The 57,671-nt window shown below is 44.4% G+C and carries 53 protein-coding genes and 3 pseudogenes (1 of these 56 running past the window's edge); 9 read left to right on the forward strand and 47 right to left on the reverse strand.

From position 1 onward, the window contains the following. Positions 1-186: 186 nt before the first annotated feature. The 6 genes and pseudogenes from ACQEXR_RS07120 to ACQEXR_RS07145 all read right to left on the reverse strand — a co-directional run. Positions 187-288 (reverse strand): annotated as a pseudogene (locus ACQEXR_RS07120) (IS5/IS1182 family transposase); the annotation flags it as partial. 104 nt (positions 289-392) lie between these two features. Further along, positions 393-623, reverse strand: coding sequence for an ANR family transcriptional regulator (locus tag ACQEXR_RS07125; protein WP_426952331.1), 231 nt, complete (start codon positions 621-623; stop codon positions 393-395). Positions 624-674: 51 nt separating this feature from the next. Then, entirely contained in the window at positions 675-899 is a 225-nt protein-coding gene (locus ACQEXR_RS07130) for a hypothetical protein (RefSeq protein WP_427020020.1), read from the reverse strand. 412 nt (positions 900-1,311) lie between these two features. After that, positions 1,312-3,012, reverse strand: coding sequence for a hypothetical protein (locus ACQEXR_RS07135; protein WP_426952329.1), 1,701 nt, complete (start codon positions 3,010-3,012; stop codon positions 1,312-1,314). A gap of 583 nt (positions 3,013-3,595) precedes the next feature. Continuing rightward, on the reverse strand, positions 3,596-3,910 hold the full coding sequence (locus ACQEXR_RS07140) for a hypothetical protein (protein WP_426952327.1): 315 nt from the start codon (positions 3,908-3,910) through the stop codon (positions 3,596-3,598). Positions 3,911-4,047: 137 nt separating this feature from the next. Beyond that, positions 4,048-4,638: a response regulator gene (locus ACQEXR_RS07145; RefSeq protein ID WP_426952325.1), complete on the reverse strand. Its 591-nt coding sequence runs from the start codon at positions 4,636-4,638 to the stop codon at positions 4,048-4,050. Between the two features lie 98 nt (positions 4,639-4,736). Between ACQEXR_RS07145 and ACQEXR_RS07150 the strand changes: the two are divergent. Then, a pseudogene (locus ACQEXR_RS07150) lies at positions 4,737-4,862 on the forward strand (IS5/IS1182 family transposase); the annotation flags it as partial. Positions 4,863-5,251: 389 nt separating this feature from the next. Next, positions 5,252-5,551, forward strand: coding sequence for a type VI secretion system PAAR protein (locus ACQEXR_RS07155; RefSeq protein WP_426952323.1), 300 nt, complete (start codon positions 5,252-5,254; stop codon positions 5,549-5,551). Positions 5,552-5,610: 59 nt separating this feature from the next. On the opposite strand, the gene ACQEXR_RS07160 is transcribed toward ACQEXR_RS07155, so the two are convergent. The 17 genes and pseudogenes from ACQEXR_RS07160 to ACQEXR_RS07240 all read right to left on the reverse strand — a co-directional run bounded on the left by ACQEXR_RS07160 (position 5,611) and on the right by ACQEXR_RS07240 (position 27,892). Further along, on the reverse strand, positions 5,611-6,048 hold the full coding sequence (locus ACQEXR_RS07160) for a YcgN family cysteine cluster protein (protein ID WP_269377758.1): 438 nt from the start codon (positions 6,046-6,048) through the stop codon (positions 5,611-5,613). Positions 6,049-6,173: 125 nt separating this feature from the next. After that, the gene (locus tag ACQEXR_RS07165; protein WP_426952321.1) at positions 6,174-7,430 is read right to left on the reverse strand and encodes a type VI secretion system ImpA family N-terminal domain-containing protein; all 1,257 of its coding nucleotides are present in this window, start codon (positions 7,428-7,430) and stop codon (positions 6,174-6,176) included. A 52-nt stretch (positions 7,431-7,482) separates the two neighbouring features. Then, positions 7,483-10,980, reverse strand: a pseudogene (tssM, locus tag ACQEXR_RS07170) (type VI secretion system membrane subunit TssM). 60 nt (positions 10,981-11,040) lie between these two features. Beyond that, positions 11,041-12,456 carry a type VI secretion system protein TssA gene (tssA, locus tag ACQEXR_RS07175; protein WP_427020021.1) on the reverse strand — a complete coding sequence of 472 codons (1,416 nt, stop codon included), beginning with the start codon at positions 12,454-12,456 and terminating at the stop codon, positions 11,041-11,043. 2 nt (positions 12,457-12,458) lie between these two features. Beyond that, positions 12,459-13,103, reverse strand: coding sequence for a type VI secretion system-associated protein VasI (gene vasI, locus ACQEXR_RS07180; protein WP_427020022.1), 645 nt, complete (start codon positions 13,101-13,103; stop codon positions 12,459-12,461). Continuing rightward, entirely contained in the window at positions 13,100-14,695 is a 1,596-nt protein-coding gene (locus ACQEXR_RS07185; RefSeq protein WP_426952315.1) for a sigma-54 interaction domain-containing protein, read from the reverse strand. Before ACQEXR_RS07185 ends, vasI begins: the two co-directional genes overlap by 4 nt. Before the next feature lie 2 nt (positions 14,696-14,697). After that, positions 14,698-17,217, reverse strand: a complete 2,520-nt coding sequence (gene tssH, locus ACQEXR_RS07190; RefSeq protein WP_427020041.1) for a type VI secretion system ATPase TssH — start codon at positions 17,215-17,217, stop codon at positions 14,698-14,700. A gap of 113 nt (positions 17,218-17,330) precedes the next feature. Then, positions 17,331-18,104: a type IVB secretion system protein IcmH/DotU gene (gene icmH, locus ACQEXR_RS07195; RefSeq protein ID WP_427020023.1), complete on the reverse strand. Its 774-nt coding sequence runs from the start codon at positions 18,102-18,104 to the stop codon at positions 17,331-17,333. 3 nt (positions 18,105-18,107) lie between these two features. After that, the gene (gene tssK / locus ACQEXR_RS07200; protein ID WP_138971022.1) at positions 18,108-19,442 is read right to left on the reverse strand and encodes a type VI secretion system baseplate subunit TssK; all 1,335 of its coding nucleotides are present in this window, start codon (positions 19,440-19,442) and stop codon (positions 18,108-18,110) included. Between the two features lie 5 nt (positions 19,443-19,447). Further along, on the reverse strand, positions 19,448-19,927 hold the full coding sequence (tssJ, locus tag ACQEXR_RS07205; protein WP_331416361.1) for a type VI secretion system lipoprotein TssJ: 480 nt from the start codon (positions 19,925-19,927) through the stop codon (positions 19,448-19,450). A gap of 2 nt (positions 19,928-19,929) precedes the next feature. After that, complete coding sequence (gene tagH, locus ACQEXR_RS07210; protein WP_426952335.1) at positions 19,930-21,414, reverse strand: type VI secretion system-associated FHA domain protein TagH; 1,485 nt, start codon at positions 21,412-21,414, stop codon at positions 19,930-19,932. A 2-nt stretch (positions 21,415-21,416) separates the two neighbouring features. Further along, positions 21,417-22,433: a type VI secretion system baseplate subunit TssG gene (tssG, locus tag ACQEXR_RS07215; protein ID WP_427020024.1), complete on the reverse strand. Its 1,017-nt coding sequence runs from the start codon at positions 22,431-22,433 to the stop codon at positions 21,417-21,419. Further along, positions 22,397-24,166, reverse strand: a complete 1,770-nt coding sequence (tssF, locus tag ACQEXR_RS07220) for a type VI secretion system baseplate subunit TssF (RefSeq protein WP_427020025.1) — start codon at positions 24,164-24,166, stop codon at positions 22,397-22,399. The genes tssG and tssF overlap by 37 nt, the downstream gene beginning before the upstream one ends. 5 nt (positions 24,167-24,171) lie before the next feature. Next, positions 24,172-24,609, reverse strand: coding sequence for a type VI secretion system baseplate subunit TssE (gene tssE / locus ACQEXR_RS07225; RefSeq protein ID WP_426952306.1), 438 nt, complete (start codon positions 24,607-24,609; stop codon positions 24,172-24,174). 5 nt (positions 24,610-24,614) lie between these two features. Next, on the reverse strand, positions 24,615-26,090 hold the full coding sequence (tssC, locus tag ACQEXR_RS07230) for a type VI secretion system contractile sheath large subunit (RefSeq protein WP_171052132.1): 1,476 nt from the start codon (positions 26,088-26,090) through the stop codon (positions 24,615-24,617). Between the two features lie 49 nt (positions 26,091-26,139). Further along, complete coding sequence (gene tssB, locus ACQEXR_RS07235) at positions 26,140-26,637, reverse strand: type VI secretion system contractile sheath small subunit (RefSeq protein WP_138971014.1); 498 nt, start codon at positions 26,635-26,637, stop codon at positions 26,140-26,142. Positions 26,638-26,884: 247 nt separating this feature from the next. Continuing rightward, entirely contained in the window at positions 26,885-27,892 is a 1,008-nt protein-coding gene (locus ACQEXR_RS07240) for a sel1 repeat family protein (RefSeq protein ID WP_427020026.1), read from the reverse strand. A gap of 723 nt (positions 27,893-28,615) precedes the next feature. On the opposite strand from ACQEXR_RS07240, the gene ACQEXR_RS07245 reads away from it, so the two are divergent. Together ACQEXR_RS07245 and aqpZ are read left to right on the forward strand one after the other, a co-directional pair. Then, positions 28,616-28,864: a YkgJ family cysteine cluster protein gene (locus ACQEXR_RS07245; protein WP_426952302.1), complete on the forward strand. Its 249-nt coding sequence runs from the start codon at positions 28,616-28,618 to the stop codon at positions 28,862-28,864. A gap of 210 nt (positions 28,865-29,074) precedes the next feature. Next, complete coding sequence (aqpZ, locus tag ACQEXR_RS07250; protein WP_427020027.1) at positions 29,075-29,767, forward strand: aquaporin Z; 693 nt, start codon at positions 29,075-29,077, stop codon at positions 29,765-29,767. A gap of 56 nt (positions 29,768-29,823) precedes the next feature. Here the strand turns inward: aqpZ and recR are convergent, their stop codons facing one another. From recR to ACQEXR_RS07280, 6 genes are all read right to left on the reverse strand, one after another. Then, entirely contained in the window at positions 29,824-30,423 is a 600-nt protein-coding gene (gene recR, locus ACQEXR_RS07255; RefSeq protein ID WP_138971008.1) for a recombination mediator RecR, read from the reverse strand. A 16-nt stretch (positions 30,424-30,439) separates the two neighbouring features. Then, positions 30,440-30,769 carry a YbaB/EbfC family nucleoid-associated protein gene (locus ACQEXR_RS07260; protein ID WP_138971007.1) on the reverse strand — a complete coding sequence of 110 codons (330 nt, stop codon included), beginning with the start codon at positions 30,767-30,769 and terminating at the stop codon, positions 30,440-30,442. Between the two features lie 74 nt (positions 30,770-30,843). Then, positions 30,844-32,961: a DNA polymerase III subunit gamma/tau gene (gene dnaX, locus ACQEXR_RS07265; protein ID WP_427020028.1), complete on the reverse strand. Its 2,118-nt coding sequence runs from the start codon at positions 32,959-32,961 to the stop codon at positions 30,844-30,846. Positions 32,962-32,990: 29 nt separating this feature from the next. After that, complete coding sequence (gene apt, locus ACQEXR_RS07270; protein ID WP_138971004.1) at positions 32,991-33,536, reverse strand: adenine phosphoribosyltransferase; 546 nt, start codon at positions 33,534-33,536, stop codon at positions 32,991-32,993. Positions 33,537-33,709: 173 nt separating this feature from the next. Then, positions 33,710-34,066 (reverse strand): YbaN family protein, encoded by a 357-nt coding sequence (locus ACQEXR_RS07275; RefSeq protein ID WP_138971003.1) that lies wholly within the window; start codon positions 34,064-34,066, stop codon positions 33,710-33,712. A 346-nt stretch (positions 34,067-34,412) separates the two neighbouring features. Further along, on the reverse strand, positions 34,413-35,513 hold the full coding sequence (locus ACQEXR_RS07280) for a response regulator (RefSeq protein WP_331416370.1): 1,101 nt from the start codon (positions 35,511-35,513) through the stop codon (positions 34,413-34,415). A 245-nt stretch (positions 35,514-35,758) separates the two neighbouring features. Here ACQEXR_RS07280 and ACQEXR_RS07285 point away from each other — a divergent pair, with 245 nt between their 5' ends. Further along, positions 35,759-36,634: a LysR family transcriptional regulator gene (locus tag ACQEXR_RS07285; RefSeq protein WP_427020029.1), complete on the forward strand. Its 876-nt coding sequence runs from the start codon at positions 35,759-35,761 to the stop codon at positions 36,632-36,634. A gap of 42 nt (positions 36,635-36,676) precedes the next feature. Here ACQEXR_RS07285 and ACQEXR_RS07290 read toward each other — a convergent pair whose 3' ends face one another. The 3 genes from ACQEXR_RS07290 to fadI all read right to left on the reverse strand — a co-directional run bounded on the left by ACQEXR_RS07290 (position 36,677) and on the right by fadI (position 40,754). Continuing rightward, positions 36,677-37,225, reverse strand: a complete 549-nt coding sequence (locus ACQEXR_RS07290) for an NAD(P)H nitroreductase (RefSeq protein WP_427020030.1) — start codon at positions 37,223-37,225, stop codon at positions 36,677-36,679. Positions 37,226-37,326: 101 nt separating this feature from the next. Further along, the gene (fadJ, locus tag ACQEXR_RS07295; protein WP_427020031.1) at positions 37,327-39,447 is read right to left on the reverse strand and encodes a fatty acid oxidation complex subunit alpha FadJ; all 2,121 of its coding nucleotides are present in this window, start codon (positions 39,445-39,447) and stop codon (positions 37,327-37,329) included. Continuing rightward, positions 39,447-40,754 carry an acetyl-CoA C-acyltransferase FadI gene (fadI, locus tag ACQEXR_RS07300; protein WP_426952287.1) on the reverse strand — a complete coding sequence of 436 codons (1,308 nt, stop codon included), beginning with the start codon at positions 40,752-40,754 and terminating at the stop codon, positions 39,447-39,449. Before fadI ends, fadJ begins: the two co-directional genes overlap by 1 nt. A 599-nt stretch (positions 40,755-41,353) precedes the next feature. Between fadI and ACQEXR_RS07305 the strand changes: the two genes are divergently transcribed. The 4 genes from ACQEXR_RS07305 (at position 41,354) to ACQEXR_RS07320 (ending at position 45,837) form a co-directional block, all read left to right on the forward strand. Next, positions 41,354-41,929, forward strand: a complete 576-nt coding sequence (locus ACQEXR_RS07305; protein WP_269377902.1) for a sigma-70 family RNA polymerase sigma factor — start codon at positions 41,354-41,356, stop codon at positions 41,927-41,929. Continuing rightward, positions 41,922-42,650, forward strand: a complete 729-nt coding sequence (locus ACQEXR_RS07310; protein ID WP_427020032.1) for a DUF3379 domain-containing protein — start codon at positions 41,922-41,924, stop codon at positions 42,648-42,650. Before ACQEXR_RS07305 ends, ACQEXR_RS07310 begins: the two co-directional genes overlap by 8 nt. A 265-nt stretch (positions 42,651-42,915) precedes the next feature. Continuing rightward, positions 42,916-44,211, forward strand: a complete 1,296-nt coding sequence (locus ACQEXR_RS07315) for an outer membrane protein transport protein (RefSeq protein ID WP_427020033.1) — start codon at positions 42,916-42,918, stop codon at positions 44,209-44,211. Positions 44,212-44,529: 318 nt separating this feature from the next. Then, positions 44,530-45,837 carry an outer membrane protein transport protein gene (locus ACQEXR_RS07320; protein WP_427020034.1) on the forward strand — a complete coding sequence of 436 codons (1,308 nt, stop codon included), beginning with the start codon at positions 44,530-44,532 and terminating at the stop codon, positions 45,835-45,837. 71 nt (positions 45,838-45,908) lie between these two features. Here the strand turns inward: ACQEXR_RS07320 and ACQEXR_RS07325 are convergent, their stop codons facing one another. The 15 genes from ACQEXR_RS07325 to ACQEXR_RS07395 form a co-directional block, all read right to left on the reverse strand. Further along, positions 45,909-46,670, reverse strand: coding sequence for an MlaA family lipoprotein (locus tag ACQEXR_RS07325; RefSeq protein WP_426952283.1), 762 nt, complete (start codon positions 46,668-46,670; stop codon positions 45,909-45,911). Positions 46,671-46,736: 66 nt separating this feature from the next. Continuing rightward, a complete protein-coding gene (gene ccmI, locus ACQEXR_RS07330; protein ID WP_427020035.1) occupies positions 46,737-47,954 on the reverse strand; it encodes a c-type cytochrome biogenesis protein CcmI in 1,218 nt (405 codons plus the stop codon). After that, positions 47,954-48,436 carry a cytochrome c-type biogenesis protein gene (locus ACQEXR_RS07335; protein ID WP_269377806.1) on the reverse strand — a complete coding sequence of 161 codons (483 nt, stop codon included), beginning with the start codon at positions 48,434-48,436 and terminating at the stop codon, positions 47,954-47,956. The genes ccmI and ACQEXR_RS07335 overlap by 1 nt, the downstream gene beginning before the upstream one ends. Continuing rightward, positions 48,433-48,987: a DsbE family thiol:disulfide interchange protein gene (locus ACQEXR_RS07340; RefSeq protein ID WP_331416380.1), complete on the reverse strand. Its 555-nt coding sequence runs from the start codon at positions 48,985-48,987 to the stop codon at positions 48,433-48,435. Before ACQEXR_RS07340 ends, ACQEXR_RS07335 begins: the two co-directional genes overlap by 4 nt. Beyond that, positions 48,987-50,945 carry a heme lyase CcmF/NrfE family subunit gene (locus ACQEXR_RS07345; RefSeq protein ID WP_331416381.1) on the reverse strand — a complete coding sequence of 653 codons (1,959 nt, stop codon included), beginning with the start codon at positions 50,943-50,945 and terminating at the stop codon, positions 48,987-48,989. The genes ACQEXR_RS07340 and ACQEXR_RS07345 overlap by 1 nt, the downstream gene beginning before the upstream one ends. After that, positions 50,942-51,427 carry a cytochrome c maturation protein CcmE gene (gene ccmE, locus ACQEXR_RS07350; RefSeq protein WP_269377811.1) on the reverse strand — a complete coding sequence of 162 codons (486 nt, stop codon included), beginning with the start codon at positions 51,425-51,427 and terminating at the stop codon, positions 50,942-50,944. The genes ACQEXR_RS07345 and ccmE overlap by 4 nt, the downstream gene beginning before the upstream one ends. Further along, positions 51,424-51,630 carry a heme exporter protein CcmD gene (ccmD, locus tag ACQEXR_RS07355; protein WP_331416382.1) on the reverse strand — a complete coding sequence of 69 codons (207 nt, stop codon included), beginning with the start codon at positions 51,628-51,630 and terminating at the stop codon, positions 51,424-51,426. Before ccmD ends, ccmE begins: the two co-directional genes overlap by 4 nt. A 2-nt stretch (positions 51,631-51,632) precedes the next feature. Further along, a complete protein-coding gene (locus ACQEXR_RS07360; RefSeq protein ID WP_331416383.1) occupies positions 51,633-52,385 on the reverse strand; it encodes a heme ABC transporter permease in 753 nt (250 codons plus the stop codon). Positions 52,386-52,487: 102 nt separating this feature from the next. Continuing rightward, entirely contained in the window at positions 52,488-53,156 is a 669-nt protein-coding gene (gene ccmB / locus ACQEXR_RS07365; RefSeq protein ID WP_331416384.1) for a heme exporter protein CcmB, read from the reverse strand. 2 nt (positions 53,157-53,158) lie between these two features. Beyond that, positions 53,159-53,779: a cytochrome c biogenesis heme-transporting ATPase CcmA gene (gene ccmA, locus ACQEXR_RS07370; protein ID WP_331416385.1), complete on the reverse strand. Its 621-nt coding sequence runs from the start codon at positions 53,777-53,779 to the stop codon at positions 53,159-53,161. A gap of 193 nt (positions 53,780-53,972) precedes the next feature. Then, complete coding sequence (locus ACQEXR_RS07375) at positions 53,973-54,467, reverse strand: DUF2802 domain-containing protein (protein ID WP_331416386.1); 495 nt, start codon at positions 54,465-54,467, stop codon at positions 53,973-53,975. Beyond that, a complete protein-coding gene (locus tag ACQEXR_RS07380) occupies positions 54,467-54,961 on the reverse strand; it encodes a chemotaxis protein CheW (protein WP_004413313.1) in 495 nt (164 codons plus the stop codon). Before ACQEXR_RS07380 ends, ACQEXR_RS07375 begins: the two co-directional genes overlap by 1 nt. Before the next feature lie 37 nt (positions 54,962-54,998). After that, on the reverse strand, positions 54,999-56,006 hold the full coding sequence (locus ACQEXR_RS07385; protein ID WP_331416387.1) for a chemotaxis protein CheW: 1,008 nt from the start codon (positions 56,004-56,006) through the stop codon (positions 54,999-55,001). Then, a complete protein-coding gene (locus tag ACQEXR_RS07390; protein WP_138973790.1) occupies positions 55,999-56,775 on the reverse strand; it encodes a ParA family protein in 777 nt (258 codons plus the stop codon). The genes ACQEXR_RS07385 and ACQEXR_RS07390 overlap by 8 nt, the downstream gene beginning before the upstream one ends. Positions 56,776-56,784: 9 nt before the next feature. Continuing rightward, positions 56,785-57,671, reverse strand: partial view of a protein-glutamate methylesterase/protein-glutamine glutaminase gene (locus ACQEXR_RS07395; RefSeq protein ID WP_427020036.1) — the 3' portion only. Its footprint extends 232 nt past the window's final position; 887 of the gene's 1,119 nt are visible here — the last part of the coding sequence; its start codon lies beyond the right edge, outside the window — the gene reads right to left on this strand; the stop codon is at positions 56,785-56,787.

The raw sequence follows: 57,671 nt of genomic DNA on the forward strand, positions 1-57,671 counted from the left end.
TAGCTGGAGAGAATTATCGTACTGCGCCATTAGATCCAGAGACTGGCAAGTGACTCGGTTAACTAAGCGACAATTCATAGAGAGGAGTATCGCATTGGTTCTGGTTTCAGTGAGCGCACTATCTGGGTTGTACTCGATACTGATTTTCAGGCATGCCTTGTCCTGGCAGCTTGTTCAGCATTGTGATGATAGCGAGCGCTTATGGTAGTCATAGCGTTTTTTCCACTTCTTGTTGGAGCCCTAGAGCTTCTGGCAACCTACCGCTAAGTTACGAGAATGCCCTTGTTCTCAGAAGACTGCTTCCAGTTATTTGTTTTGTAACGAGGTTTCGCGGGTAAAGCACTGAAAGAAGCCGTTAACGCTTAATACAAACCGTTCAATCAACCAAGCGGCTAAATGACAATGACATTTGGTCGCTTGGTTGATTTTTGCGAGTAATAATAACGATTGATACAAAACGCTTTACGACAAACTGCCCATTTTTTATTGTCTCCATTTTTGGCTTTCTCTTCGGCGTGTTGCCAATACTCTGCCGCCGCACTCCATTGCTTTTGCCTTTCAAATAGAGCTGCCTGTTGTGAAAGTTCGTTGTAAGACAGTTGTGTCAATGTATCTAGCTGCATTTTTCACCTATAAAAAAGTATGAACTTTCGACATAAAAACAATCATTAAGCTTACTTTAATTGGGCGGTCCAAAAACGCCCTCGCTTTGTTTCAGGTTCTGAGGGAGGAGGGGTCTCAAAACGTCTGATGTTATCAATGATTGTGATTAATGAGTGAATTTCAGGACGCTGGTACGTTTTGCTCTTTCCGCTTTTAACATCCCGGATCGTAAGATGGTATTGTCCATCATAGTAGGAAATCACAAATCCTTTGTATCGAAACTGTTGTTTGCTCATTGTTACCTCCTGAACATATAAAATACACGTTCCTACAACAATGTTAAGCATGATATTTCTTATATTAACGTCAGAATTTATACCTAAATCATTTCTTTACACAACACAATCTGTCACGCAAATCTTCGTCTTAATTAAATCAGGGGCAACCGAGGATGCGGCTGTTTTGGGTAATACTTGCGAACTCTTCAACAAGTTATATTATATCGAGTCGACAGTGAGCAATAACATCAACAACGAAAGATAGAACTGGTAAAGTTAATTAATCGACACACAATGCAGGAGAATTAAACAATGTCAGAATATCTTAATTGTTTAATGCCAAAGCTCGACTCTCTTGTGGCGCAATGCGCTTCCAATTGAATTTTCGCAAATTGCAACAGCTCAAGGTCATCGGGTGATCGCCTCCCAATCAATTTATACAGAGTAAGCTATCCTCCATCCCAAAAGGAGTATATCTATCTTCGCTAGTCATGTTCAATGTCAAGGTATCCTTCATATTAATTTTCCATCTCTTATTGGTTTGAGACATATTACTAGAAATATAATAAGTAGAATTTAATAAGGATGCGTCAAAATCATTTGAATTCCAAAGATCGCTATAGTTGTTTTTTGTAGCCCCTATACTTCCTGGAATGTATTTGCTACAAATACTATTGACGTGAATAAAATTTCGACCTTGAGTTACCTTATTAGATAGTTCATAGTAATTCAAATCAACTCCATCAACAATAATCGGTTTAGGTTGGTGAAATTGAGATATTTCTCTTGTGCTAAACACAAAGTTACTCGAATCATCATAAAATTGGATGACAACAGAGCTAGTCGGAGATTCATTTAAATTAAGTTCATAGTAAAGAGAGCCATTTTCTACGAAAAACCGATCCTTTCTAGAAATTTTTTCTTCTGTAATAACGCGTGAAAAAACCCTAGTGTAATCATAATTTTCCTCAAGAGTAAAAATTTTGTACTTCAAATAATTATTTTGGGACTCGACTAATACTGGGACAATAGATGCTGGATTTAAATAACTTACACCCGTTATATCTTTATCATCAAAATAGGTACTTAAAAACTCTTTACCATAATAATCTGCAAAACCATATGTCATACCTGAATAATGATTGTAACCATATCCATGAGCACTTTCATGGAATAAGGTTTTCTGAGTTTTTAGGTCAAAAGGTCTAAAAGATGCTGCACCAGCTGTAATATAGTCAGTCCAAATTGACGCCCACCCCGAACTATTGGTTTGAATGTCATCTAGATTAGGCGTACCTCCGCCCCCAACTCCCTCATTAGAATAAGGACCTGAAAGCGTTTTCAAGGTTAGTCTATGCCCCTTCCCCCCCATTTTCATATAGTTTATATTAGCAACACTTTCACCATTACTAGCACAAGCGCTCGGATAATCTGTACATCCACGCTCACGATAGTATCGTAATAGTTCAGGTAGGAGAGCCTTGTGGTTAAACGCTTTATGTAAGTTGCTAGAAAGCACCCAATACACACTGCTTTGCTGAGCATCTGGATCTGAATAGCAAGGAGTTGAACATAACTTACCTTCCTCAGAGGACATTTCTCCAGCCAAAGTTATTTGGGGTAAAAACATCCCTAACGTATTATAGAAAGAAGCTCCAGTAATATTTTCACTAAATAATATCTCAGACTTACTGAATGGTTGAAGCGTGACATCCATTGAAACCAAAACAGGATTGTCATGCTCATTTGTCTTGACCAACATTTTGTTAATTCTATCAGGCGTATTATTTATCACTTCAAACTGATTTGAACCTAAATCAATAATATCAATGTCATCAAATCTATAAACTTGTTTTCCATTTGAATTCAACTTAACGAAATTTTCGGTTTGTAAGACTGTAACATCAATTATTTTTAAACTATCACTAGTCTTATAATCAATGCTATTTACACTTAAAAAATCCCCACCATCGCTTGAAGTCCATGGATAATCTGATATCACAACTGGAGGGGTTCCGCCATCTGTTGAAGGGTTATTGTCACCATCGACAGATAGTTGCTCAACATCACTTTCCTCACTGCATGCCGATAACATAATAACTAGAATAAAAAGCATTTTGTTAAAATTCACTTTGATTAATGAAACCTTTATACTGCGCAGAAAAGAGGGTGAATAGTATTGCGGCTTACTTGTGTACTCAAGATTAACCAAAGGAAATAAGAGTTTTCCTACACTTTTATTTTGTAAGGCTTTTATGTGTGAATCCCGACCGAACTGCTCCAGAAGTCTTGGACACTGTGTTAAGTGAGTATATTCTCTAACGAGGTGGATAATAACAACTAAGAAAACACGAATCAAAGCCGGGTATAGTTACTAAAATCATTCACTCAATCGCTACCAAATTGAGTGAATAATTCAGAAGTGTAAAGTCAGACTAATAATGCTCTGTCCGATCAAGGGTAATAGAGTGACAACTTAAGCAAAACCAATAGAAGTTTTGCCCTTTAGAATAATAGCGTGTCAACATTATTGAGCGTCGCATACAGCAGATAGCCTGTCGGGATACATTTTGATAAGGCACTCTTACTGGGTGGAACCGATTCATTACCAACATTTTTATTGTCTCTGTACACATAACGCCCTCACCTGTTTATATGAACTTCTTTTAGTGAAAACTCCCTTTTTTACTTTAGCTTTTGATACCGTTAAAGAATTAAGATGGCTTAGCGTTTTCTTCGTAATTTCGGACTTGAGCTTCCCAAAATTGTTGTAACAATATGAAGAAATATTGACGTTGTTTTTGCTTCAGAATCTTGAGCATCGCTCGCTCGAAAGTGTATTCGTGCCGGTTCACTTGATTACGAATCTTGCGTGTGTCTCTTAGGCTTAATAAATAGACTTCTACCTCAATGATTTTTCTTGCTTCAGACTCGCTAAATCCCTGGTCCTCAAGTAGTTTAATGCTCATATGATGTAACATCATATTTGGAATTTGCAGTGCTTCGAAGGTGTTCTTAGGTAATAGCATCGTCAAGTTCTCTCAATGTAGATAATGAGAATCCGTGCTCAGTTATTCCATGCTTGTAGTAAAGTGAATGAGTTTTTCAAAAGTACCCTCTCCAATTTAGAGAGTTATTTTCATGTTTGGCGGCGTTATTAATAGTGTTATGCGCGTTGAAAATCCATTATCTCGACAATGGAATTAACGTTGAATTTTTCTAGAATTCTAGATTTGTAAGTGCTAACTGTCTTTGAGCTCAAAGATAATAGTTCTGAGATTTTCTTGTTTGAGTAGCCTAGAGATAAATAGCCAAATACTACTGATTCACGCTCTGTTAGATCAGGGAGTTCATGCGCTATAGCCAAACTCTCTTTGAATGCATAAAGCCCTCGATAGGTTACCAAAATGGCTTCATTAATTAGTGAGGTGTCTTCTGTCTTAAGTATGTAACCATTAGCACCTACTTTCTTAGCGGTATGGTTAAAGAGAGGGTAATTATTTGAAGAAACAAATAAAACCCTGCCTTTATAACCACTTTTTCTAATACGCTGAATGAAATCTAAGCCATTGCCATCATTCAAAACGATATCAAGTATGATCATATCAATACTCTGTCCACGAAGAATACGGTGTGCATCCTTTATCGAATCTGATTGAAAAATCTCAGTATTAACAGTAATGCCATTAAGCATTGATGCAAGAGCACGTCTAATAATTGGTTGGTTATCTAATATAAGCGTTTTAATTGAGTTCATTGCAACCTCTTTTGAATCAGTTTATATGATATCCCTTCCTTGTATTACGAATGCTTATATAATAATAAATATTAATATAAAAGTATGGAAAGTCATCAATTCCAAATTGGAAACTCTATAACCAAGCTTTAATTAATCGCGGCTCACTGACATTTTGGATTGATGCGACAAGACTAGAGCTCTACGCCGAGGCCGCAGTTTTGGAGGAACGAGGTCACCCTCGCAATCTAGCGGTCGGATGCCCGAAACGATGGTGAGCGCCTAACAATCAGTCATGTTAGGCGTGTTTTTATCTGAAAACGAAGCCTTTGAATCGAGCAAAAAACTGCCCAGCCGGGCAACTTTTTGCTCGATTCAAGCAAAAAGTTGCCCGCTCAAAGTAGATGAAAAAAATAAGTCATTGAAAATACAGAATTTTTAAAATTGGCACAGTACTTGATTAATAGTGAACAACTCGCCTTTGAGTAGACTGATCAATATTGGTTTGACCTTAGCGCCAAGGGTTTTCTCGGCGATCTGAGTAAGCTCTGTGAGATGACATAAGGTCGCTTCATGTGCTCGTCATTTTTTAAATATCGATGGGCATAATGTCCATTTAATAGTAGGAGGCTATATGCCAAAAGCAGCAAGGCTAGGTGATACCGGATCGGAGCACGATTGCTTCCCACCAACACCAATCATTGCAGGGAGTCCAAGTGTGATGATTAACTTTCAGCCAGCAGTTCGCCAAGGTGATCCACTGCAAGATCATGGCTGCCCGTGTGATAAGACCCCTCATGGCAACCACCCTAGAAGTGTCGCGGAAGGTTCGTCGAGCGTATTTATTGACGGTAAACCCGCAGCACGTTTTGGGGATTCGATAGACTGCGGAGGAACAATATCGTCGGCATCATCCGATGTCGAGATAGGATAATATTCCAACCTCACTATCGTCTAATAGGCTGTAGGCCTCTCGGTTACAGCCTATTGATTTTAATCTCTGTTTGGGTGATTGAGGATGTGGTCTTCCCAGTTAACAACATCGATTTCGTAGACCACTTTATTACGTACGCTCTCCCCTGCTGCATGCATAGCAGACTTAGAGCCCGTGATTAACGGGTGCCATTCAGGAAGAGGTTGCTTCTCAGCGAGTAAACGATAAGCACAAGTGTGCGGAAGCCATGTGAAATCATCAATATCTTCACGAGTTAGCTTGGTACACTCTTCACCTGAGCTAAAACGGTTTGGGTAGTCTTTACACGAACAGGTTTTACTGTTTAACCAACTACACGCCACGTTGGTGTAGTAGATCTCATCGGTGTCTTCATCCATCAGTTTGTGCAAGCAACATTTTCCACAACCGTCACAAAGGGACTCCCATTCATTTTCGGTCATCTCTTCGAGAGCTTTTTGCTGCCAAAACTGCGTCATATGGTAACCCCAAGTGTTCAAATATCATCGTGGAAAAGGAAAGCGGAATTTATATAGATCCTTTGTCCAAAGTGCAAGTGATTCCTCTAGGGGTTAACCGATATGCATCTATGGTATTCAAGGCTCTACTCTTCAAGCCTTTGATTTAGTTCGGCCACTTTCCAACTTAAATTATTCAGACGTCTTTTCAATTCATCAAACTCTTGCCGAGCTTGCTCGTACTGGCGTTGCTCAATCAAGTTTTCTACATAGCCTACTCGACCATAGATTGGCGATAGGCTGACAGCAAAGTCCTCCAATGATTTGGTTTCATTCGCGACCTGTTGCCAGCGCTGTTTCTTAGCGAGCAGCGCAATATTTGCCATCTTTGTGCGTATTTCACTAAACCGAGCGATAAATTCATTCGCCTGATCGAGCGCGAACTGTTGGTCTTGATATAGGGTCTGGCTTATCTGTTCAACTTGCTCGTCTCCTGCATACAGTTTCTGCAAAACATTGAGTTGTTCTAGCGCCTTTAAGTAAGGCTGCTCAATAGAGACTTTGGTTTTCTCTTCAATCGACGTCTGATACATAGGGATCAGCTCAGCTTGAACAGCAGCTAATTTTTTCGGTTTAGTATGCTCCACATAACGATCAAGGTTGCTTGTATTGATTGCGGGAACTTCGACCGACTGCTTGAACTGGTATTGATTGATGAAGCTCGGATTGTAATAGAGCCACCCACACACACCACTCACGACAAGCGTCGATACAAGTGTGCCCGTCAAACTCCAGTAGTAACGGCGACGCGTGACTCTATTGTCGTTTTCTCGCTGCTTTTCTTGGCGCTTTATCGCCGTATGATAACGCGTTTCTATTTGATCAATATGTTCAAACAGAACAAATCCAACCCCTTCAAAATCAACGTCCACTTGAGGCTGTTGAAGTGTCATCCAGTGATGGATTCTTTCGCATACTCTCTCGCTGCGATAAAGATCTCGCAACTGCTCTTGAGAGGGTTTCATTTTCTTTAACTCAGGAATGGCCTTGCCATTGACCCAATCTAAAACTTCTTTGCGCATTTTGGCCGATTTTAAGTCCGGCTTGGGTAGCAAACTCAAGCATTGTATTAGGAGCTCTAAACCATTGGCATAACCCGCCACCCCCTCAATTTTCAGCTTGGCTATGGTTAGATAGCTACACATGAGTAAGTCAACACCTGGTCCCTTAGCTAGGTGTTCACACGCTTCATATACCTCTTGCCAATTAGTGCCACCAGACAGGGGATTAAAGCGACTATTAATCTCATCTCTGATTTTTTGATAACTTTCGAGATGTCTGATTGAGTCAGAATCGGCTGTTACACGATAAACAACTTGGTCAAGTAATACTGTATTGGACATAGATACTTCGTCCTGTAGAAAAGGAGCGAGTCACCTCGCTCCTTTTAGTGTTTTAGTAAAGAGTCTTAGATAACTTGAACGACTTAAACAGGCGTTCAGTAAATGGATTGGCATCCGATTCAGCATTGATGCGATAAATCATGTCTCCGCCGTCGACATCAAATCGATAATCAACCGACGTCTTGCCCGCTGACATAACGTTACCCTTTTCCAATAGTCGGAAAAATGCCCAAGGTCCTTTCTCGTTAATACTTCTAGGCGACAAGTTAGACTTGGTTGGCACCAAAGTCACTTTAGACACGGCAGAATCACGCAGGGTATTTGGCCAAATCAGCTCAACACCTTCACGCGGTCCATGGCTGTATGTGAGATACTGACCATCAACATTAAGTACACTGCGGCGTTTATTCCCACTTAACTGAAGAGGCTCGACAGAGAAGTTTACATCTAAGATACCTTTACGGTTAAAGAACGCCTGACGAATTCTTTGTGCTTGTTCAATCTGCGCTAGTACCTCAGGGCGGATCAGCGATTGAGCGTTATCGTAATCATCAACGGCAATGTTCTCTTCAATAAAAATTTTCAGCTGATTAGTGTAAAAGTTATCCAAGGTGCCATTAGGAGCAAAGAAGGATTCGAAATCTTCCAGTGCCACATCTTTTGTGGAAGCAGGATTAAACGGGTAGCGACTCGCAAGCTTGGTATAGTACGGCTTGTAAACATCTTCAGTCCAACGCACTTCTAAATGTCTAATCGCTTCTTGTTTCACCACATACCAGCTTTCATCTGCCAGCTTAGCGATCATGCTATCCAATGGTCTTGGTAAACCAGAAGAGATTCGCTTCAAGGTATAGATAGGATCCGCACTGACTAACTTTACTCGCGCCTTCGTTGCGTCAAGCGCTGCCATACCGACATCTGGTGATTCTTGAATCGATTTCAAATAAGTCTTCAGTTCATCAACCGATTCAAGGACTTCATTGATATACGCAGGTTGCTCTCCAACGGGTTTAAGCATTAAGTTTAACTCAGAAAATGGAGATTGAATGCTTGACGCGACTTTGTATTTAGCACTCTTTAGCAGTTCTTCTGCTGCGTCATTATCTGGGTCTAATCCCGCAATGACCTGAGTGTTGTTCTTTAATGTCCTGAGTAATCGCTGCATTGGCTCGACGTTTCCAGTCAAACTCTCTAGCACCATCACCGCATCATTGATGTCAGCAAAATATTTCATGTTGATATCATTCAATGCTGCACGCCAAGTGTTCACATAATCTGCAACATACAGATTGCGAATCTTTTCACGAAGTACTTGTTTATCTGCTTCACTAAACTGCGCCGTTTGAGATTGGCCTAATACCCAACTATCGATCAGGGCTAACTCCGAGACAGACTCGGATCTCGGCATGAAATAGTTTTCAAAGCCGGCTTTTGTCAGCATTTGTGGAATATACAAACTGCTATTAGCCACACGCTCTTCGAACACAACATCAAAGATTGGACCAACTAAATTACGAATACTGATCGAAGGGCCTAACACGGTTTGCGCGTTCAGCTTCAAATTTCGGTAAACACGCTGATCGTTAGGCATAGTGCTAAGTTCTGCTTGAGCGCTGGCGATGGTGCGATCGTATGGCTTCATCACTCGCTCTGCGAACTCGTCACCTTGCTGCCTTTTTCCAGCGAGATCGGTATGGCGCATCGCATAATCTAAGTGCTCTAACAGTTCACCCTGAACCTGTTTTTGCCCGACAAACGTGCTCTGCCAATATTTTCCAAAATAATCGAGCACATAATCTTCGTAGCGACCACTCTTATCTACCAGCATGCGATATACTCGCAGAACTGCCAGTTTCTCTTCCTCATTCTCAGCCTATTTAAGCGCAACAACGACATCCGCCATTAGAAGTGGCAAGAAACGGTTTTCGAGCAAGTTAAGGTAGGTATTTTCGACCATTGGCCCAATAGTATGCCCTTGATATAGACCAAGATCAGATAAGTAGCGTGGCTTGTCACGGAAAAAACCGAACTCCAATGTTGCTTGTCGAATCTTGTTTAACGGCTCAAGAATGTCTTTCTGAGAAGCCAGATAAAGATTAGATGGGTATTGAGTTTTGTACTCATTGACCTTAGTGAGTACCGCATCAGACTGGTTAACATTGGTTAGGTAATAGCGATGCCACGTCCCCGCTAAAAGCACCGTTGCCACCATACAAGCGGTAATAGAAAGGCCCATTAAACGACGTTTGTGTTTTGCCACTCGGAAGTTATCCGAAGCCAATCCTGCCTCTGGGTAGATAATGTTGCTAAATAACTTCTGAGTAAAATATACCGTTGAGTTCTTAGCATTTTGAGCTTCGTTCACCGCATGCGATAGACCATAGCGACGAGAGGCGGAATCTCCAAAGGCGTTGCTAGGCACTCCCTGCTGATAAACCGACGTAAAGTAAGCCCCACGAACTAACGCAGAGGTAGAGAACTGATCACTTGAGAGTGCATCTCGGAAAAAGTTTTTGAGAATATCTTGCAGCCCTGACATTTGACGCGTAAAGCTATAGATAGCATCACGCTCGGCTTGTTCCAACGGCTCTGCCACCGCATGGGGGAAGAGTTCGTTGATTCTTGATACAAACTGCCCATAGTCTTTAGAAAACTCTTCTAACCAGTGGTCTAAATTATCGACCGATTCTAGAGAGAAGGTGAAACCTAATACTTCATCTCGCTGTGACTTGGAATAATGTCTAAAGAAAGGTTCGAAACCATACAACAAGTCAAGTTTTGTCAGCGTAATGTAGACTGGCAAGCGAGTCGCCAGTGTTTCCATTAATTCGCGAATACGCGCACGCAGCAAGCTTGCATAAGCCTTACGCTCTGACGCAGTAGAGACGGCAAGATTAGAAATATCAAGCGCGAGAACAATACCGTTCAACGGCCTTCTACTGCGCGTTTTTTCCAACCAATTGATGAAATGAAGCCATAAGCGGCGCTGTATTTCAGCAGCTTCCTTGTCTTTACTATTACCTTGAGTAAGTAACTCACCATCAGGGTCAATCAGTACTGACTCGTCACCAATCCACCAGTCGAAATAGTAAGGGTTATCACTTTTCTGCCCCGAGGCTCGCATCACAGAAGAAAGCGCAAAGTTCTGTCCTGAACGGTTGATTAAGCTTGTTTTGCCCGCGTTTTCAACACCCAACACTAGATACCAAGGCAATGAATAGAGATAGTTACGCGTATTGAGACTTTGCTTCATCTCTTTCATTACGTTATTCAGTTCGACTTCCTGACGCTCTTCATATTTCGCTATTGGGTCGAGTTTTCGCTGTTCTTCTCGTTTTTGCTGACTCTTAAAACCTTGCAATTTACGCCACTGCCAAATACCCCACGCTGACAACGAGAGCAACACAAACAGTGCACTCGCGATGCTTCGAGCCATCACGGACTCTAAAGGTTTCGTCCCGAGAATTTCCAGCCAAGGACCTGCCCACCAAATGGCAACGTTGAGTAGTATAAATAGAGTAAACAGCAAAATAGGAAGGGCCGCTGCTATGCCCGGCTTAAGTTTCTTAACAAGCCCAATGATACTTTTCCACATGGATAGTCCCTTTGCTTAATCTAACGCTGTATATCGTTCTAGTTGTTCTATTAAAGACGGCTCCCACTCAGTGACGCTCGCCTGGATAATTTCTTGCTTTAAGGTTTGATACTGTTCTTTCGCCATCGCTTCTAACTGGCTATGCCGCAAAAGATCGGCACAAAGCAAACGCCAATAAAAGCGCTCGCGTGGCTCTGTCGCGGCAACAAGGCCATCATTGAGCATCGACATCGCAACGGCGATTCCCCCCTCTTGAGCGAGCTTGAAAGCTTCTTCACGTTGTTCACTCCAACTACCTGAAACATTGCCACCTGAAGCGGCCATGTCACCACTCGCTAACCAATCACGCACCATGTCAGTCACAAATGGCGAACCATCTTTAAACTTGAGTTCAAACACGTTTGGAAAACGTTCGACAAAATACTGAGTTTCTTCACGAATGGCCTGACACCAGCTCTGTTGACCAAGCGACTTTGCGATATCGTGGCTCATGAGCTGACCATCAAACCAATAAGGAGCAATCGTCAAACTTTGTTCAATCTTTCTCCACAGAGCGAGATCAGGTTGATGTAACTGGTCTTGATACTCTTTAATTCGCTCCACTTGCATGCCACGCAGTAACGTTTTTCCGAGATGATCATGATCGGGTAACGTCGTGATAGAACCCCAAAGCGCGTGGCGACGTACTCGTATTGCTAATGCCGCCCCCGACTCTTGATCAGAGAGATATTCCGCGACTTTAAGCAGGGTTTGCTTTGCTGCTTTATCACTGGAATTGTCAACGGATAAAGAATAAGAGGAGGATGCCGCTGTGTTTTGTGACGTCTCTGTCTCTGAGTCTTTTGCTTGTACCGTGCTGTGCTGTGACTTCTCTCGCTCTTGAGCTCGTTTAAGCTGGGTGCTAATCGTTAGCGCGATAGAATCCGCAACATCCGAAGAAAGTTGATTGGCTTGTATTGTTTTCTGCCACCCTTGAACCACCGTTTGCAACTCATCTCTGTCTTGGCTATCGAGAGTCGTGAAATCAAACTTATCCACAGCCATTGAGAAACGTTGACACATCTGACTGAAAAACTTTCTGCGCGGTAAGTTGCCTCTCTTTCCGGGTGCTGGGAAACAATCATTCCAATAGTGCTCAATGAAGTCGCTCATCACACCAAACGAGGTTATCAAGCGGCTTGGTGTCAATTGGTTATGCAAACACTGAAGTAAATAAACCAGTAACTTAATATCTTTGCTCTTCTCATTAAGCAAAGTAATCGCACTGTGCTCAACCTCTTGCCACTGAACTGTGGCGTGAGAAAGAGAACCGACTTTCATCATTTGGTCTTCAACAAAATCAAACAGTGGCTCATCTAATAGTCTTTCTCCTACCGGTGAATCGCCACTAATTGGTCTAACGATACTGGTTCGATATTGAGTCAATTCCATTGCTACCACCCACACCTTGCTCTAAGTGGTGTTAAAGCTTGGTTCAATCCTGTCGTATCAAACTGCAACCCATCCACCGTCTGCGAGTTAGAACGAAGAACAAGCCTTGTATCCGCCGCCATCACCTTCATCATAGATATTGCAGGCAAACCTCTAGCCGAAGAGAACAACACTCCAATATCATCGCTTCTCCAGCTCTGACTCGGACCACCAGCAATAGACACTCGAATTCGTCCATCTTCTATCGCTTCAGGTAGCGCTAACTCAACACGGCTGATCTTATTAATGCAGCTCATCATTAACACCGCCGCCAGTTCACCCTCGGCATGTCGGGATGATAAGGTTAACCAGACGTCGCCCTCTTGCTCAGTATCACTTTCAATCACGTTCAATGGCGCATCACTATCTAAAGTCTCAAAAGCGATGTGCCAAGCTTGCGGCTTATCATCAGATACAGATTGACGATTCGAAGTGGTCGGCGTCCGAAAAACGTCATCAAAACAGCTCAGGCGCTCTAATCGCTCAGAGATTAAGGTGCATTGTTTACCCCTAATCAGTTCAGAACTAACGGACTCTTGAGCCGCATTCGTTGAGAGAGAAAAAACGGCCAAAGTCGACAATAAAATGAGAGATCTCAAATTGTTCATTCTGCTTTGATCTCCAATTTCTGGCATTTATAAGCCAGTGTTCGTTTAGGAATTCCCAAGCTTTCCGCCGTTTTACCTCGATCACCAGAAAAAAGGATCAAGCGCTCACGAATGATAAATTCTTCAAATTCGTTGACGGCTTGTTTAAGGTCTTTGATCGTCGATAAATCACTCTGTGCGGCAAGATAAGGGTTATCCGTCATACCGCTCGACTGAGTGTTCTGCGGTGAGGTCGCGCGTTGCTCGACCCTGTTCAGTTCGAAATCAAGACACGCAATTCGATTCGCCAAGCTGCCTTCACTCACTTCCAACTCATCACGACACTGTGCACAGCCAAACTCGACCAAAAGCTTCAACTCACGGACATTGCCCGGAAATGAGTACTGTTTAAGGCAATCCAACGCTTTGTAGTGCAGACCCCGAATCTGAGTACCGTGTTGTGAATTGAACTCGGCAACAAAGTGTTGGCTTAATAGTTCAATGTCTTCCAATCGCTCCGACAATTTTGGCAAAGTCAAAGGGTACTGAAACAAGCGGTAATAAAGGTCTTGTCTAAATAGTTTGTTTCGCACTTGAGCAAGCAAATTGACATGTGTTGCAGATACCAAACGAAAATCAGAGCTCAGCTCATTCTTACCGCCGATAGGTCTGAACTTTTTCGTTTCCAGCACTCGTAGCAATTTAGCCTGCAAAGCGAGCGGCATATCACCAATTTCATCTAAAAAGAGCGTTCCACCATTCGCTTGTGCAATCAGACCATCTCTGTCAGATTCAGCGCCAGAGAAGGCACCTTTGCAATAACCAAACAGTTCACTTTCGAGTAAGTTCTCTGGGATAGCGGCACAGTTAATGGCAACTAAAGGTTGCGCACTGCGACTTGAGATTTGGTGAATCGCCTGAGCCACCAACTCTTTACCTGTACCTGTATCGCCTTGAATCATAACGGACAACTGAGAGTCCGCCGCGCTGACTATCTGTTGACGTAGCCTCTGCATCACCGAACTTTTGCCAATCAAAGAGTAAGAAAGTTGCTCGGCGAGATCCCTTCGCTTAGTGTCTCTTTGTATATCACTCAAAGATTCAGCGAGCGTTTGAATATCTCGCTGCTCACGCTCCTTCTCTCCCAATAGCCCCCACTGCTTAGTGAAAATATCGATAAACTTAGCGCCATCATCACTGCTAAAGACATCAGTTACTGCTGTCTTTGCACCTTGCATAAAGAGGATCAATTGCACTTGATTGGAATGGAGAGGCAAAGGGCAAATGAACACACATTCAAACGTGCCAATATTCGATACCAACTCAGTGAAAGCTGTATCTCCCCGCCAAAACAGCAACTCATCTGCCGTCAGCGACATCTGACTCGCGTTTTGGAGTACGTGTGCAAAGGGATTATTTAAATCATTCACCCCCCAAGACGCTTCCACTAGCGGATCATGCGGCACAAGTTCACGACCATCTGATGTTGGCATTAGAAGCAAGCATTTTGATAGACCGAGTTCAGTACTAAGAATCTGAGTAAACTTTTCTGTCAGCTCAAATTTACTGCGCGTAGCGATCAACTCCGTCACCAGTTCTAGCCAATTCGACATAGCTACTCTACCTCACCAATAAACTCACCATCTTGAGCCGCTAGATAGATTCGTTTCACGGGTTTCTGTTCGGAGAGCTTATTCAGTAGTGCGAGAGAGATAGGCGGAAGCAATTGACCTTCAATGATGGCTTCTAACATACGCGCACCATTTTCAGAGCGTGTTGCTCTCGACAAAATCTCATCAATCAATGAGTCCTCGATCACCACTTCAGCGTCATAACGTTCACTAAACAGGTTTTCTAAACGAACTAACTTACCGCGAACAATTTGCTCCAGCACTTCTGGGGTAAGTGGCATGTAAGGAATCACTTCCATACGTGCAAGTAAGGCAGGTTTAAAGAATGCGGCTAACTCAGGATAGAGGGCATCATCAAGTTGATCTAGTCTCTCAGCATGGTCAACTATCGTTTGGAAGCCCAAATTCGATGTCAGGAAAAATACGATGTTTTGGCAATCAATTAAGCGCCCTTCACCGTCTGCGAGCTCCCCTTTATCAAACGCCTGATAAAAAAGGTTAAGTACTTCAGGGTGCGCTTTTTCAACTTCATCAAGTAACACAACAGAGTATGGCATCTTACGAATGGATTCCGTCAGCACACCACCCTCTCCGTAACCCACATAGCCTGGGGGTGAGCCGATTAAACGCGAGACTGTATGCTTTTCTTGATATTCAGACATGTTAATCGTCGTCAAGAACTGTTTGCCGCCATACAAGCTTTCAGCAAGCTGAACCACTGTCTCGGTTTTACCTACACCACTTGGCCCTACAAGTAAGAAAGCCCCTTTCGGACGCCCCGGTCGGCGTAAATCAGCGCGCGCAGTGAGAAGATGTTTGTGGACGCGTTTGATCGCAACATCCTGACCTTTAATCGCTTGACCAAGTATCGTGGTTAAATGAGTGATCTTATGCAGTTCGTCGCTGTTCATCTGGTCAACCGGAACACCGGTCCAGTCCGCCACGACTTCTGCCACTTGTTGGGCGTCAACTTGGGCATAAATCAAACGGTGATCATGAGGAATGGACTCTAACTCTTCATACTTAACGCGAATTTGCGCTAGAGTTTCGCTGCGTTGCTCATCACTAATAGGGGCTTCGTCATTGACTTGCGTTAGAGAAGCTCTAAGTTCAATGATCGTTTCAACTAATTGCTTTTGTTGTTGCCATTGCTCAGTTAAGCGATTGTGCTCTTGCTCGTTTGCAATCTCTTCTGTCTTAAGTTCATCAAGCCTTTGCTGATTAACCTCTTTGCCTAATAACTGAGCGCGTTCAAGCATATCAATTTCAAGTTGGCGCTGATGGCAAGCGGTTTCGATAAAGGCTAAACGCTTTGGTGGGGCGGTAAGGTTGATGGCAATACGTGCACAAGCAGTATCAAGAACATCAATCGCTTTATCCGGCAGCTGTCTACCAGAGATGTAGCGTGCCGAAAGCTCAGCCGCCGCCTTCAGTGCATCATCGGTGATCAGCACATTATGAGTTTGCTCATAGACCGAGTTTAATCCTCGCAGGATATCGACCGCTTGTTCGACGCTAGGTTCATCTAACTTAACGAGTTGGAAGCGACGTGTAAGCGCTGGATCTTTCTCAAAGTACTTTTTGTATTCTTTCCATGTGGTTGCAGCAATCGTTGACAGCTCACCACGAGCGAGAGCTGGCTTGAGCAAATTCGCCGCATCCCCACTTCCTTCTTGGTTACCCGCACCAATGAGGTTATGAGCTTCATCAATAAACAAGATGATCGGTTTTGGCGAGTGCTTAATCGCTTCAATGACGCCTTTTAGACGCTTTTCAAATTCTCCTTTCACAGATGCACCCGCTTGGAGCAATCCTAGGTCTAAAGAGTAGAGTTCGACACCTTGAAGTGGCAACGGAACGGAGCCCGCAACAACACGAAGCGCTAAACCTTCAATCATGGCACTCTTACCAACACCTGCATCACCGACCACAATCGGGTTGTTTTTACGGCGACGGCAAAGAATATCAATCATCAAATTGATTTCACTTTCTCGACATAACACTGGGTCGAGTTCGTTCTGACGCGCTTGTTCTGTCACGTTAGTGCAGTACTTGGTCAGCAGAGATGTATCGGAGTTTTGCGTAGTAAGCGCTTTCGGCTGTTCTGCGACTTGTGTCTCTGAAGAATCAGACAAGATAACATCAAAGTGCTTTTTCAAGTTTTCACGATTGATCACGTCCAACAAACGAACGAGTTTCTGATCCATATAACGATCTGCACGAGTGAGCGCTGCGAGTAAAATCGCGCCAGAGCGCAGTTCTGTTTGATTCAGATCCGTGGTGGAAAGCAACCAAGCTTCTTGAACAAGCTCGACAAGTAACGGAGAAAACGCAGGGTAGCCATCTAAATACTGACCCCGAACAAAACTACTGGATATCGCCTGTTTAACATCATCTAGGGCTAAGTCAGACTGTTTTAAAATGACTCGAATATCCGAAAGTGGATTGTCTAAAAGAACCTCAAGATAGTGTTCAAACGTAATTTCACTGTGCTGGCGCTCCATACAAACAGTTGCAGCCTGTTCAAGGGCGAGCTTGCTCTGTTGATTTAGTTTCGAGATGAGTGTTGGTAGTTCAATGCGTATCACGGCAATCACCTAGCCTTTAATTATTCTAGTTATAAGATTTGTTTTAATTGTTCGATTACGTCACTGGTTTTGACGTGTAACAGGTAGCTATAGACAAGGAAGGTTCCTCCCCAAAGCAATATGAAACCGGCAAATACCGACCACAATGGGATTTGCTTACTGAGCTTGTATTTGGAACGCACGACGTGCTCTGTCGCACTGGTTAGATGAGAGATGTCCACCTCATGATCTTGATTGATCAACTTGTGTAACTGTGAGATGACTTTTTCCCGTTCCAACTGACCGGACTCAATAACACGGTACTTACCTTCAAAACCTAAAACCAAACACTGGTAGATAAATTCAAGCAAGGGCTTGTATTGTTGAGGCTCAGTTTCAAGTCGCTTAAGAATGGTAAACACTTTCTCTCCACCCCAGGTTTCATTGTGAAAGCGTGACAACATGGAATGTTCAGCCCAGATAGTCGAAGCACCCCACGCCGTCCCCATCACAGCTTCATCGAGGAAAGTGCACAAGATATAGCGATAAGCCATTAACACTGCATGCTCATAACCTTGCTCCGTTAGCTCAATTTCGATGGTCTTAATTTCCTCGATGGTTTGAGCGTAAATCGCTTCAATATTGTTGCATTCAGACAGCTGTCGAACTCGCAGTGATAAACCGAGAAGTGGCGTCGCCGCATCAATAAGAGGGTTAGAGACACTCCCCCTAAGCTGAAACCAATAATCTTGGTCATGGTTGATTTTTTCTACATCGTCGTGGAGTAAGCCGCTGAACTCACCCTGTTTCTTATTGTTATCCATGGATTAACTCCTAATCGCCCAGAACTGGAGATCAAGTTCTTCAAAAGCAGCGGCCACATGGAAAGCGAAACCACTAGAATGCGCTAGCATTCCCCATTCAGTGCTGGTTTTATCAAGTTGGTAATAGGTATAGCCTGCGTGGTAAGGCAGTTGTCGAGGAGCGACGGGCAAGACCACTAAAGGGATGCCCGGCAGTTGAAGTGAAATAAGCTCACGTATTTTCTCAACCGACGACACTTTCGTTTGTTGCGTAAATTGACGACGCAATTCATCCATAGGCATACGAGCTTTAACAGCAATGATAAAGTCAGCCGTATCCATCAATTGAGGATCCTGAATCGCCGCAACCATTAAGCCGTACTTACGTTTGTCTAGTTGAATTGAGACTGCTCTAGGCTCTAGAACAACGCTGAGTGACTGACGCAAATTGCGAATAAGCGGCCAGAACGATTCCGTTGGCATATCGTGGTTGTAACTCTCCGTTTTAGGTGGCAAACGACTTTCGTCGGTAAAGGTCGCCAACTCTCCGGCAATCGTAGACAAGCACTCAAACAGGCGTTCAGGATGGAGGCTTCCCAGCTCAGCGAGGTGTTGGATCTGAGGTTGTAATCGGTTTAACGCTTGTAACAGCATAAAGTCAGAAACGTCCGCCACACCACCTTGAGATGGAGAGCTAATACGTTGTGCGATGTTCTTCGCTCGCTCACGCATTAAACCTGATATCTCGTTCACAAAACGGTGCAATACCAAGTTTCCAGCCACATTAACATGACAAGGGAAGAAATCAGGGTCCATCACGACACTGCCATCAGGTCGCTTCTCCAATATGCGCCCCACCGCCATCGATGCATAAGCACTTCTATCCTCTTTCTCCAACATCAGTTGGACACGCATCGGGGAAACGTCAATCGTTGTCATGTCCCCCTGCAAAGTATGGACATCGCGAACCTCAAGCCGACGGCTTTCGTAACGTCCAGTACCTTGAGCATCTGGCCAATTAATTTCCATCAGTGACTCACTGCGAAGAGGAATCGCTAAATAAACCAACTGGTTTGCGAGAGACGCATCATCAATATCCAATGCATCAGGCAAGGTGTCTTCTTGCGGAATACGAAAAACCGTTCCATCAGGCATGATGCCAACTGCTCGCTCGATAGCGATACGACCAAACGATAAATATTCTGGATTGAGCGAAAACTCAGATACACCATACAGATAACGACTTACCGAACTCAAACGCTCATCGATGCAATATTCCGTATAGCGTTGTTGTTGCTGGAAATGCTGTGGTTTGATAAACAAACCTTCATTCCAAATAACACGATTTCGTGAAAACATCTTATCTATTCCACCTTTTCCAACTTAACGTCGTAGTCACTAAGAAGCATCAGTAAGTGATACTCTCTGCCTTTATTAATTACTTTGACGGCCTTCTTCCATTCGCTCAGTTCGATGTCAGAAAATTTCGCCATAATCCCGATGTAGTTCGTCTCTTCATCGACCTCAATGGCGTTGACGAACTTGAACTGACCGGGTAACAAAACGTAGTCGTAACTTTTAACAAAGTTACTTTTCAGCGCTTTCTCGTAGTCTTCTTCCATCTGGTCGTAACTAGAAGACATAAACATCGAGTCATCCACCAGCTCAAATACTTGGATCTCCACTGGAGAAGCTTGCCCCAAAATACTTGGGTTAACTTCCTCTCGCGCGACAATGCTAAAGGTGACCTTGGTCGGCAACTCAGTCGGATCATAAGGCTGAGGTTCACTGCTACAGCCAATGAGAAACATCGAGAAAGCGCATATCCATAGCAAATATCTCACCTTTAGAACTCCAGCTGTTTCTCACGGATTTTCTTGTCGTACGCCTGCTCAAAAATTTCCCAGAACAGTTTTTCGAAACCTTGTTGGCGATGTGAGGCGAGCTCTCGGTAGTAGTTGCAGTACATGTTCCAAGCCCAAGCATCGTTATTTTGGCCAATATCTTGGTGAGGACGTTTATAGTTTTGGAATCGGCGCAACAGCACTTGTGGTGAAAACGCATTCAGAACTTGCGTTAACGCTTCTCCCGTCGCATGTTGCATCGCTTCGTTGTGGGCTTGAACATTCTTTAAGCTCTCTTCAATCGCTGCAGGAGCCGAAAGGTGCACGGCACTTTTCTCAGAGTCGTACAGAGTCTTAATGGTTTCTTCATATGACAAACCAAGACGTAGTGGGTTATCTTCAATCGGTTGAAGGTTTCTATTTAAGGTACCAAAACGTCCTTCACTCACGTGTTGGTGAAGTTCCAAAATGCCCTGTATACACGCTTGTAATGATTCACCCATCTCTTGGGATAGCATATGCATACGTTCAATGTCATCGGTATGGTTGACGTTCGCACCTAGCCCATTAAGCATTGGCCCTGTTAATAGGTGCCCTCCCGTATTGGCAAGGTTTTTAACGGCTGCCGGCTCCGACTGAATACTTTTTGCTACTTCTTCCTCTAGCAAATCTAGTGTTTGCTCATCCATTTGAAAGTCCTCTGAAACGTTGTTAGCTGCTATTTGTTGAGACTCAAGCGGCACCGCTCGGTCTGATTTTAATGTGGGTTGTTCTGTTTTCGCACTTTGACGCTTAGACTGCTTTTTGCCGCCAAACCCAAAGCTAAGAATTCTTTTCAGTGACATCGAAGATGAAATTTCGTTGTCGCTGTCAGCTTGCACGGTGAAGTTAGGATCCCTTAATGTGAGGTCGTTTTCAGGAACCAGTCCTTGCGTGTCAATTTCCGCATTAACGTCCACCAACTCTCCATCAATCAAAGACTCTTCTTTGTTGGGCGAAATCAGCTTATCCAAAGCGGCGATTGGATCTGAGTTTTCAACTTGCTCCTTTTGCTCATCGTAGTCGCCATCGGGCACTTCATCAGAAAGCAGGTCATCGTTCGTCGTTTCGAACATACTTGCTAAAGAACCCGTGGTGTTGTCTTCTTCTAGATCACCTAAGGCAACTCGCACTTGGTAGGGGCCGATTTGAATGTGATCTTTGTGAACCAGTTTCGCCAGCAAATCTTTGCCAATCGGCATTTCTGTACCATTGATATAAGTCTCGCCACATAGATCTTTGAGGCAGAACGCGCCATCGTGCACTACGATTTCACAATGCTGCGGATAAATATGACCACTAGTGTCTTTAAGCACCCATTTGGAATCCAATGACGAACCTATTACGCCTCCGTTTGCATCCCAATCCATTCGCACAGATAAGCCCGACTCCAACTTCTGAGCATTGATAATCAAAAGGTTTAAATTGAGTTTTTCAGTCGTTTCCATCATTACTGCCTTACCTGAATGAGTACGCTTTTGTCTTTTTCGTTGGTTCCAAGAAAGGAAGTCCAACCAAGCGCTATGTCCGCAGATCCACCTAACACAAAGTCAGGCGCTTCGTTATCGTCCATCGTCAGCTCTAGGTCATACGCCATCTGCTCACGCAAAATGAGCTCGACCAATTTACACAGAGGTCCGAACTCTTGACCTGAAGGTAAGAAGTCGGAGAATTTTTTTCTCGATAACCGGCTAATACAAATAGTAAATTTGCCGTTACAATCGACCACTGATTCCCCAACCATTGATGACACCCCAAGTTGAGAGTTGGCGCTCCCCACGCGAGTTTGCTGCGAGGGGTCAATTCTTACTGTACGTCGCGTCCACTGCCTAATCTCGACCTCTTCGAGATCAAAGCAGTGTGCAATGATTCCCGACACCACTTGAGGCGAGCGACTACGTCCGGCGAGTGTTCCCGAATAAGCCAACATCTTGCACCAGTTGATTGGTGTGTCCCCTCGGAGGTCAGGCGATCCTAGACCGACCAATGACAGCAATTGCGCTGAGAAGTCATCTTGCGCATCTGGCTGAAAGCGCACAAAGTAGCGATATTTTCTCCAGATTCGATAAACCAAATTGATCAGGCGGTTATTAAAAAAATCCACAAACGGCAGCTTGGCACCACCAGGCTCTTCATTTAATAACTGCTCAACCACGTACCCGGGAAGCGGTGACTGCGCACCTGACAGCCCAAAGAAATTGGTCATCATGACCATTCTCTCGTCGTTGAATAGATCCAATCGATTCACATCCGACGGAGAGAAGCCTAGGCTTGGGTTGGCACTAAACACTAATTTGCACTGCCGCTCCCAGATATCCTCTTCTGGATTCATCTCATTCAGTTTTTGTAGCAACTCAACAAGCTGATAGAAATTGTATTCGTGGACATCATTTGGCATCGCTACCATTTCAGGCAGCTCTACTCTTTCCACTAAATCAGTGGCTGCATCCCTGCCTGAGTACCCCATGTGTACCTCTCTTGATTAGTGATATTGACCACGTGTAATTCATGGAATGAGTTAATGCTCGCGTACAGGGCAAAGAAATGGCTCAACACTGTCCCAAATAGGAACAAGTCACCTTCTGAACCAAAGCCTGATTGATCCATATGCAGCGTCGATTGAAGACCACGAACCGGTAACCCTCTTAGAATCTTATCTACTGGTTTAGACTCTATCTTGTGAATCGCATCTAACCTCTGTCTCGATACCATCTCTGCCTGCCTATCAACCAAAGCTTTGAAATCGTAGGCTCTAAGTACGCTGCTAAGGGCATCTTTTGACAGCAACGATAAATAATTCAGTGACAAGTTAGAGATGAGTGTCCATAGCAAGCTGCCATCCAAAACGGGGCGTAGTGATTGCGAAGGCACAGAAATATTGGTGAAGGTAGCAAACGGTGGCGAGGTATCCGTCATCATACAGATATCCCCCACACCCAACTCGAGTGGTAGCAGTCTGTTGGTACAGTTGAGCTTAATTGAGACCGCTTCATCAACATCAAACGATGTCGTTTCATCGCTTCGGACAAATGAGATAAAGGATTCAAAACCATCAGCGCGAATACTATCTTTGACACGTAACCGGTAATAGAGAGCCGTTCGATTTCTTACCCTTTCAACTTCATGCTGAAAACTTTCAAACGATGAATAAATACGCTCAGTTCCGCGAACTCTTTTTCCTTGAGATGTGGTGTCTTGCCATCCCGAAACACTTTCTATGTTAAATATTTCATAGTGGGATGGCTTACGGCTTGACGGCACCACTCTATACTCCGACTGACGACCAGTCAGCGAGATAGGGTCTGCATCGTGTTTAAACAGATTAATGATTGGTGTGCAATACAGCTGAAAATTCTCTTTTGTGATCCTTACGTCGACAGGAAGCGTTTTGGAGAAATGCAGCTTAAGCGTGAACTGTCCTGTCACATTTTTAGGGATCGCCTTATCGAGACCTGATAGATCAAAGAAATGAAACGCCTCAGAAAAGGATAAGTATTCTTGTAGGATTCGATAGCCTTCATACACATTGGTCGGATACGGCAGCAACGCATCCTCACTATCAAAACCTACGGGTTTGAAATGATCTTTTGCTAGAGGAAACTCAGTGCCAGCAACATCGATGCTGATTTTATCAAGGTAGTGATTTAACCAAAGGTAAAGCATTTGTGAGCTGTACTGATCTCCACCTAGGTAAAAGCGGAGACTGTCCAGCAACGAATGACCAACGTTAACATCGCCAATAAGTTTTAATTCAATATCAATCGTAGAGGCATCTCTCGTGTGCTGGGCTTTGACATCATGACAGCCCAATGGATAAAGCTTCACTTCTCGACAAGTTTGAAATTGGCATTTCGTGCCAAGTACCGGCTTACTGTCGACTTTGGTCCCTTTAGCGATAACGTGTTGCTCGCTGAGACCCGTCTTTGGAGTAAAAGCCAATATACACATGCTAGGGATCGGCCTTAGATAATTAGGCCACAACATGTTAATCATTGAGTGGGTCAGTTCAGGGAACTCATCTTCCACTTTTTGTCTCAGTCTCGCGGTCAGAAAAGCAAAGCCTTCTAGTAGACGTTCAACGTCCGGATCCATGGTTCTGCCATGGAGAAAACGAGAAAGCTGAGGGTGAATTTCCGTAAACTCTCGCCCTTGCTCCTTTAAAAAAGCCAGTTCCTCTCTGAAGTACTTATCTTGAGTCATAATCCCTAAATCACTCGATATTTTCTGTTTTGGTCGAGCAGCAAACTGAACTGAACGCGATCATGTATTGCTTCACTGTTGATTTCCGCTGTAATTTTGAATTTCAACGACAGGGGACTGTAGCTATCGGTTTCAGGCACAACTTCGACCTTCTGTAGCCTAGGCTCAAAGTTATTCAGACAATCCTGAATAGCGAAGGTGATTTTAAGAGACAAATCAAGCGTATCTAGCGTCGCATCATTAAAGTCGATTAGGCCTAACTCTCGTGAGCTTTGAGCACCACCAACACGTGTGTTTAAAATTCTCGAAACATTCAGCTTGATTGACTTGAGCACATCGCTGGCATCAGGTCCTTGAGTTAAAGAGACGTTATTAGAGTTGGCTTCTAAACGTTCGAAGAAGCCAACACCAAACGTACTTTCTTCCGGTGCAAAGTACGCCATATTTATTACGCCTGATCTAAACGACCAACCAAGGACAGTTCGAAGTTCGCACCCATGTATTTAAAGTGAGGACGGACAGACAGAGAAACCTGGTACCAACCTGGATTACCCTCTACGTCAGCAACTTCAATCTTCGCGGCGCGAAGTGGGCGACGACTGCGTACGTCTGCCGGCGGGTTCTCCTGATCAGCAACGTACTGCTTAAGCCACGTATTTAGCTCACGCTCTAAATCTTGACGCTCTTTCCATGAACCAATTTGCTCACGCTGCAAAACCTTGATGTAGTGGGCTAAACGGTTGACGATCATCATGTAAGGTAACTGCGTACCCAGTTTGTAGTTGGTTTCCGCTTCTTTTCCTTCCTTAGTATTGGGAAAGATTTTTGGCTTCTGAATAGAGTTTGCAGAGAAGAACGCAGCGTTGTCGCTACCTTTGCGCATTGTCAGTGCAATGAAGCCTTCTTCAGCTAACTCAAATTCTTTGCGGTCAGTAATTAATACTTCCGTTGGAATCTTCGCTTGCAACGCACCCATAGACTCAAATAGGTGTACTGGCAAATCTTCAACGGCACCACCACTTTTCGGACCAATAATGTTTGGACACCAACGGTATTTAGCGAAGCTGTCTGTAAGACGTGTTGCAAAGGCGAAAGCCGTATTACCCCACAGATAGTGCTCATGAGATTCTGTAACACTTTCTGTGTAGTTAAATGATTTGATTGGATTTTCTGCTGGGTCATAAGGAACACGCAGAAGAAAACGAGGGGCAGTTAGACCGAGGTAACGTGCATCTTCAGACTCACGTAGTGAGCGCCATTTGGTGTATTTCGGGCTCTCAAAGATCGATTTAACGTCTTTAATGTTTGGAAGCTCTTCAAACGAGTCGATACCAAAGAACTCAGGACCAACACTTGAAATAAATGGAGCATGAGCCATAGCACCAAGTGCACCCATATATTGAAGCAGCTTCATATCTGGTGTAGAAGGCGTAAAAGTAAAGTTACCCAAAATTGCGCCCGTTGGTTCGCCACCAAATTGACCATAGCCAGAAGAATAGACATGCTTGTATAGACCTGATTGTGTCGTTTCTGGTGCAAACTCAAAATCTTCAAGTAACTCTTCTTTGGTCACATGCAGCAGGTCAATCTTGTTGTTTTCACCAAAATCAGTGCGATCAACGAGCAGTTTCAAACCACGCCAAGCAGACTCCATTTGTTGAAACTGGCTGTCGTGCAAGATTTCATCCATCTGCGCGCTAATTTTTTTATCTAACTCAACCAGCATTTGATCAACAAGAGACTTATTGACCGCTTCTTCCGCTTGTTCAGAACCAATTAAGTTTTCGATGAACGCCGCAACGCCTTTTTTGGCAATATCGTAGCCTTCTTCAGTTGGCGCGATCTTAGTCTGCGCCATGATTTCATCCAGTAAGCCGCCTTCAGCCAGCTGGGGTCTTTCAAGTACCGTTTCTGTAGACATCAGGTTTTTCCTAATCCATTAAATGACGAATGTTATTGGTCAGTATTTTGTTCTATTTAGCGTCTTCACTGACAAGGTTTAGCTCTTCGAGAAGCTTGTCACGCGAGTCTTGTGAATGCAGCAACTCTTGTAAGCGATCTCGGAAAGCTGGAATGTTGCCTAGTGGACCTTTTAACGCAACCAATGCTTCACGAAGTTCGATAAGCTTCTTAAGCTCAGGAACCTGACCAGCAATGGAGTCCGGTGCAAAATCAGCCAATGATTTAAAATTCAATTCAATAGGCAGTTCTGCATTTTCATCTTCAGTAAGCTTGCTTTTCACTGAAGTCGTCAGACGCAACTCACTTTCACGCATCACAGATTCAAAATTGTTCTTATCTACTGAAACGGTACTGCGCTCTTCAACAGGGGTATCTTCGGTGTGGCCCTTAAAGTCCCCAACAACCAATGTTTTGAGTGGAAGTTCAACTTCAGCTTGAGCGTCTCCTGTAGCCGGAATATATTTAATATTAATCCGCTCTTTAGGAGCTACGCTTCCTTCCTTAGACATAATCAAAGTTCTCCGATATTAAATTTAAAAGGAATGGCATTTATATTGACAATAAAGTAATCAGCCGATTGCTCGCAAAGAACACCAGGCTGAATAATTCTACTATCAGATAATAATTACAGATTTATAAACATCTAATTTGACATTTCACTAATTTAGCGATCGCTATCTTTTATATTAAGATCACAATCCATCAAACAACTATCGCACACTAAATTACCGAACGTCGTCTGCGAAAAATGATTTATTAATAAGTATTCCAAAGATAGTCATAGTGGTAAAAATAGTTGATTTCAGACAGTTCATTTTTAAATGCTTCGGAGTGAGGAATTTGAACGTCTGTGATTCGATCTAAGGTTTGTTGATAATTAGCCTCAACCTGCCGGTATATACTACTGAATCTGTCTTGTCCGGCATTTTCTAAATAGAGTTCATAGTATGCCTTTGCCTTTACCAAATCGGTCGTGACAAAGCGGTATCGGAGACTGTTGCCACTATAGATATTGCCTAGCGTAACTAAAGAGGTAATGTCTCCTTGCGTCAGACCAGCCTCTCTCCACTCAAGAGCTTCCTGAAACTTGCCATTAGACTCCAAGATAGCGACATACCGCTTGATCGCAGGAATATACCCCGCTGTCGCTGCGTTTAAGTATAGGCTGCGCGACTTTTCGAATCGTTCACTTGCGAAGAAGTAATCACCTTCCCCATTCTCCAGCCTTTGCGCACTGGTCATGTAAGCGTTAGGTATTTCGAACGCCATAGCCTTATCTAAGTAATACTCAGATAGGTCGGCGTCTGAAGCGTGAAAATAGTCTGATAAATATAAATAGGCGAGACCCGGTGACTTAGCCCCCATCTCAATCAGGCTGTTATAGTACTGAGTCTTATATTTGTCGCGCTTTGCAACGCTTAACCAGTCCCCATAACGATACAGATACTTAAGAGCGGGTTTGCTCCCGGCTTGCGCAGCTTTTATCAAGTAGTCTCTTGCATAGCCCGTAGCTCTTACACTGTCTTGGAAACCCATCATCTCCATCGCGTACGCATAGGCGCCATCAGGATGATCATTATCTGCTGAATACTTGAGATAAGCTCTCGCTTCTGTGTTGCGAAACTGCGCTCGAAGCAGCTTGCCATACTCATAAGCCTCTGCCGCCGACATTTTCTCGACATCATAATTTTCAATGGCCAACGCACTGAAACTATACGTAACAGTGGCTAGAATAATGGACAGCAGTTTGGTGAACTTTTGCACGACTACCACCCTGTGACTCGACATCATAACCGATCAGTTTCCCTACTCTCGCCGCAGGTTATTATAATATTTTACCGTACCAGAACCTGCTATTTAAGGCATGAGTTACATACCATCACCAACTTCTAGAGGCCGAAAACAACCCTACTTAATCATCATATTTCAAAAAAAATAACTAAGAATAAACTTACGTAATATTAGGAAATATCTGAGTATCAAATATTAAAATAAATACCAAATTAATCATTCGCTAATTTTAGGCAAATGACAGCCCGTAGATCAAGCAATTTCTTGCTCACCACTTAATCAACAATTAGCCCATTAACAATAAATTGGCTAATAAAATAGCATTCCTTTATTTATACGGTTTATAGTTCCAAATAAATGGCATCATAAATACAATATGCATTATTAATATCACTATTATTAACATCTTTTATACTTGATGTATTGGTTCAAACTTAATTTGCATTATGGTGATCCTAGTTCCATAACAACCAGATGATAAATTACAAAAAGATAAATAGCCGTGAACCACGAAAATCCACTCAGATCGTCATATTTCCTAGAGTATTTATTCCATTTTTATCATCCAATTCACTAAAAAAATTTTCCTATGCGATAGATTTTGCTTATCAGGTAGAGACTGTACTCAAAGACATTAGTGATAAAAGTCACACTTTTTGCTAACATGCTACTAAATTACGTTAAGGATTATCAGTTATGGAATGTCGCTTAGGTTGTGGGGCATGTTGTATCGCTCCGAGTATTTCGTCGCCAATACCAGGTATGCCAAATGGTAAGCCCGCAGGGGTTCGCTGTATTCAACTCAATGACGACAATCTATGTCGGTTATTTGGTCAGAAAGAACGTCCTAAGGTTTGTCACGACTTTAAGCCTTGCCCGGTCGTTTGTGGTTCGACGAACGCCGAAGCGATAAGCAATATTACTGAACTCGAAGCATTAACATAGATCGAGTCTCTAGAATATCGATTTGAAATCGTCAATCGCACCTTCTCGCTAGTCCAAATAGTGAGTGTTTATCTCACTTTCCTACAAATTTTCGTTTCAGTTTTTAGAATCATAAAACTATTCCTTTCGTTCGCTGTTTGGCTCACACAATCATGACATTTGTTGCCTATGTTCTATATGTGTTTCCAATCAAACTTTAGGAATAACCTAATGAATAAATACTTTGCAGAATCTTTTGGCACTTTTTGGCTAGTGCTTGGCGGCTGTGGCAGCGTAGTGTTGGCAGCCGGCTTCCCTGATGTTGGCATCGGACTACTTGGCGTATCTCTTGCGTTTGGTTTAACTGTATTAACTATGGCATTCGCTATCGGCGATATTTCTGGCTGTCATTTAAATCCAGCGGTAACTATCGGCTTGTGGGCAGGTGGTCGATTTGAAGGTCGAAACGTTCTTCCATACATCGTGGCTCAAGTGATTGGCGGACTTATCGCAGCAACGGTTCTTTACTTTATTGCGACAGGACAGTCGGGGTTTGACGTCGCGGCGTCAGGTTTTGCGGCCAATGGCTACGGCGAACATTCTCCAGGTCAATACTCATTGACAGCTGCACTGCTCACCGAAGTCGTGATGACGATGATGTTCCTCATTATCATCATGGGTGCGACAGACAAACGTGCTCCTCAAGGTTTTGCTCCGATTGCGATCGGATTGGGTTTGACACTGATTCATTTGATCAGCATCCCTGTTACTAACACGTCAGTAAACCCTGCTCGTAGTACAGCTGTTGCTGTTTTCGTCGGTGACTGGGCTACCACTCAGCTTTGGTTGTTCTGGTTAGCACCTATCGTCGGTGCCGCTCTTGGCGCTCTCGCCTACCGTTCGTTTGCAGGTTCTCAAGAGTAACAGACGTTATAAAAAAGCCGCGATAGATATCGCGGCTTTGCTTTTATTTGGAATGATTACAGCTTATGTCGGCCAAGTAGCGAATGAGAAAGTGTCGTACCATCAACGAGCTCTAACTCACCACCAACAGGAACACCATGAGCAATACGGCTTGCTAACACGTTGCTTTCTTTACACAATTCCGCGATATAGTGAGCCGTCGCTTCACCTTCAACCGTCGGGTTTGTGGCTAGGATAACTTCCGAAATGTCCCCTCGACGTAGTCGATAGTCCAGAACATCAAGGCCGATATCACTCGGACCAATACCGTCTAGAGGCGACAAGTGCCCCATCAATACGAAGTATCGACCTGAGTACTGACCTGTTGCTTCTACCGCAGCTATATCTGCCGGACTTTCTACCACACAAAGTTGACCATTTTCCTGACGTTTAGGATTGGTACAGATGTGGCAAACGTCTTCTTCCGTGAAGGTTCTACACTCATTACAATGCCCAATTTCGGTCATTGCCTGACTCAGTGCATCGGCTAATTGTAAGCCGCCCTTTCTATCTCGCTGTAACAAATGAAAGGCCATACGCTGTGCCGACTTAGGGCCAACCCCAGGCAGACAACGTAAGGCCTCCATCAATTGCTCCAGCATATGACTGGTGCGCATTATCTAACCTTGTTGATTAGAAAGGCATTTTCATACCAGGTGGAAGTTGCATGCCACCGGTAATACTTGCCATTTTCTCTTTTTGAGTTTCTTCAACACGACGTGCAGCGTCGTTAAAAGCGGCGGCGATAAGGTCTTCAAGCATCTCTTTATCGTCTTCCATCAAGCTGTCGTCGATTTCAACGCGACGTACACTGTGGCTACCAGTAATGGTCACTTTCACAAGGCCAGCGCCAGACTCACCTGTTACTTCCATATTTGCGATTTCTTCTTGAAGCTTTTGCATGCGATCTTGCATTTGCTGGGCTTGCTTCATTAGATTGCCCATACCGCCTTTACCAAACATGTTAATCTCTCTGGTTATTTAGCTTGTTTCGTTATTAGATGGGGGCTGGCTCATTACGATTCAACCCCGTAAAATCAAATCGGTCTGACGCTTTCACTGTCGAGTTCAGCTGCAAACCTTTTTTGGATGAACTGGATATTCGGATCACTTTCCAGACTGTCAAAAGCGCGCTGTAAACGCCCTTGATACAACTTATCTCTTAACTCTAGAGGCGTCTCGCCACTTTCACCAATCTCAACACTCAAGTGACACTCTTGGTTAAGAACCCGGTTTAATTCCCCAAGCAACTCACTTTGTGCTCGATCTGTATTTAGATGCGCTTGCGATGCTCTCAACACTAAGGAAATGGACGCGTCACTCTTCTGGAAATGTGAGTTTAACGCCAACTGCTCAGTCAGCTTGGCCGTCGACAGTTGGCTGATTAACTTGGCCCACTCGCTCTGTTCTAGACTTTCTTGTACCAGCTTCTCCACCATTTCTGGTGTTTTTTCATGCTCTAACGCTTGCTTTAGTAAGGTTGGCGTCAGCTCAGTTTTAACCGTGTTTATCTGTGGCAGCGACGGTTTCCAGCGATACGGTTCATCGTCTGCCTCAGGTGTTGCATTGACATTCGGGTTAGACAATGGCGACACCTGCTCGGTTCCTGCGTGTTTTTTTGCTACACGGTCTAGAACAGATTCTGGTTTTGCAGATGTCGCATTAGCCTTTTTTGGCGTATTCCCTTGCCCTGAATTCAACCCATTGCGTTGAGAGCGGAGTTGATGCCTCAATCCAGCGACTCGAGAAGGTGCACTTGATTGTTGTGGCTGAGAAGGCTGTTCAATCGGTGCGGCAGAACTGGGCTGATTGCCTTGTTGTTCGTAATACTGCTGTACTTCATCATAGTTCGGCGGCTCAGGCATGTAATCGGCAGCCGGAGGAGCATCATAGTGTGCCACTGGTGGCATCTCTGGTTGACTAGGGCTCGCCTGAAGGACAGGCTCAGCAGTTTGATTGGTCGGCTGCATTGAGGATGTGGCAGAGCGAGATGAGGCATGACTCTGCGTAGGCGTCGTCATCTGCACTTGGGGTTCTACAGCAACAGAAATAGAGTTTGCTTGTGTTTGCGATGCAGGTCTAAACGCCATCATACGCAAAAGAATCATCTCTAAGCCAGTTCTCTCCGACGGTGCTAAAGGAAGGTCTTGTCTCCCTTTAAGCGCAATTTGGTAATAAAGTTGAACATCTTGTGGCGACAGCTGACGGCTCAATAGCGCCACTTTCTCTGCATCAGGCTGAGATTGGTCTAAGGTGGCAGGTAACGCTTGGTACATGGCTAAACGATGCAGTTGCGCAGCTAACTGCTGTAGCAAACCATCCCACTCAACACCATTTTGTGCAAGTGCTGTAACACAATCCATCACGACCTGAGGTTGTTTGGAGCTAATCGCTTCGAGCAGGTGTAAGGCTTGATCTGTATCTAGCGTACCCAGCATGTGCGCGACGCTGTCAGTCAAGACTTGTCCATTGCCGAGTGCGATAGCTTGGTCAGTCAAACTCAACGCATCACGCATACTGCCATCAGCAGCATGGGAGATCATTCCCAAGGCTCGTGCCTCTGAAACAACTTTTTCTTGCTGTAGGATATGATCGAGCTGTTGATGAATGTTGTCGACGCTGATCGGCTTCAAATGAAACTGGAGACAGCGCGATAAAATCGTTACCGGCAGCTTCTGTGGATCAGTGGTCGCTAACAAGAACTTCACATACTCAGGCGGCTCTTCCAGTGTTTTCAATAAGGCATTGAAACTGTGGCGAGACAGCATGTGTACTTCATCGATGAGGTAGACTTTAAAACGACCGCGTGCAGGTTTGTACTGCACGTTGTCGAGGAGTTCACGAGTATCTTCAACCTTAGTACGAGACGCCGCATCGATTTCGAGCAGATCAACAAATCGTCCTTCATCGATCTCTCTACAAGTATCACAAACCCCACAAGGTGTGGCTGTAATGCCTGTTTCGCAGTTCAGACCTTTAGCAAACAGACGTCCAATCGTCGTTTTACCGACGCCTCGCGTTCCACTAAATAGATAAGCGTGGTGGAGACGATTCTTTGCTAAAGCATTCTCTAATGCAGTTAAAACGTGGGCCTGACCAACCACTTCATTAAACTTAGTTGGTCGCCACTTTCGCGCTAAGGCAAGATAACTCATGAAACTATACTCACTAATAACCTACCCGATTAATGTCCTTCAAACTCACAAATGCTGTAAACGTTAAGGCCAAGGCCTTCAAGACGTTTGTCACCACCGATTTCAGGAAGGTTAATCACAAATGCAGCGTGCTCAACAACACCGCCGAGTTGACGGATTAGTTTCGTTGTCGCTTCGATAGTGCCGCCAGTTGCCAAAAGGTCATCAACAACCAGTACCTTGTCACCTTCTTTGATTGCATCAGTATGAATTTCTAGGGTATCTGTACCGTATTCAAGCTCGTATGATTGAGCAACGGTCGCACGAGGCAGTTTACCTGGCTTACGCACTGGTACAAAACCGACACCAAGCTCAAGAGCTAATGGCGCTCCAAATAGAAAACCGCGTGCTTCTGTACCAACGATTTTGGTAAAACCCATATCTTTGTACTTTTCAACCAGTAGTTGAATCGTCGCTTGGTAAGCACTTGCGTCTTCCATAAGACTGGTTACATCACGGAAAAGAATGCCTGGTTTTGGGTAGTCAGCAATGCTCTTGATGCTAGATTTGATCTGCGCAATTGTTTCAGTTGTCATAACTCTTTACTTAGATTGGCTAGGTTGGTTGACCAAGTTACAGGTAACGATAACCAACGATTAGCATGGTTCTCAGCACAATCTAAACTAAGGCTATAACCGAAACAGTCACCAAGTTTATTGTGCCTAAAAACAAACGCCCACTCTAAAAGCGGGCACACTTCCTAGCAATCTTAGTGATTTTCTTCGCTGTCGGCAAGGTGCTCCATCACAGGCAAACGAATAAACCAACTCAGCAAAACTATCAGCATCAAAACTAGCATAATCTTTAACCAGAAATGCGGTACTACCCAGATTGAAAACGCAAAACTCAGCAAGATGCATACCGCTCCACGCTTTTTAACTTTCGCGGTAACAGCGCGATTTTTGTGCCAGTTAGTTAGCATCGGCCCAAACGTTTTATGGTGCCTTAGCCAATAGTGGAAGCGTGGACTGCTGCGCATAAAACACGCACTAGCCAGCAGAATAAAAGGGGTGGTAGGTAATAGAGGAAGGAATATACCGATGATGCCTAAAACTAGGCTGAGCATACCAACAAATTTGAGAAAGAGTTTACGAATATTGATGGCATGCTCCGAAGTCTGGTTTAGAAGCCCGCGTATCCATTTAACACGCGAATCCAGGTAAGAGTCGCTGGAAGCGTCGGGATAAGTAGTACTGCTATAAATCCTAGAAAGTAAAAAATATTATATGGTTCTTTAAAATCTTTGTCTGCCATGAGCTCACTTCTCAAATTGTAGGTGACGACTTATTGCCCAAACCATTAACTTAATGTTAAGGAAATGGGCTATTTTTGTTTATGGCGGACTATACCCTAATCAGACGGTGACAAACACTGACTAAGATTAGGGTTTTAGGAAACTGTGATGCTCTGCGCTACGCTTTCGCTCCTTGATAAATATCGAGACTAAAACTGCTTGAACCGAGGCAATTTAACATCAACTGACAGGCAGACTGAATGGGTAAATCTGAAGTGATAAAATTCTTACCACAGTTCTGTCCTAACAAAGCTCCGGCCGCAATATGCTGATTGATATATCCATTTGACCATTGGGCATCTAACCCCGCAGGCAGCAAAGAGAGTGCACCTTCAGATAAGTCAGCGATACCAAATAGCGCCCGAACTGGCGTGCTGCACCCCGTACATTTAATGCCCTTCTCCAATAGAGATGCGATATCCTTCAAGTCAGCATTAAAGCACTTCAAGTTACGTAGATAATCGTGGAAAAGAGCTCTGATCATCAGGGTGGTTGCCGCACCATGCTGACCTTCGCTGTCAGAATCCACTAGATAAAAGGCGAACTGACCGTTCATCAACCACGCATAGTCAAAAACCAGCGGCATCACATCTGTGGACTGAAGCAGTCGGTAGCTGCATTTCCAATTACCTTGGGAAGTATCTTTATCCGGCAACAGAGCATGAAGCAGGTCTTTTGCAGCACTTGGATTGTCTTCCAAATACTCTAAATGCCAGTGTAACTCTTGTTCTTCCTGCATATCCCCACTATCCACTCTGAACCACTGACTGGAAAAGTCACGTTGATCGCTCAGATGGTTATCCGAATCATCGAGTGTATTTTCAATCGCACATGCAAGATGCGCGTGGTTGCTGATCGGTTTAGCGAGGAAATCTTTGATGCCAAACCGGAGCGCTTTGGCCACATCCGATATCTCATCCGTCGCAGAAACGACGATTAAAGGGAGTGATGGATATTCCAAACTCACCTCTTCAACGAACTCTATTCCATCAAGAATCGGCATAGAGAGGTCGCAGAGTATTAAATCTGGTTCACCAGTACGTAATTTTTGTAAGCCATCTAGACCATCTTCTGCTTCAATGACCTTGTATCCTTGGGCAAGCAAAAAACCTGAGGTGATGCGACGAAAAATCGGGTCGTCATCCACCAGCATAATCACTTTTTGTCCACCAGAGACTGGTACTGTCGCATTGGTCCCAACTTCGATTGTCTTATGCATAAACCTTCGCCTCACAAACTGCATGGGGTACAACGTTTCGTTATTTTTATTGTTGTCAGTTGTTTCAAACACTCTTTAAAAAGTAGTCGCGAAAGGCTGTTTATACAAATCTTCCACTTTTGACCTGAGTTGCATACTATATGTATGGGATATCAAATTTCGCTGTAGTTGTTGATATGACTCAAACTTTAGCATTTGATATAGATATAAATTAATCGAATTCGTAAAAATATGTGTCTGGCACAATGAAATTAGATGACCTAAACCTGTTTAGACTAGTAGTCGAAAATGGGAGCTATACAGCAACTTCGCGTAAAACAATGATTCCTGTTGCAACAATTACGCGACGTATTCAGGCATTAGAAGAATCTTTAAACCTTCGTTTGCTTAACCGCCACGCGCGTAAACTCTCGTTGACAGAAGCTGGCGAACGTTTTTATGCAGAGTGTTCACCTCTACTCAACCGTCTAACACTCGCTGCGGAAGAAATCACCGATGAGTGCCGCGGTGCTGCGGGTAGAATTCGCATCACTGCACCGTCAAACTTGACCAAACGAATGATGATGCCGATGTTTAACGCGTTTATGTGCCAGTACCCGGACATTAACATCGAGCTCACCACCAGCAATCACTCAGAGCAACTTGACCCAACCGAGTGGGACGTTATTTTCCGAGTCGGCCCTCAACGTGACTCAAGCCTTATCGCGCGTAAAATTAGCTCAGTGGCGGATATTTTGGTGGCGAGCCCCAAATATCTCAAAGCCCATCCTGCGCCGAAACATGCGGAGGAACTGCATCAGCACTCGCTTCTAAAAGGGTCACCACTGCTCAAATGGCAATTGTCGAATAACAGTGGCGAAACCGTCATCAATAACGATAAAGGACGTTTTCAAGCGAACACGCTGAACGTGGTTAGAAGTGCTTGTTCGGAAGGCTTAGGCATCACTCTGATGCCAGACGTTATGCTGCGTGAATATATTGAAGATGGGAGCTTGGTTCGTGTGCTTCAAGATTGGAGTGCAAACCCTCGTGACATCTATATGTTGTACAACCACAAAGATCACCTCCCTGAGAAAGTACGTCTGTTTATCGATTTTGTTATTGCTTACAACATCCATTAAAAAGAAAAGAGCTTGGCATAAACCAAGCTCTCTCTTTATCGGTTAAAGGTATTCAACAAACTTACTCAAATCTCTGTCAGGCACCTTCATTGGTGTACAGCCTGCGGTTCCTAGATAAAGGAATCCGACTATTTGATCTTCACCCTCAACAGCAAACGCATTACGCACCTCTTGGTGGAACATCCATTCGCCAGAGCGCCAGAAACCTTGGAAACCTTGCGCGACTGCCGCCATTTGCATCGCCTGTACTGCACAACCCGCTGATAGATGCTGTTCAAAAGCTGGGACTTTGTCATGCTCTGTTACTTTCGCAATAACAGTGATCACCATAGGTGCGCGAAAAGGTGCGTTCTTTACTTTGTCGATCACCGCTTGATCGCTTTGCTCTGCTTGCGCCGCTTTGAGCAGAACTTCGGACAGCTTTCCAAGCCCTTCACCTTGGGCAATAACAAAGCGCCATGGTGTCAACCCTGCATGATCAGGGGCACGTAAACCAGCGCGAATAATGTTTTCTAGTGCTTTACCTTCTGGAGCGGGCTCTGACAACTTGGCAATTGAGCGACGGTTGAGCAGTAAATCTAGAGCATCCATTTGACATCCTTTTTAGCGTTTTTGTTTTTTCTTCTTGATAATAACTCTCACAAATAAAAAAGGCGAACCTCTCGGTTCGCCTAGCGTAAATTTCTTGATAATCAGTAGAATGCTTGGTCAAGACCCGCTCGTGTGAGCAGCCCATCACACGGTGCAAAACGGTCGCCGTATTTCTGCGCGTGTTCGTTCATAATTTCAACCAGCTTCTTAATGCCGATTTGATCCATGTAACGGAATGGACCACCTAAGAATGGAGGGAAACCAATGCCGAAGATCGCGCCGATGTCGCCATCTCTTGGACTACGGATGATACCTTCATCAAGACAGCGCACCGCTTCATTGAGCATTGGTAACACACAGCGTAGAGCTATCTCTCTTTCAGCCAGTTTGGATTCTGGCTTGAGTGCGAGCAATTTATACACCAATTTATCGACGTCTTTCTTCTTACCCTTATAGGTGTAGAAGCCTTTACCACTCTTACGTCCTTTACGGCCATCATTCAGTAGCTTGTCAAATACATCAGGCCCTTGGAAGCGTTCACCCAGCTCTTTGACCAATATAGGCATGATTTTAGCGCCAATATCGACACCAACTTCGTCAAGAAGTGTGATTGGACCAACTGGGAAGCCGAAATTAAGCAGTGCTGTATCAAGCTGTTCAATAGGCTCACCAGCCATTAGAACTTGTGCAGCTTCGTTCATGTAAGGAGCGAGAATGCGGTTTACATAGAACCCTGCGCAGTCCTTAACAACGATCGGCGTTTTACCTTGCTTACGAGCGAACTCAACCACGCTGGAGATGGTTTCATCTGACGTCCCTTGATGAGGGATAACCTCTACCAAAGGCATCTTCTCTACTGGGCTAAAGTAGTGGAGACCAACAACATTTTCAGGTCGCGCCGCCTTCTCAGCAATTTGATGGATCGGCAACGAAGAAGTATTAGTGGCGAAAATGGTGCTATCTTTCGCGTTCTCTTCAACATCAGCAACCATCTGCTGCTTAAGTTGCAAATCTTCGAATACTGCTTCAATAACAATGTCAGTATGGTTGAATGTGGTGAAATCTGTACCACCAGACAACTGTAGCATCTTGTCCTGAAGCTGAGCTTTCGACAAAATCTTGCGTTTTCTCTGCTTTTCAAACAAGTTGTAGTTGTATTTTAGCGCGTTCAATACACCGTCGTTAGACACATCTTTAATACGTACCGGCACTTTTGCTTTGGCTACGCTTACATGGCTAATACCAGCCCCCATTAAGCCACCACCGAGTACCGCCGCACGTTGTAGTTTTTTCGGTTCAGCGTCACTACCGTGCTCTTTTTTAATCTCTGTTGTGGCAAAGAATATTGAGCGCAGTGCTTTTGACTCTGGAGTCATAACCAGTTCACCAAAACGCTCAGCTTCTTTCTTCTGACCTTTCTCAGAGCCATTTTCTAGGCCAAAACGAATGACTTCTAGGATGGCGTCAGCAGCTGGGTAGTTGCCACGAGTCTTCGCGCGTGTTTTCTTTGCTGCCTGCTCAAAGATCACTTTACGGCCAAGACCCGTATTTGCCATCAACTTCTCTTTGGTCGACGCTTTACGTTTTGTCTTGCTTTTGCCTGTATGTTTCTCAACAAAGCTTTTTGCAACGTCTAACAGAACCGTCTTCGGCACAACGGCATCAGCGACACCTAGCTTCTTCGCCTTTTTCGCTCTTAACTGCTTACCCGTTAAGATCAAGTCTAATGAAGGCAGCAAACCAATCAGGCGAGGTAAACGCTGAGTACCACCAGAACCTGGTAGCAAGCCAAGTTGTACTTCGGGTAGACCAAGGCGCGTTTTATCAGAATCGGTACAGACGCGATAATCACACGCCAACGCAAGTTCCAACCCCCCCCCCAAACACGGGCCATGAATCGCCGCCACTACCGGATAAGGTAGATCAGCGAGCTGCTGAAACATTTGCTGACCTTTTTCAGCCAACGCTTGCGCCTCGGCCGCACTGGTGCACGCGTCCAACATGCGGACATCGGCACCCGCGATAAAGTTGTCTGGCTTGAGAGAGTGAACAATCAGACCTTTCAGTGACGACTGTTTTTCAGCCAACTGCGTGAATATTGACTCCATTTCTTCAGCAAACGCCGCTTGAAGTGTATTCATTTTTTCGCCCGGTACGTCGATAGCTAACCAAGCAATGTTTTGTTCATCAATTGATAAGTTAAATGCGGTTTGTTCACTCATTATTCTACCTCCAATACCATTGCCGCGCCCAAACCACCTGCAGCACAAGCGGTGTTAAGAGCAAGACCTCCACCACGACGTTGCAGTTCTCTCAAAGTTTGAGTAATCATACGTGCGCCTGTTGCAGCAAATGGGTGACCATAAGCAATTGAACCGCCAAGTACGTTGAACTTATCCATGTCAATCTCACCGATTGCTTTAGATCGACCTAGCTTTTGTTGAGCAAATTTATCGCTGGCAAACATCTTCACATTGGATAGCGCTTGAGCTGCAAATGCTTCATGCATATCAATTAGGGTGAGATCAGAAAGCTGAATTCCTGCTCTATCGAGTGCCATTGGCGTCGCATAAGATGGCCCCATCAGCATGTCGCTTTCAACTCCAATTGCAGAGAAAGCATATGAGCGAATATAACCCATGATGTCTAAGCCAAGCTCCTTCGCTTTGCCTTCACGCATCAACATGATGGCGGCAGCACCGTCCGTTAGAGGGGTACTGTTCGCCGCTGTAACACTACCGTATTGGCGGTCAAAAGCGGGACGAAGCTTCGCGTAGCCTTCAATCGTAGAATCTTCACGGATATTGTTATCTTTCGCGATCCACTTTTTATAAGGTTCAGGGAAAGCGGTCATCACTTCACCGGCAATTTTTCCTTCATTCCAAGCTTGCGCAGCTAAGGTATGAGAGCGATGGGCAAGCTCATCCTGTGCCTGACGGGTAATACCATGAGATTTTGCCATTTGTTCGGCAGTCTGGCCCATAGACAAACCCGTCGAATATTCAGCAACGGCAGGCGGTACTGGCATCAAGTCTTTAAGAGAAAGTGTTTTTAGGATATTGAGCTTCTGGCTAAGCGTTTTAGTTTTGCTCAGAGCAAGTAGATTTGCAGCTAGCTTCTTAGACACACCAATTGGCAAGACAGATGAAGAGTCAGCACCACCAGCAATACCTACATCAATTGTGCCAGCCATAATGCTTTCGGCAACATTCACCGCAGACTGAAAGCTTGTCGCACATGCTCGAGTGACGCTGTAAGCATCGGTATGGATGTGCATACCGGTACCCAATACAATTTCACGAGCGATATTTGGCGCTTCTGGCATTTGCACCACTTGGCCAAACACCACTTGCTCAATCAGCTTAGGATCGATTTCAGTGCGGGCCAGCATTTCGCTCACCACCATTTTGCCTAGGTCCACCGCTGGAACTTGGCTAAATTCTGTACTTTGACGTGCAAAAGGCGTTCGCAATCCTGCGACAATCGCCACGCGTTCTCCTGAGCGAGTTTTCACTTCCTGCTTGCCCATTGTTGCTCCTTAATAGATAGAGGTCTGACCAGAATCATTGTAACGAGATTGTTAATTCAATCAAACGCTCGTTTGAATAAACGTGACTCAAGCCAGATTCCACAGTCACCGTGTTTAGATGAGACAATTAATACAGCATAGGTAGGTCGATAAGTCAGGGCCAAGTGAAATCAAAGCTAACAGCCATCTCTGACTAAGATTTTAGGCAAAAAAAAACCACACAAAACTGTGTGGTTGGAATATATAAAAAGCAATTAACTTACGCCAATTGAAATAATCAGTTTCCTGATTAGGAGAAAGTAAAGTCAGCCTTCAAAAGGAAGTGTCATCTTGCTCAACTTGTCGATGTAAACACCGACTAGATGACAGGTGTTACTATAACCGTTAGAGTTAGCTAGATTTTGAAGTAGATCAATTTTAGTTCGATTTCTATGTCGTTGGACTTATATATCTCCCAATATAGTTGTGAGGTCACGTGTAATCCGGCGATGAATAACACCAAACATGCGCAATTACGGTAAAAACGCAGTGGCCAGTAACCGCTCATTGGACATGATTGTGGCATGGATAAAACAAAAATAAGAAATCACATGGCAACAATGGAGGCACATGTGTCAATTATTCAATTTTTTGGAAAGAAAAAGTCCAAAGATCCGGTCAACTCGGATATGGACAAGCAAAGAAAATATGAAGCTCTTGTAAGAGCCTATCACCGTGACTTATATCGATACGCATATTGGCTGTGTAAAGATCCCACTATTTCTGAAGATTTGGTTCAGGAGACTTGCTTAAGAGCCTGGAAGTCACTCGATAGCTTACAAGATGAAAAAGCCGCTAAGTCTTGGCTCATTACGATTTTGAGACGAGAGAATGCGCGCCGCTTCGAACGTAAACAATTTGATCTGGTTGATATCGAAGATCATGGTAATGATGCCAAGACCTCTGATGATCCTCATCATCAAACTCAATGGGTTCAAGCACAGATAATGAAGCTTGAAGAAGAGTACCGCGAACCACTGTTTCTTCAAGTTGTTGGCGGATTTAGTGGCGAAGAAATCGGTGACATTCTTGGCCTTAATAAGAATACCGTTATGACACGCCTCTTTAGGGCACGCAATCAACTGAAAGAGTTATTAGATTCAGACAATACACAAAGGGGGCAGCAAAATGGATGAACTCGAATTCCGTCGACGCATTATGTCCGACCCTAAACAGCGAGATGAGTCAATTAATGCGGCTATCTCAGCAAGCGATCAAAACCGCCAATTTGCTGATGAGATTCTTGATCTTGATAAACGCATTGCAAAAGCAATGGCGGTTGAAGTTCCTGAAGATTTGGCTGATAGAATTTTGTTCAACCAAAGCTCTGCACTGGAAGACAAGATTGTTAGACCGAATTTCGCTCGCAAAGCGATGGCAATGGCCGCTTCAGTCGCCTTTGTTGCAGGCCTACTCGTGGGACAACTAAACTGGGGTAATCTTATCATCACACCAGCGCAAGCTAGTCTGGCCAATACAGCGATTAAACACGTGATCGATGAAAAGCCGTTTGTCTCTAAGTTGGATGAACGCGTCGAGTCCTCACAGATCAACGCCAAGATGATGCCTTTTGACCATCAACTGTCTGACACCTTCCCTTATCACGTTTATTACCTTAACCACTGTGGGTTCGGTAAATCAAACGCGGTACACATGGTCTTTCAAGGTGAAAAAGGCAAAGTCACGATGTTCTTAACAGGCATCGCATCAGATAAAGCAATCAACTTTGAAAAAGATGGCATGGCTGGGGTTGTCGAACCTATGGGGAATAACAGTTTAATCCTCGTCGGTGAAGAGGGTGAAAACGTGGCTAAGATCGCTGAAAGTCTGTCAAATATCATCAAACCTCAAAATTAACAATCTGGTAACATTTTGTGACCTACATCATGGCTTGAGCAACGCGCTCAGGCCATTTTTTTAGCATAAAAGTAGAGTACCAACTCTAAAAAGATGCATTTGTCAGCATTTTCCTGCCAGGTAGCCATCATTTACACAATTTTATTGCCAAAGTACCTAATGGTCGGATTTCTATACCATATACTTGGGGCTAGTATCAGCCACCACTGAGCTTTTGCTCAAATAATATCGTCCACTAGAGACGAACCAAAAAGGAAAAGCAAAAATGAACAAGACGCGTCTGTTTAAAAAATCACTTTTAGCAGTGACTATCACAACCGCAACTCTAGCTTCGCAACACGCTCTCGCTGCAGGCTTCCAACTTAACGCTCAATCAGCAACAGGTATTGGCCGTGCATTCGCCGGTGATGCAGTAATTGCTGATAATGCTGCTGTAATGGCTCGTAACCCAGCAGCAATGGCTCTATTTGATAAAATGGAACTATCACTAGGTTTCGAAAGCATTACTTCAATGATTGAAGTTAAAGATGTAAGCTACTGCGGTACTACTTGTCAGTTTGTACCTTCTCTTGCTCAAAACGCGAATTACGACGATGCAGGTGACACCTCTATTGCACCGAATATTCATCTAATCGTACCAGTAAATGAACAGTTTGCTTGGGGTGTGAATGCTTACTCTAACTTTGGTACCAAAACCGAATTTGACGATAACTATGTCGCGTCAGAGTTTGGCGGGCTTACAGATGTTAAAAGCTTTAACCTAGGTCTTGCCGCTTCTTACCGAGTAAATGAACAACTTAGCCTAGGTGCTGGTTTAGATCTTATCTACGGTGAAGGTACTATGAAACGTACTGCTAGCTCTAGCGTGGCAACTATCGGCGGTATGGATTTAGTAAATGTCGACAAAGCAGATGGTTGGGCTGTAGGTTTCAACGTTGGTGCTGTATACGAGCTTGATGAAAACAATCGTTTCGGTCTAGCTTACCACTACAGCCCTGAGTTCAAAGCACAAGATGATCGTGGTCAAGAAATTAACTTACCTTTACCTGACATTGCTGAATTCTCTGGTTACCACAAGATCGAAGATACAAAGTTTGCTGTGCATTACAGCATTCAATACATTGGCTGGAAAGACTTCGACCAAATCGAATTCCGCAACCTACAAGGCTCTCCTTTAGGCTCAAGCTATGATAAGCCTTACCAATGGCAAGATGGTTGGCACTACGCTATCGGTGGTACTTATTACCTAAACAACGATTGGACTCTACGCACAGGTTATATGTATGACACAAGCGCTCAAGATAGCCTAACGTCAATCTCTGTACCTGATTCAGATCGTCAATGGTTATCGGCGGGTTTCACTTACCACATTGACTCATCGTCCAATGTAGACTTTGGTTTCACTTACCTGATGGGTGATGACGTAAACGTAACTGAAGGCACACCTAACCCTACTTACGATCCAACAAACCCTACGAGCCCACAATATTTATCTACTCTAACTGCAACAACACATGCAAACGCAATATTGTTGGGTCTACAGTACAGCCGCAGCTTCTAATTTAAGCTAACGCACTAATACCAAGGGTCAGTAATTACTGGCCCTTTTTATTGCGTTAAATTCCCCTTCCAGCAATACGTTATCAATTAACCACGCCGATTTAAGCTTACACCTGTATCCGAAAAACGTTTGTCTACAACACATGTGTTCGCTGAGTTTTGGAAACACACTCTTAACATCCAGCATTTTAATCTGCCTACGCATTATAGTTAGCATTTAACTCTAAAATCCATCTGTACATTGTTTTTAATTTTTAAAGTAATAACTCTAACCCTATGATCGCTCGACTGATATCAAATCAACTCAGCGAACATTACAATGAAAATGAATAAGACTCTCCTATCTATCGCAGTGGCGGGTAGCCTATTATCAACATCAGCGGCAGTAAACGCAGCAGGCTTCCAGTTAGCAGAATACTCAGCGACAGGCCTTGGTCGCGCTTACGCTGGTGAAGCAGCAATGGCTGACAACGCAAGTGCACAGTGGCGTAACCCAGCCATGCTGACGTATCTAGAAGGTACTCAGGTTTCTACTGGTGCGATCTATGTAAATCCAAACATTGATGTTAACGGCAGTGTTGATGGTTCTAAGTCTGCTAGCCCTTTGCTACCAACTTCAAATGCTTCGTCATCTGACTTTGCACACGATGCAGTCATTCCTAATCTATACATTTCACACCGTTACTCTGATGAAATTGCAGTAGGCTTTGCACTAGGCACCAACTATGGCATGGAAACTAACCTAGGTGATGGTTTTGCTGGCTCTCACTTTGGTAACGAAGCGAGTGTTATGACTATGGAAGCCAACCTAAATGTTGCATACAAACTCAATGAGCAATGGAGCTTTGGTGGTGGTCTTCGCTATGTCATGGGTGAAGGTAGTTTTGGCGCGAAAGCACCTGAATACAACGTACTTTCTGTACCTCAAGGGACGACTCTCAAGTACATGGAAGGTGACGACACTGCATTCGGTTGGCAAGCAGGCACCGCATGGCAAATTAATGATAATCACCGTATAGGCTTCGCATATAAATCAGCCGTTAAACTAAACCTTGAAGGTTACGCGACAGGTTTAGGCTTTACTCCTGCTTTAGCTACCGCGCGAGACAACGGTTCTATGAACCTAGAACTGCCTGCAACAGCTGAACTGGCAAGTTACCATCAACTAAATGATAAACTTGCCATCCACGCAAGTATCAATTGGACTGATTGGAGCAGCTTCGAGAAGCTTGAAGCTGAGCTTAATACTTACGGTACCAAGATGGTGAAGGAAGAAAACTGGGAAGACAACTACCGTTTCGCACTAGGCGCAACCTACATGATGAGCTCTAAGTTAGCACTGCGCGCGGGTGCAGCATACGATACATCAGCGGTAAGTGATCAAAACCGTACAATCACAATCCCAGAGACAGATCGTACGTGGTTAAGCCTTGGTGCTAGTTACGAAGTAACAAAGCAGTTCACTCTAGATGGTGGTCTAACTTACATTCTTGCTAAAGACGCTCCTATTAAAGAGTCACGTGGTTATGAGTCAGACAACGCTGCGCAGATGGTCGCGGGAGAGTTTGTTGGTGAAGTGAGCGGCAGCATCTGGCTAATCGGTGTACAAGCGGACTACACGTTCTAATTATTAGAAATATTTAGTAAAAAGGGCTTGGTCGATGACCAAGCCCTTTTTTATCAACAATATCCAGCCCTTTAGAACTCTTCGAGATACTCATCCAAAAACGCTTCTTGATCCTCATCGTAGTCATCTGTTACGACTTCAGCTTTGAAGTTCTGACGCTGGATATAAGCATCACGAGTCAATGCATACGGGTCAGGTGAGTTGTCAAGCAGCACTTCTTGGTTAACGAGCACTGCACGAGTCTCCATTCCTTCTAATGCCCATTTACCTAGCCCTGCCCAGATATTAAGAAAGGACAAAGGTACATACATACCGTCGACAACATCTGTCGCTTCACGGACAGTCCATGGGCCGTAACCCGGAACCATAACGTAAGGGCCATTCCCTACCCCGTAATGACCCACTGCGTCACTGAACGCTTTTTCATTATGGTCAGTGATGCCCGCCTCTGATGCGATATCGATTAAACCCGCTAAGCCAAACGTGGTGTTAATCCAAAAGCGGTTAAAGTGGTCAAGCGCTTTGCTGCCATTACCCATCAACAGATTGTTAATCATGCTAGAGGGTTCATCGAGGTTGCCTAAAAAGTTACGGATGCCACTGCGAATCGGAGTTGGCACGTAATTTACGTAGGCCAAAGAGACAGGTCGTACGAAATATGGGTCTAGATAATCATAGTTAATGGTCCACATTGAACGGTTGAAACCTTCAATAGGATCATAGGCTTGTTGCTGGCTTAAGCCTTGCTCATCATCGGGAGGCGTGCTGGCACATCCTGACAAAGCTAACACTGCGCATAGTAAAATCCCTAACCGCGAGTTGATACTCTTCATTATTATAATTTCCATAAAAAAGGCCGGTGAAAACACCGGCCTACTGCAATGAATAACCTACAGCTATTAATACTGATTATTAATCATAACTTCAACTGGTTCACCCATTTTAACGGCTTCGCTCTCACCAAACCAGTCCCCTTCTTTCGTTGCAACGTTTCCATCACTATCGATGCGCACGCGAACCATTAAAGAATCAAGGGAAGAGAGCTTTCTGTCTTGGAGCATACTGTTACCATCGTCCAACACTACCGTTCTTGGGAAAGTGCCTAATGGGTAACGAGCAGCGGCGACCGGCATTGGTGAACCATCGGCAGAATGCACAGACACAATCAATGATGAGTTCGGATCAGCGTTCACACCAGCACCAAGCGAAATGCTTACCGCAACAGACTTGCCAGTACCAGCTTGTTGACCCATCTGCTTTTGTGCATTTTCGATACTTCTGCTTAGCATTTCATAACGGCTGTCTTCAGGACCAATCATCTGTTGCATAATGCTCCAATAACGAACCGCAGCAGCAAAATCTTTACGCTCGAATGAGTCAAACGCCAGTAAGGAGAAGACGCGCAAATCGACGTAATCTTGCTGAACAAGCTTACCGAGTATATTGCGTGCTTTATCCTGATCGACATCATCCTGTGAAAACATCAACGCTTGCGCGTAACCGAGCATGATGTCGGTATTCTGAGCTTCGAGGTTGTACGCTTTTTTCATCGCACCAATCGCCGTATCGATATCTCGGTTCGCCAATGCGATACGTCCCAACAGCAGCCAGCCAGTAGAATCATCTGGTTGGTAATGTAGGCGGGTACGCAATGCTAACGTCAAATCAGCCATCTCGTCATCACTTAACGCTGTGCCTTCAGGAGACATCAGTTTCTTAGACAAGGCGGGTAAGTTAGCACTAACTTGCTGCCACTGCATAACGTCTTGCGAAGCACCGAACTTAAAGTAAAGGCCATAAGAGAGACCGATAACCAATAAGGCTGAAGGCACAATAACGGCCAGCGCAGAGGTGTTACTCTCCTGCTGTTTGACGTTATCTGCTGGAATATCGTCCAACAATGATTGCTTAAGATCTTCAATCAAGTCTTGCTGGTTGTCGACCAAACCTTCATCGGTTTCTTCTTCCAGCTCTTCAAGACGATCTTTATAAAACGCTTTGTTGAGTTCATCACGCAATTCAGCATCGTTGTTGTTCTTTCTTTTAATGAAAGGCATGGCAATCATGACAATACTGATTGCAATAAGAATGACTGAAGCTATCCAAAATAGTGTCATTACTGCTTGTCTCCATCATTCTTTTCATTAAGCAGAGCCTTTAGGCGTGCTTCTTTATCGGCATCCCACTGCTGGCTGTCGGCTTTTGTGTTGGTCTTGGTTTTGCGGCTTCTAATAAGAATGAAACCAAAACCAAACATTACCACGGCAATTGGACCTAACCACAAGATTGAAGTCGCGATTGTAAACGGCGGGTTGTAAGTGACGAAATTACCATAGCGAGCAATCATATAATCGATGATGTCTTGCTTTGATTTACCTTCTTTGGTCATTTCATAGACTTTTTGACGTAAATCGACAGCCAATTCGGCATTCGAATCCGCGATGGTATTGTTTTGGCATTTAGGACAACGAAGCGTGCCTCCAAGCTCTTTAAATTGCTGCTCTTGTTCCAATGTATCAAACTCATACACTTCAATTGCAGCATGGGCAGTCAGCGCAAACAGCAAACTGGTCGCGATAGCGAGTATCCACTTTTTCATTGCTTCGCCTCCGCCAACATTGCTTCATACATTGGCTTAAGCTTCTCATTCCAGTTACGCGTATTCACATCGCCAACATGGCGGTAGCGAATAATGCCATTTGCATCAATTAGGAATGTTTCAGGAGCACCGTAAACACCAAGATCTAACCCAAGCATACCGTTGCCATCGAACAAGCTGATCAAATACGGATTGCCTAAATCATTCAGCCAGCCGACCGCTTTTTCTCGATCATCTTTATAGTTCATACCAATAATCTTGACGCCTTGAGACGCCAGTTCATTCAGGTATTGGTGCTCTGCATAACAAGTAGGGCACCAAGTCGCCCATACGTTAAGTAGTAGCGGCTCACCTTTAAAGATTGCCTGATCATAAAGTTTACCCGGCTCAGCTAGGTCTTCTAACTTGAACTTAGGCACCTCTTTGCCAACTAAAACAGATTCCAGTTTAGTTGGGTCATCACCATGTTGGTTTTTTACTAGCTGGATGGCAAAGACTGCCACCAAGCCCAAGAACGCCACTAGGGGAATAAACAGAAACTTCTTATTCATTATGCCTCCTGCTTCTTCGCACTCTTTCTAAAGCGGTAACGTTTATCACTGATCGCAATTGCTCCACCAAGAGCCATCAATAACGAACCAGCCCAAATCCAGCGAACAAACGGTTTGTAGTAAATACGTACCGCCCAAGACTTGTTATCGTCTAAGCGTTCACCCATCGCTATGTAAAGATCTCGCGTGATTCCACGATCGATCGCCGCTTCAGTCATCATAGAGCGTGCGGTGGTATAGAATCGTTTCTCAGCATGTAAGGTGTTGATGTACTTGCCGTCGCGAGTAATTTCAAAGTCAGCAATGTAACCATCGTAGTTAGGACCATCTTTGTCGCGTAGACCTTGGAAGTAGAAGTCATAACCTTGGATTTCAAAGTGTTCGCCTGGTGCAAGCCTTACGTCACGCTCGATACTGTAGTTTTGCACCATCGCAATACCAATCACAGTAACGGCTAAACCAAGGTGACCAAGCATCATCGCCCAGTGGCTGCGTTGCAGTTTCTTCACCCCTTCGACAAACGAATGACGATGTGTCGCGCGTTGGTGAAGTTCGTAACCGTGTAGACACAGGATCCACAAAGACATGACCCAACCTAGGTAAGCCATAAACTGGAAACGTTCTGATAGAAGAACAACAAACACAGCAGCAAAGACCAGTGATACCACACCCGACACGAGCATCGGTTTAACTAGCCCAGACAAGTTGTCACGCTTCCAGCGGATCAGAGGACCGATACCTAACAGGAACGCAAATGGAATCATTAACCAAGCAAACAACATGTCAAAGAATGGCGCACCGATCGATACTGAACCTAATCCAAGCTGTTTGTGAACGAGTGGCAGTAACGTACCAACAAGTACGACAACTAGCGCCGCAATAAGCAGCACATTATTCGCAAGCAGAGCATTCTCGCGAGATACAAGTTCAAAGTTACCACGGACACGCACTGATGCCCCTTTCACTGCGAACAGTAGCAGCGAACCGCCAATCACAAAGACTAAGAAGCCTAGAATAAACATACCGCGAGCGGGATCGGATGCAAACGCATGTACCGAAACCAAGATGCCCGAACGAACTAAGAAGGTGCCAAGCAGACTCAATGAAAACGCTGAGATTGCAAGCAGTACAGTCCACGCTTTAAAGGTACCGCGTTTCTCTGTCACAGCCAGTGAGTGCATTAACGCCGTACCCGCTAACCATGGCATAAATGAAGCATTTTCTACTGGATCCCAGAACCACCAGCCGCCCCAGCCAAGTTCGTAGTACGCCCACCAAGAACCTAGTGCGATGCCTAGCGTCAAAAATAGCCATGCGGCTGTAGTCCAAGGACGAGACCAACGCGCCCAAGCCGTGTCAAGACGACCTGTCATTAGCGATGCAATTGCAAATGAGAAGGCAACCGAGAAGCCTACATAACCCATGTATAGCATTGGTGGGTGAATGATTAAGCCAGGGTCTTGAAGAAGTGGATTCAAGTCACGGCCATCCACAGGGAAGAATGGCAATGTACGTAAGAACGGGTTAGATGTCAGAATAATAAACAGTAGGAAACCCACAGTAATCATTCCCATCACCGCTAAAACGCGCGCCACTGATTCTTGAGGCATCCCGCGACTGAACGAAGCCACTGCGACTGTCCAACCAGCTTGAATTAATACCCAAAGTAGAAGCGAGCCTTCATGAGCACCCCATGCTGCCGTCAGACGGTAGTACCATGGTAGCTGGCTGTTGGAGTTGCTGGCTACATAGTTAAGCGTAAAGTCATTGGTATAAAATGCCCACAGCAATACACCAAATGAAACGGAGAGAAGTAAGAACATGCCCCAAGACAGAGGTCTGGCGCTGTTCATCAATAGAATGTTGTTACGTGATGCCCCAGCCAATGGCAAAATACTTAGCAAGACAGCTAATGCCAACGAGACAATTAGGGCAAAATGTCCAATTTCAGCAATCATTGATCGCTTCCTTGTTTTTGTTGTTCAGTGTATTGAAGTGGCTCATGCGTTTTCTTCATTGCTTCCGCAATTTCAGGTGGCATGTACTCTTCGTCGTGCTTAGCGAGAACTTCAAATGCTTCGATAGTCGTCGCATCTTTCAGTACACCTTGTGCAACAATGCCCTGCCCTTCACGGAAGAGATCTGGCAGGATACCGTCGTACAGAATCGTTACCTTAGGGCCTACATCATGCAAATCGAATGAAACGCGCAGAGATTCTGCATCACGTTTCACTGACCCTACGACAACCATGCCACCAATACGGAGACGCTGGCCGACTTCAGGTTTGGTGCCGTCGGGTTTACCATTAACAAGTTCAGTCGGTGTATAGAAAAGATCCATATTCTGATTAAGTGCGTACAGCATCAAACCTATGGTTGCACTGATACCAACAAAGATCGCGACAACAATGCCGAGTCTCTTTTTACGTCTTGGGTTCATAGTGTGTTCTCCAAATTTTTAGCTGCTTCTATACGAGCTTGTCTATCCACTTTTGCTTGAACTTCATTAAGTAGCGAACGGCCACGACGCAGGCTGACAACCAGTAAAATCAGCATGGCACCAAACGTCACACCAAACGCTGTCCACACATATCCTGCATAGCCACCCATAGCAAAGAAGTCACTCAAAGATTCAAAATGCATTTTTAACTCCCTCTCTGAGGTTTATCCGCCGCCAGCTTCACCACCCAAGGACGATGGGTCTCTTTGCTTATGATCTCGTTACGTAAGCGGATCATAGCCAGTGAACCAAAGAAGAAGGCAAAACCGATAATGTTCAGTAATAGTGGCCAAAGCATATCGTTAGAAATCGATGGCTTTTCAAATTTTGTAATCGTTGCGCCTTGGTGAAGCGTGTTCCACCATTCTACTGAGAAGTGAATGATAGGCAGATTGACGACACCAACAATGGCAAGAATGCCCGCAGCCTTAGCCGCTGTTTTCTGGTCATCGAATGCATGGTAAAGAGCAATCACACCTAGGTACAAAAATAGCAGGATCAGTTCAGCGGTAAGGCGTGCATCCCATACCCACCAAGTACCCCACATCGGCTTACCCCAAATTGCGCCAGTAATCAGAGCAATGAAGGTATACACTGCACCGATTGGTGCCATGGCCGATGCTGCCATATCCGATAAACGTACTTGCCACACAATGCCGATGAATGCGGCTATCGCCATCGACATGTAGACACCCATAGACCAAATCGCGGCTGGTACGTGAATATAAATAATTCGGAAGCTATCACCTTGCTGGTAATCAGAAGGTGCGTAGGCAAGCCCCCATACAGTACCGACAGATAAACATAGTAGTGCTAGTACAGAGAACCATGGCAAGAGCTTACCGCATAACTGATAAGCTGACTCAGGCTTGGCATAAGGATGGAGCCATTTCCACATTGTTGATCTCACTCTTACTTCAGGTTTGTCTAACTATTTGTTAAACAATTATTAGTTTTATAATTTATATAAAGGGGAAAACTCGTGCTTGATCGAAATCATCTAATTTACACTTACTCGAAGTGCGGCACTGATTGCAAACGGGGTTAGTGTCATTGCTCCCATAAACATCGCACCTAATATTGCTAATTGACCGTTGTACGCCATTCCCAATGAAGCGGCATCTATCGCTGATGTCGCAAAAATAAGGATCGGAATATAGAGAGGAAGAACCAATAAGCTCAACAAAACCCCTCCTTTTTGTAAACCCACCGTTAACGCTACACCAATCGCGCCGATAAAGCTCAATGTTGGCGTACCGACCAACAAGGTTAAAACAACCGCTGACCAAGTGTTGAAATCCAACGACAAGAGAACAGACAACAACGGGCTAATCAATATCAGAGGCAACCCTGTCAATAGCCAATGGGCAACCACTTTAGATATCACTACGATAGGCAATGGGACAGGCATTAGCATCATTTGTTCCAATGCACCGTCTTGGAAATCATCACGGAATAATCGCTCGAGTGAAAGAAGAGCAGAAAGTAAGGCTGCAACCCAAACAATACCTGCGGCTATTCGGGCTAATAAATTTGGCTCAGGACCAATACTGAGAGGAAATAGAGTAATCACGATAATAAAAAACCACAGCGGGTTAAAAATATCGGCTTGTCGGCGAAAAGCGATAAGAAGCTCACGTCTGATAATGCTATTAATAGTGCCAAACATGGTTAATCACCCAATTTAATTTTTCTAAGTTTTGGGTTGTCTGCGAACATGTCTTGGTGCGTGGTAAGCATAACAATGCCGCCACTATCCGCATGCTGCAAAAACAGTGATTCAAGCACCTTTACGCCCTGCTTGTCTATTGCAGTGAGTGGTTCATCCAGAATCCAAAGTTTATGATCGCTTAACCACAATCTTGCTAGCGCTACGCGTCGTTGTTGTCCGGCAGAAAGCTGACCGACAGGAACATCTTCACGCCCAGCCAGACCCACTTTTGTTAACGCGTTATAAATTGTGTTTTTGTCATAAGGTTGACGTGAATGAATGCTTAGATAAAAACGTAGATTTTCGTAAGCAGTAAGCTCGCGTTTCACCCCAGTCTGGTGACCGAGAAAGAGTAAATCCTGGTGAAATAGATCCCGACTCGATTCAATCTCTTCACCATTCCAGCTTATGCTGCCGTTATCGCGGTCACCAAGTCCGGTAATAATACGAAGCAGCGTGGTTTTGCCTGTACCATTTCTTCCTTCAACTTGAACTAACTCTCCGGAATTAATCGTAAAAGACAAAGATTCAAAGAGAACTCTTTCGTCTCTTATCGCTGTCAATTGAGATACTTCTAACATTTGTGGGATCACTAGATAAACTACGAAGGTGTATCTTACCACACCCTTTTCATCTCAAAACAGAATTAGACCTATACGAATCACGAAACTAAGTAAGAATCTGTTAATAATTAAGCATAACTCTTAGTAAATACCACTAAATGGTTACAAACACACATAAAAAAAGTGCCCTTAGGCACTTTTTCGTTTTTTGTTATCGTCTGCTACTGCGCTTTCGTTCCGCTGTTTTTCGTCTTTCGGGACTGCTTTCTAGCGGTGGTACCTTTTCCTTGCCAGCGATTTTATTTTGTAGCGACATCATAAGTTCCGCTTCGGCTTTCGGCAGTTCACACTCTTCAATCAACTCGTTGACGTCAGCACCGAGTTGAACCATCTTACTCGCCCGAGAATACAGGCGACCATCATTGTCCGCTTGCTCTAGTTCGGTAATACGCTCGTTTAAATGCTGAATGATATCCTGCTGCTCACTGACACGTTGCCCAAGTCCTACCACAACGGATCTTACTTCCAACAACTGTTTATTGGTTTTTTGCAGCTCTTTATCTAAATGGCGGTTTTGTTGACGAAGATGCTCAGACGAGCGCGTTTGTCCACGCTTTAGTCGTAATAACGCTAAGCCTAAAAACAACAATATTAAGGCTATCGCTCCGGCAATCACCGGAGCACTGGTCATCCAACTCGTATCCATTATAGGTGAGCCATCTCATCCCATTCTTCATCGGTCAGTAGCTTGTTAAGGTCTACTAGGATAAGCAGCTTGCCATCACGGTTGCTGACACCTTGGATGAATTTAGCACTTTCATCTGTACCAACGCTTGGCGTAGTGTCAATTTCAGATGAACGCAAGTAAACAACTTCAGCCACGCTATCAACCAGAATACCGATGACTTGATGCTCAGATTCGATAACGATAATACGTGTATTATCCGTGATCTCGCCTTCCATCAAACCAAAGCGTGAGCGGGTATCAATAACTGTTACAACGTTACCACGTAGATTAATAATACCTAACACGTAATCAGGTGCACCTGGTACTGGCGCGATTTCAGTGTAACGCAGTACTTCACGTACTTGCATTACATTGATGCCGTAGGTTTCTTCTTCTAGTTGGAACGTCACCCACTGAAGCACTTCGTCGTTAGACTGCTCTTTTCTTACTTCTACTTCATTAGTTTGAGACATACCTTATCCTCTCTAAGCCTAAATCGGCATAAATGTTCTAACTATCTAGTGCTTTGACATCAAGCCCTGCATTAAGCATAGCTATCAATGCTTCAACATGGACCAAAGCACACATTTTTTCTTTAACCATTCCAGCAAGCCATGGGCGTTTACCCGCGGTTTCTCGCCAGCGTACCATCTCAGGGTTCAATGACTCGGTACCCATCAACTCAGTGGATGCCAAGCCCCACATGCTCTCACCGAGCATGACTATGTACTGATACTTTTCTTTGTGACTATCGTCTTTCAGCTTTTCAGCCATCACCCATTTTGCTGTATCCACAACATCAAGCTGAGCTTCACGACTGGTCTGAAGGCCTAAATACCAGTCTGGGCGACCGATAAGATGGTTCAGTTCAGCAATGCGGTGGATACCGCCAAGTTCATCAAGTGGAACGGCAAAAGTGACATTATTCACGTCAAAATACAGAACCTGAAAATCGCTTTCCCGCTGAGTCGAATGCCAAGTGCCTAATCCACGATTGCCAGACTGTGTTTCAAGTTGAGGTTCAACTTCAGCGACGGTTTCAACATCCACTTGTGGCTGTTCAATTTCTACTTGAGGAGCGTCAAACTCTTGCTCAACAACAATGTCGGGCTCGGCAACAGTTTCAACCGCAACCTCTTCGATGTCCCATTCTTGAACTTCTTCGATCTGTGGTTTGGTTTGTACTTGAGCGATGTTGAGCGTATTTTGCTCCATCACTTCTTCAAGTTCTAACTCAGCGACAGGGTTGGTCGATTCAAGCTGTTTAAGCAGACGCTCGACATCATCTAACTTTGGTACTTCAATTTCCTCTATTGGAAGACGGTAGTAACTCTTTTCTTCCACAGACTGAACTAACGGTTCTAACTCTATTGGCTCTAAATCAGGTTCAGGGACAACGGATAGTATTGATTCCTGCGTATCAATTTGTTGCTCGTCGCCTTCCATACTCTCTTCAAGGAGAGCAGAGAAGTAATCATCTAGCGCTTGTTCGCTTGAGAGCGATGAGTGGTTAGTCATCGATGGCCAACCTCTCTAGATGAATGAGCAACTGCTTGTAAGCAAACACGCCACGGCTACCTGAAGCAAAGTGCGACACCGGTAAGTGTTTTAAACTGGCATCTCTGAACTTAGTGTCTATCGGTACTGCCGATGACCAAACCTGACTTGGGTAATCTTTCTTCAACTGCTGTAGCGTCTGAAGTGAGGCGCGGGTACGTTTGTCATACATGGTCGGAACTATGGTGACCTTGAATGACTTATTGCGTGACTTTTGCATAATCGCCAGCGTACGTACCATGCGCTCTAGCCCTTTCATCGCTAGGAATTCAGTTTGCACCGGGATCAAAATACGATCACTTGCCGCAAGCGCATTGACCATCATAACGCCAAGAATCGGTGGGCAATCTATTAGCACATAGTCATAGTGCCCTCTGATTGCCAACAACGCGCGTTTGAGAATCAATCCCATACCACTTCTGTTGCCCATCACACGATCCAATGTCGCCAAAGACATGTGCGCAGGGATCAAATCGATACCTTCAATATCTGATCTCATCACTAACGGCATCACACTTTGCTCGGTATACTCTTTTAGCTGAAACAGATCAAACAAGCTTGAGGCAACGGTGTCTGAATCGTAACCAAGGTAAGTGGTCAAAGACCCATGAGGGTCTGTATCAACTAAGAGAACTCGCTTGCCTTGTTTACTTAGCAAACCAGCCAGCGTAATGGTGGTTGTCGTTTTACCAACTCCGCCTTTTTGGTTTGCTATGCTCCATACAATCATGAATGACCTCTATGCTAGACCGACTTCGACTAACATACGCTCAGCAATTCGATCCAGCGGTAAATCTTCGGTAGAGATCCCCGCTTTTGCAACGGCTTGTGGCATGCCATAAACAACACAGCTTTCTTCATCTTGAGCCCAGATGGTAGCGCCTGCACTTTTCAGCATTCGTGCACCTTCTCGACCATCCGCACCCATCCCAGTCAACACCATTGACAGAACTTGGTTAGAGTAAATCTTAGCTGCGCTACCAAAGGTGACGTCCACACATGGTTTGTAGTTCATGCGCTCACCACCATCAATGACACGTAACTTGGCGGATCCAGGACGACCTTCAATCATCATCTGCTTACCACCTGGCGCCAAATAAGCGACACCCGGTTTTAATACATCGCCATCTTCCGCTTCTTTCACTTGAATCTTACATAGCGAGTTCAATCGGCTAGCAAAAGCGGTAGTAAATGTCGCTGGCATATGCTGAATGAGAACAATGGGATGAGGATAATTGCCAGGTAATTGTGTCAATATTTTTTGCAGCGCGACAGGGCCACCCGTGGAGGTGCCTATCGCCGTCAATTGATACTTCTTACCGCTCGCTTTAAATCGGGTTGCAACCGATGGTCTTGCCGCTGGCGTCGGAGCTGGACGAAGTGGTGTACGTCCTGTTGCCGGAGCCGGAGCTGTCGGCTTCGTCACCGCTGGTCTAACAACCGCACGTCGCATTGAAGCACGTTTAGAAGCAATCTGAATGACGCGCTGTTGTAGCAAGGAGACGGCTTCGTCACGGTTACGCGCAATGTCTTCAAACTTTTTAGGTAAAAAGTCTAACGCTCCCGCTTCAAGCGCATCTAACGTTGCCTTCGCACCGTCATGAGTCAGCGATGAAAACATTAAGA

The sequence above is a fragment of the Vibrio sp. TRT 2004 genome (assembly GCF_050113735.1).
Classification (GTDB): domain Bacteria; phylum Pseudomonadota; class Gammaproteobacteria; order Enterobacterales; family Vibrionaceae; genus Vibrio.

Excerpts from the sequence above, each read along its gene's own strand:
- ACQEXR_RS07125 (WP_426952331.1), bottom strand. The coding sequence starts at position 623 with ATGCAGCTAGATACATTGACACAACTGTCTTACAACGAACTTTCACAA.
- ACQEXR_RS07130 (WP_427020020.1), bottom strand. The coding sequence starts at position 899 with ATGAGCAAACAACAGTTTCGATACAAAGGATTTGTGATTTCCTACTAT.
- ACQEXR_RS07140 (WP_426952327.1), bottom strand. The coding sequence starts at position 3,910 with ATGCTATTACCTAAGAACACCTTCGAAGCACTGCAAATTCCAAATATG.
- ACQEXR_RS07145 (WP_426952325.1), bottom strand. The coding sequence starts at position 4,638 with ATGAACTCAATTAAAACGCTTATATTAGATAACCAACCAATTATTAGA.
- ACQEXR_RS07155 (WP_426952323.1), top strand. The coding sequence starts at position 5,252 with ATGCCAAAAGCAGCAAGGCTAGGTGATACCGGATCGGAGCACGATTGC.
- ACQEXR_RS07160 (WP_269377758.1), bottom strand. The coding sequence starts at position 6,048 with ATGACGCAGTTTTGGCAGCAAAAAGCTCTCGAAGAGATGACCGAAAAT.
- ACQEXR_RS07165 (WP_426952321.1), bottom strand. The coding sequence starts at position 7,430 with ATGTCCAATACAGTATTACTTGACCAAGTTGTTTATCGTGTAACAGCC.
- tssA (WP_427020021.1), bottom strand. The coding sequence starts at position 12,456 with ATGGAATTGACTCAATATCGAACCAGTATCGTTAGACCAATTAGTGGC.
- vasI (WP_427020022.1), bottom strand. The coding sequence starts at position 13,103 with ATGAACAATTTGAGATCTCTCATTTTATTGTCGACTTTGGCCGTTTTT.
- ACQEXR_RS07185 (WP_426952315.1), bottom strand. The coding sequence starts at position 14,695 with ATGTCGAATTGGCTAGAACTGGTGACGGAGTTGATCGCTACGCGCAGT.
- tssH (WP_427020041.1), bottom strand. The coding sequence starts at position 17,217 with ATGGAGCGCCAGCACAGTGAAATTACGTTTGAACACTATCTTGAGGTT.
- icmH (WP_427020023.1), bottom strand. The coding sequence starts at position 18,104 with ATGGATAACAATAAGAAACAGGGTGAGTTCAGCGGCTTACTCCACGAC.
- tssK (WP_138971022.1), bottom strand. The coding sequence starts at position 19,442 with ATGTTTTCACGAAATCGTGTTATTTGGAATGAAGGTTTGTTTATCAAA.
- tagH (WP_426952335.1), bottom strand. The coding sequence starts at position 21,414 with ATGGAAACGACTGAAAAACTCAATTTAAACCTTTTGATTATCAATGCT.
- tssG (WP_427020024.1), bottom strand. The coding sequence starts at position 22,433 with ATGGGGTACTCAGGCAGGGATGCAGCCACTGATTTAGTGGAAAGAGTA.
- tssF (WP_427020025.1), bottom strand. The coding sequence starts at position 24,166 with ATGACTCAAGATAAGTACTTCAGAGAGGAACTGGCTTTTTTAAAGGAG.
- tssE (WP_426952306.1), bottom strand. The coding sequence starts at position 24,609 with ATGGCGTACTTTGCACCGGAAGAAAGTACGTTTGGTGTTGGCTTCTTC.
- tssB (WP_138971014.1), bottom strand. The coding sequence starts at position 26,637 with ATGTCTAAGGAAGGAAGCGTAGCTCCTAAAGAGCGGATTAATATTAAA.
- ACQEXR_RS07245 (WP_426952302.1), top strand. The coding sequence starts at position 28,616 with ATGGAATGTCGCTTAGGTTGTGGGGCATGTTGTATCGCTCCGAGTATT.
- aqpZ (WP_427020027.1), top strand. The coding sequence starts at position 29,075 with ATGAATAAATACTTTGCAGAATCTTTTGGCACTTTTTGGCTAGTGCTT.
- recR (WP_138971008.1), bottom strand. The coding sequence starts at position 30,423 with ATGCGCACCAGTCATATGCTGGAGCAATTGATGGAGGCCTTACGTTGT.
- ACQEXR_RS07260 (WP_138971007.1), bottom strand. The coding sequence starts at position 30,769 with ATGTTTGGTAAAGGCGGTATGGGCAATCTAATGAAGCAAGCCCAGCAA.
- dnaX (WP_427020028.1), bottom strand. The coding sequence starts at position 32,961 with ATGAGTTATCTTGCCTTAGCGCGAAAGTGGCGACCAACTAAGTTTAAT.
- apt (WP_138971004.1), bottom strand. The coding sequence starts at position 33,536 with ATGACAACTGAAACAATTGCGCAGATCAAATCTAGCATCAAGAGCATT.
- ACQEXR_RS07275 (WP_138971003.1), bottom strand. The coding sequence starts at position 34,066 with ATGCTCAGCCTAGTTTTAGGCATCATCGGTATATTCCTTCCTCTATTA.
- ACQEXR_RS07280 (WP_331416370.1), bottom strand. The coding sequence starts at position 35,513 with ATGCATAAGACAATCGAAGTTGGGACCAATGCGACAGTACCAGTCTCT.
- ACQEXR_RS07285 (WP_427020029.1), top strand. The coding sequence starts at position 35,759 with ATGAAATTAGATGACCTAAACCTGTTTAGACTAGTAGTCGAAAATGGG.
- ACQEXR_RS07290 (WP_427020030.1), bottom strand. The coding sequence starts at position 37,225 with ATGGATGCTCTAGATTTACTGCTCAACCGTCGCTCAATTGCCAAGTTG.
- fadJ (WP_427020031.1), bottom strand. The coding sequence starts at position 39,447 with ATGAGTGAACAAACCGCATTTAACTTATCAATTGATGAACAAAACATT.
- fadI (WP_426952287.1), bottom strand. The coding sequence starts at position 40,754 with ATGGGCAAGCAGGAAGTGAAAACTCGCTCAGGAGAACGCGTGGCGATT.
- ACQEXR_RS07305 (WP_269377902.1), top strand. The coding sequence starts at position 41,354 with ATGGAGGCACATGTGTCAATTATTCAATTTTTTGGAAAGAAAAAGTCC.
- ACQEXR_RS07310 (WP_427020032.1), top strand. The coding sequence starts at position 41,922 with ATGGATGAACTCGAATTCCGTCGACGCATTATGTCCGACCCTAAACAG.
- ACQEXR_RS07315 (WP_427020033.1), top strand. The coding sequence starts at position 42,916 with ATGAACAAGACGCGTCTGTTTAAAAAATCACTTTTAGCAGTGACTATC.
- ACQEXR_RS07320 (WP_427020034.1), top strand. The coding sequence starts at position 44,530 with ATGAAAATGAATAAGACTCTCCTATCTATCGCAGTGGCGGGTAGCCTA.
- ACQEXR_RS07325 (WP_426952283.1), bottom strand. The coding sequence starts at position 46,670 with ATGAAGAGTATCAACTCGCGGTTAGGGATTTTACTATGCGCAGTGTTA.
- ccmI (WP_427020035.1), bottom strand. The coding sequence starts at position 47,954 with ATGACACTATTTTGGATAGCTTCAGTCATTCTTATTGCAATCAGTATT.
- ACQEXR_RS07335 (WP_269377806.1), bottom strand. The coding sequence starts at position 48,436 with ATGAAAAAGTGGATACTCGCTATCGCGACCAGTTTGCTGTTTGCGCTG.
- ACQEXR_RS07340 (WP_331416380.1), bottom strand. The coding sequence starts at position 48,987 with ATGAATAAGAAGTTTCTGTTTATTCCCCTAGTGGCGTTCTTGGGCTTG.
- ACQEXR_RS07345 (WP_331416381.1), bottom strand. The coding sequence starts at position 50,945 with ATGATTGCTGAAATTGGACATTTTGCCCTAATTGTCTCGTTGGCATTA.
- ccmE (WP_269377811.1), bottom strand. The coding sequence starts at position 51,427 with ATGAACCCAAGACGTAAAAAGAGACTCGGCATTGTTGTCGCGATCTTT.
- ccmD (WP_331416382.1), bottom strand. The coding sequence starts at position 51,630 with ATGCATTTTGAATCTTTGAGTGACTTCTTTGCTATGGGTGGCTATGCA.
- ACQEXR_RS07360 (WP_331416383.1), bottom strand. The coding sequence starts at position 52,385 with ATGTGGAAATGGCTCCATCCTTATGCCAAGCCTGAGTCAGCTTATCAG.
- ccmB (WP_331416384.1), bottom strand. The coding sequence starts at position 53,156 with ATGTTTGGCACTATTAATAGCATTATCAGACGTGAGCTTCTTATCGCT.
- ccmA (WP_331416385.1), bottom strand. The coding sequence starts at position 53,779 with ATGTTAGAAGTATCTCAATTGACAGCGATAAGAGACGAAAGAGTTCTC.
- ACQEXR_RS07375 (WP_331416386.1), bottom strand. The coding sequence starts at position 54,467 with ATGGATACGAGTTGGATGACCAGTGCTCCGGTGATTGCCGGAGCGATA.
- ACQEXR_RS07380 (WP_004413313.1), bottom strand. The coding sequence starts at position 54,961 with ATGTCTCAAACTAATGAAGTAGAAGTAAGAAAAGAGCAGTCTAACGAC.
- ACQEXR_RS07385 (WP_331416387.1), bottom strand. The coding sequence starts at position 56,006 with ATGACTAACCACTCATCGCTCTCAAGCGAACAAGCGCTAGATGATTAC.
- ACQEXR_RS07390 (WP_138973790.1), bottom strand. The coding sequence starts at position 56,775 with ATGATTGTATGGAGCATAGCAAACCAAAAAGGCGGAGTTGGTAAAACG.